Annotated in this window: 43 protein-coding genes and 2 pseudogenes; 18 read left to right on the forward strand and 27 right to left on the reverse strand. The window is 35.3% G+C overall.

What is annotated here, in order from left to right; all coding sequences use genetic code 11:
- The first annotated feature begins 702 nt into the window (after positions 1 to 702).
- Positions 703 to 3747, forward strand: a complete 3045-nt coding sequence (locus ACVWY7_RS26465; protein WP_212114908.1) for an efflux RND transporter permease subunit — start codon at positions 703 to 705, stop codon at positions 3745 to 3747.
- A gap of 224 nt (positions 3748 to 3971) precedes the next feature.
- On the opposite strand, the gene pstA is transcribed toward ACVWY7_RS26465, so the two are convergent.
- The 3 genes from pstA to ACVWY7_RS26480 form a co-directional block, all read right to left on the reverse strand.
- A complete protein-coding gene (pstA, locus tag ACVWY7_RS26470; RefSeq protein WP_000994131.1) occupies positions 3972 to 4892 on the reverse strand; it encodes a phosphate ABC transporter permease PstA in 921 nt (306 codons plus the stop codon).
- 2 nt (positions 4893 to 4894) lie between these two features.
- A complete protein-coding gene (gene pstC / locus ACVWY7_RS26475; protein WP_000676681.1) occupies positions 4895 to 5785 on the reverse strand; it encodes a phosphate ABC transporter permease subunit PstC in 891 nt (296 codons plus the stop codon).
- Positions 5786 to 5855: 70 nt separating this feature from the next.
- On the reverse strand, positions 5856 to 6755 hold the full coding sequence (locus tag ACVWY7_RS26480) for a phosphate ABC transporter substrate-binding protein PstS (protein WP_000245119.1): 900 nt from the start codon (positions 6753 to 6755) through the stop codon (positions 5856 to 5858).
- 512 nt (positions 6756 to 7267) lie between these two features.
- On the opposite strand from ACVWY7_RS26480, the gene ACVWY7_RS26485 reads away from it, so the two are divergent.
- From ACVWY7_RS26485 to ACVWY7_RS26495, 3 genes are read left to right on the forward strand one after another with little or no spacing between them, the layout of a single operon-like run.
- Positions 7268 to 7525: a FeoA family protein gene (locus ACVWY7_RS26485; protein ID WP_000252989.1), complete on the forward strand. Its 258-nt coding sequence runs from the start codon at positions 7268 to 7270 to the stop codon at positions 7523 to 7525.
- Positions 7522 to 8244, forward strand: a complete 723-nt coding sequence (locus tag ACVWY7_RS26490; RefSeq protein ID WP_105989801.1) for a FeoB small GTPase domain-containing protein — start codon at positions 7522 to 7524, stop codon at positions 8242 to 8244. The genes ACVWY7_RS26485 and ACVWY7_RS26490 overlap by 4 nt, the downstream gene beginning before the upstream one ends.
- Positions 8222 to 9622, forward strand: a complete 1401-nt coding sequence (locus ACVWY7_RS26495) for a nucleoside recognition domain-containing protein (RefSeq protein ID WP_000443601.1) — start codon at positions 8222 to 8224, stop codon at positions 9620 to 9622. Before ACVWY7_RS26490 ends, ACVWY7_RS26495 begins: the two co-directional genes overlap by 23 nt.
- A 61-nt stretch (positions 9623 to 9683) precedes the next feature.
- Here ACVWY7_RS26495 and ACVWY7_RS26500 read toward each other — a convergent pair whose 3' ends face one another.
- From ACVWY7_RS26500 to ACVWY7_RS26535, 8 genes are all read right to left on the reverse strand, one after another.
- Complete coding sequence (locus tag ACVWY7_RS26500; RefSeq protein WP_000493983.1) at positions 9684 to 9821, reverse strand: hypothetical protein; 138 nt, start codon at positions 9819 to 9821, stop codon at positions 9684 to 9686.
- Between the two features lie 11 nt (positions 9822 to 9832).
- Positions 9833 to 10999 carry a spore germination protein GerLC gene (gene gerLC / locus ACVWY7_RS26505; protein ID WP_000681659.1) on the reverse strand — a complete coding sequence of 389 codons (1167 nt, stop codon included), beginning with the start codon at positions 10997 to 10999 and terminating at the stop codon, positions 9833 to 9835.
- Positions 10983 to 12107, reverse strand: a complete 1125-nt coding sequence (gerLB, locus tag ACVWY7_RS26510; protein WP_000802018.1) for a spore germination protein GerLB — start codon at positions 12105 to 12107, stop codon at positions 10983 to 10985. The genes gerLC and gerLB overlap by 17 nt, the downstream gene beginning before the upstream one ends.
- Positions 12108 to 13586 (reverse strand): spore germination protein GerLA, encoded by a 1479-nt coding sequence (gerLA, locus tag ACVWY7_RS26515; protein WP_139242351.1) that lies wholly within the window; start codon positions 13584 to 13586, stop codon positions 12108 to 12110. It lies immediately after the preceding gene.
- A 102-nt stretch (positions 13587 to 13688) separates the two neighbouring features.
- A complete protein-coding gene (locus ACVWY7_RS26520; RefSeq protein WP_212114898.1) occupies positions 13689 to 15161 on the reverse strand; it encodes a sodium:solute symporter family protein in 1473 nt (490 codons plus the stop codon).
- Positions 15158 to 15355 carry a DUF3311 domain-containing protein gene (locus ACVWY7_RS26525; RefSeq protein WP_000719858.1) on the reverse strand — a complete coding sequence of 66 codons (198 nt, stop codon included), beginning with the start codon at positions 15353 to 15355 and terminating at the stop codon, positions 15158 to 15160. The genes ACVWY7_RS26520 and ACVWY7_RS26525 overlap by 4 nt, the downstream gene beginning before the upstream one ends.
- Position 15356: 1 nt before the next feature.
- Positions 15357 to 16532 carry an amidohydrolase gene (locus ACVWY7_RS26530; RefSeq protein WP_073525614.1) on the reverse strand — a complete coding sequence of 392 codons (1176 nt, stop codon included), beginning with the start codon at positions 16530 to 16532 and terminating at the stop codon, positions 15357 to 15359.
- 132 nt (positions 16533 to 16664) lie between these two features.
- The gene (locus ACVWY7_RS26535; protein WP_033681933.1) at positions 16665 to 17375 is read right to left on the reverse strand and encodes a C39 family peptidase; all 711 of its coding nucleotides are present in this window, start codon (positions 17373 to 17375) and stop codon (positions 16665 to 16667) included.
- Between the two features lie 101 nt (positions 17376 to 17476).
- Between ACVWY7_RS26535 and ACVWY7_RS26540 the strand changes: the two are divergent.
- The 8 genes and pseudogenes from ACVWY7_RS26540 to ACVWY7_RS26575 form a co-directional block, all read left to right on the forward strand.
- Positions 17477 to 17629: pseudogene (locus ACVWY7_RS26540) on the forward strand (amino acid permease); the annotation flags it as partial.
- Positions 17630 to 17909: 280 nt separating this feature from the next.
- Positions 17910 to 18785: a cytochrome aa3 quinol oxidase subunit II gene (locus ACVWY7_RS26545; RefSeq protein WP_001176158.1), complete on the forward strand. Its 876-nt coding sequence runs from the start codon at positions 17910 to 17912 to the stop codon at positions 18783 to 18785.
- A gap of 33 nt (positions 18786 to 18818) precedes the next feature.
- Positions 18819 to 20753, forward strand: coding sequence for a cytochrome aa3 quinol oxidase subunit I (gene qoxB, locus ACVWY7_RS26550; protein ID WP_000762369.1), 1935 nt, complete (start codon positions 18819 to 18821; stop codon positions 20751 to 20753).
- Between the two features lie 13 nt (positions 20754 to 20766).
- A complete protein-coding gene (gene qoxC / locus ACVWY7_RS26555) occupies positions 20767 to 21369 on the forward strand; it encodes a cytochrome aa3 quinol oxidase subunit III (protein ID WP_000729321.1) in 603 nt (200 codons plus the stop codon).
- 2 nt (positions 21370 to 21371) lie between these two features.
- Positions 21372 to 21683: a cytochrome aa3 quinol oxidase subunit IV gene (qoxD, locus tag ACVWY7_RS26560; protein ID WP_000531389.1), complete on the forward strand. Its 312-nt coding sequence runs from the start codon at positions 21372 to 21374 to the stop codon at positions 21681 to 21683.
- A 251-nt stretch (positions 21684 to 21934) separates the two neighbouring features.
- Entirely contained in the window at positions 21935 to 23764 is a 1830-nt protein-coding gene (locus ACVWY7_RS26565; protein ID WP_000399983.1) for a monovalent cation:proton antiporter family protein, read from the forward strand.
- A 54-nt stretch (positions 23765 to 23818) separates the two neighbouring features.
- Positions 23819 to 24076, forward strand: a complete 258-nt coding sequence (locus ACVWY7_RS26570) for a DUF4022 family protein (RefSeq protein ID WP_212114896.1) — start codon at positions 23819 to 23821, stop codon at positions 24074 to 24076.
- Positions 24077 to 24090: 14 nt separating this feature from the next.
- Positions 24091 to 24528: a GNAT family N-acetyltransferase gene (locus ACVWY7_RS26575; RefSeq protein WP_212114894.1), complete on the forward strand. Its 438-nt coding sequence runs from the start codon at positions 24091 to 24093 to the stop codon at positions 24526 to 24528.
- Between the two features lie 39 nt (positions 24529 to 24567).
- Here ACVWY7_RS26575 and ACVWY7_RS26580 read toward each other — a convergent pair.
- From ACVWY7_RS26580 to ACVWY7_RS26600, 5 genes and pseudogenes are all read right to left on the reverse strand, one after another.
- A pseudogene (locus ACVWY7_RS26580) lies at positions 24568 to 24995 on the reverse strand (hypothetical protein).
- Between the two features lie 4 nt (positions 24996 to 24999).
- Positions 25000 to 25200: a helix-turn-helix transcriptional regulator gene (locus ACVWY7_RS26585; RefSeq protein ID WP_000301181.1), complete on the reverse strand. Its 201-nt coding sequence runs from the start codon at positions 25198 to 25200 to the stop codon at positions 25000 to 25002.
- 157 nt (positions 25201 to 25357) lie between these two features.
- On the reverse strand, positions 25358 to 26515 hold the full coding sequence (locus ACVWY7_RS26590) for an RNA-guided endonuclease InsQ/TnpB family protein (RefSeq protein WP_063535666.1): 1158 nt from the start codon (positions 26513 to 26515) through the stop codon (positions 25358 to 25360).
- Positions 26512 to 26775 carry a MerR family transcriptional regulator gene (locus tag ACVWY7_RS26595; protein ID WP_000816201.1) on the reverse strand — a complete coding sequence of 88 codons (264 nt, stop codon included), beginning with the start codon at positions 26773 to 26775 and terminating at the stop codon, positions 26512 to 26514. Before ACVWY7_RS26595 ends, ACVWY7_RS26590 begins: the two co-directional genes overlap by 4 nt.
- A 178-nt stretch (positions 26776 to 26953) precedes the next feature.
- The gene (locus ACVWY7_RS26600; RefSeq protein ID WP_000487177.1) at positions 26954 to 28246 is read right to left on the reverse strand and encodes an NCS2 family permease; all 1293 of its coding nucleotides are present in this window, start codon (positions 28244 to 28246) and stop codon (positions 26954 to 26956) included.
- A 280-nt stretch (positions 28247 to 28526) separates the two neighbouring features.
- On the opposite strand from ACVWY7_RS26600, the gene ACVWY7_RS26605 reads away from it, so the two are divergent.
- Together ACVWY7_RS26605 and ACVWY7_RS26610 are read left to right on the forward strand one after the other, a co-directional pair.
- Positions 28527 to 29918, forward strand: coding sequence for an amino acid permease (locus tag ACVWY7_RS26605; protein WP_001164819.1), 1392 nt, complete (start codon positions 28527 to 28529; stop codon positions 29916 to 29918).
- A 181-nt stretch (positions 29919 to 30099) separates the two neighbouring features.
- Complete coding sequence (locus ACVWY7_RS26610; protein ID WP_456524070.1) at positions 30100 to 31647, forward strand: DNA-binding protein; 1548 nt, start codon at positions 30100 to 30102, stop codon at positions 31645 to 31647.
- Between the two features lie 35 nt (positions 31648 to 31682).
- Here the strand turns inward: ACVWY7_RS26610 and ACVWY7_RS26615 are convergent, their stop codons facing one another.
- Positions 31683 to 33404, reverse strand: a complete 1722-nt coding sequence (locus ACVWY7_RS26615; protein ID WP_212114879.1) for a DUF2339 domain-containing protein — start codon at positions 33402 to 33404, stop codon at positions 31683 to 31685.
- Positions 33405 to 33537: 133 nt separating this feature from the next.
- A complete protein-coding gene (brnQ1, locus tag ACVWY7_RS26620; RefSeq protein ID WP_000771662.1) occupies positions 33538 to 34839 on the reverse strand; it encodes a branched-chain amino acid transport system II carrier protein BrnQ1 in 1302 nt (433 codons plus the stop codon).
- Between the two features lie 355 nt (positions 34840 to 35194).
- Here brnQ1 and ACVWY7_RS26625 point away from each other — a divergent pair, with 355 nt between their 5' ends.
- Positions 35195 to 36580: a peptide MFS transporter gene (locus ACVWY7_RS26625; RefSeq protein ID WP_062922921.1), complete on the forward strand. Its 1386-nt coding sequence runs from the start codon at positions 35195 to 35197 to the stop codon at positions 36578 to 36580.
- Between the two features lie 30 nt (positions 36581 to 36610).
- On the opposite strand, the gene ACVWY7_RS26630 is transcribed toward ACVWY7_RS26625, so the two are convergent.
- From ACVWY7_RS26630 to ACVWY7_RS26645, 4 genes are all read right to left on the reverse strand, one after another.
- Entirely contained in the window at positions 36611 to 37243 is a 633-nt protein-coding gene (locus ACVWY7_RS26630; RefSeq protein ID WP_001041717.1) for a class A sortase, read from the reverse strand.
- Between the two features lie 116 nt (positions 37244 to 37359).
- Positions 37360 to 37833: a hypothetical protein gene (locus ACVWY7_RS26635; protein WP_001079693.1), complete on the reverse strand. Its 474-nt coding sequence runs from the start codon at positions 37831 to 37833 to the stop codon at positions 37360 to 37362.
- Complete coding sequence (locus ACVWY7_RS26640) at positions 37826 to 38044, reverse strand: helix-turn-helix transcriptional regulator (RefSeq protein WP_000154007.1); 219 nt, start codon at positions 38042 to 38044, stop codon at positions 37826 to 37828. The genes ACVWY7_RS26635 and ACVWY7_RS26640 overlap by 8 nt, the downstream gene beginning before the upstream one ends.
- Positions 38045 to 38155: 111 nt before the next feature.
- Entirely contained in the window at positions 38156 to 39418 is a 1263-nt protein-coding gene (locus tag ACVWY7_RS26645) for a 3D domain-containing protein (RefSeq protein WP_001105820.1), read from the reverse strand.
- A 484-nt stretch (positions 39419 to 39902) separates the two neighbouring features.
- Here ACVWY7_RS26645 and ACVWY7_RS26650 point away from each other — a divergent pair, with 484 nt between their 5' ends.
- Both ACVWY7_RS26650 and ACVWY7_RS26655 read left to right on the forward strand, forming a co-directional pair.
- Entirely contained in the window at positions 39903 to 40583 is a 681-nt protein-coding gene (locus tag ACVWY7_RS26650; RefSeq protein WP_374956572.1) for a methyl-accepting chemotaxis protein, read from the forward strand.
- Between the two features lie 132 nt (positions 40584 to 40715).
- Positions 40716 to 41528, forward strand: coding sequence for an undecaprenyl-diphosphate phosphatase (locus ACVWY7_RS26655; RefSeq protein ID WP_000434782.1), 813 nt, complete (start codon positions 40716 to 40718; stop codon positions 41526 to 41528).
- A 57-nt stretch (positions 41529 to 41585) separates the two neighbouring features.
- Here ACVWY7_RS26655 and ACVWY7_RS26660 read toward each other — a convergent pair whose 3' ends face one another.
- On the reverse strand, positions 41586 to 41789 hold the full coding sequence (locus ACVWY7_RS26660) for a hypothetical protein (RefSeq protein ID WP_001268339.1): 204 nt from the start codon (positions 41787 to 41789) through the stop codon (positions 41586 to 41588).
- 172 nt (positions 41790 to 41961) lie between these two features.
- On the opposite strand from ACVWY7_RS26660, the gene ACVWY7_RS26665 reads away from it, so the two are divergent.
- A complete protein-coding gene (locus ACVWY7_RS26665; protein ID WP_000128038.1) occupies positions 41962 to 43113 on the forward strand; it encodes a VanZ family protein in 1152 nt (383 codons plus the stop codon).
- 7 nt (positions 43114 to 43120) lie between these two features.
- On the opposite strand, the gene ACVWY7_RS26670 is transcribed toward ACVWY7_RS26665, so the two are convergent.
- From ACVWY7_RS26670 to cerA, 4 genes are all read right to left on the reverse strand, one after another.
- Positions 43121 to 44434, reverse strand: a complete 1314-nt coding sequence (locus tag ACVWY7_RS26670) for a D-arabinono-1,4-lactone oxidase (RefSeq protein WP_144508107.1) — start codon at positions 44432 to 44434, stop codon at positions 43121 to 43123.
- The gene (locus tag ACVWY7_RS26675; protein WP_144508105.1) at positions 44422 to 45594 is read right to left on the reverse strand and encodes an amino acid deaminase/aldolase; all 1173 of its coding nucleotides are present in this window, start codon (positions 45592 to 45594) and stop codon (positions 44422 to 44424) included. Before ACVWY7_RS26675 ends, ACVWY7_RS26670 begins: the two co-directional genes overlap by 13 nt.
- Before the next feature lie 107 nt (positions 45595 to 45701).
- A complete protein-coding gene (sph, locus tag ACVWY7_RS26680) occupies positions 45702 to 46718 on the reverse strand; it encodes a sphingomyelinase C (RefSeq protein ID WP_003287028.1) in 1017 nt (338 codons plus the stop codon).
- 58 nt (positions 46719 to 46776) lie between these two features.
- The gene (gene cerA, locus ACVWY7_RS26685; RefSeq protein WP_000731009.1) at positions 46777 to 47628 is read right to left on the reverse strand and encodes a phospholipase CerA; all 852 of its coding nucleotides are present in this window, start codon (positions 47626 to 47628) and stop codon (positions 46777 to 46779) included.
- Between the last annotated feature and the right edge of the window lie 347 nt (positions 47629 to 47975).

Raw genomic sequence — 47975 nt, forward strand, 5'->3', positions numbered from 1 at the left:
CCAGGATCAAACTCTCCAATAAAGTTAGTTTGTCTAGCATCTAAAATAAAAATTGACGTTTCACGTTGTTTGTTTCGTTCAGTTTTCAAAGAACTTGTCCGCCGCTCAGAAGCGACTTCATCATATTAACATCTTCATTTTTCGATGTCAACTAAGTTTTAAAATTTCTTTTTTGTCGTTTTCTGCGTTTCCTCATCAGCGACGTTTATTAATATACCATCATGGTTTTTAAATAACAAGTGTTTTTTTAAAAAAACACAAAAAAATATTCACCCTAGTTTCTTCTATATAGATACACATCACCCCGTTCTAGGGAAAACAACTATTTAACTTGTATATCAGTACACTCTAATTGACCAAACTACATTCCATAATCCCTTCCTATCTTCTCTCATTCTCTTCTATATTAAAGCCCATAACCATTCACTTCTCTATCAACTAATATATGCATCCACACTAAAAAAGGAAATAGATTCGCTCCCCCATCGAATTTTTACGGAAAGCACGAATCCAACCGCAATTTCAGATGAGAGTCTTATCACCCTACGAATGTCGGAATAAATAACGAAATCCCAACAAAAACATTAACTTAAGATTATTGTTAGAATTTTTTTACATTTAATTAATGAAAAATATCCATTTTTTGTTATATAGTAAAAAGGACGCACTAAACTATAAATAAACCAATGGAGGAATTACTTTATGGATAGGTTAACGAAGTTTTCATTAAAAAACCGCGCCGCTGTTATCATCATGGTTTTTCTTATTTCCATACTCGGTGTTTATTCCGGCTCTAAATTACCTATGGAATTTTTACCTAGCATCGATAATCCCGCAGTCACCGTCACAACTTTATCTCCAGGACTCGACGCTGAAGCAATGACAAAAGAAGTAACCGATCCCCTTGAAAAACAATTTCGCAATTTAGAACACATCGACAACATCACCTCATCTACGCACGAGGGATTATCACGTATCGATATCGCATATACATCCAAAGCAAATATGAAAGATGCCACACGTGAAGTTGAAAAGGCCATTAATACAATTAAATTACCTAAAGATGCAACTAAACCGATAGTTAGCCAATTAAATACTTCTATGATTCCACTCGCTCAAATTGCAATCCAAAAGCAAAACGGATTTTCAAAAGCAGATGAAAAACAAATCGAAAAGGAAATCGTACCACAACTCGAAAGCATTGATGGCGTTGCCAACGTTATGTTTTTTGGAAAATCAACTTCTGAATTATCTATTATACTAGATCCAAACCAATTAAAAGATAAAAACGTAACAACGGAACAAATATTAAAGGTTTTACAAGGAAAAGAAACTTCCACTCCAGCTGGAGCTGTTACCGTTAATAAAGAAGAATATAACCTTCGTGTCATCGGGGATATAAAAAATGTAGATGACATTAAAAACATCACTGTTGCGCCTCAAGTTAAATTGCAAGATGTTGCTCAAATTGAACTTAAACAACACTACGATACAATCTCACATATAAACGGTGAAGAAGGCACTGGATTAATCATCATGAAAGAACCAAGTAAAAATGCAGTTGCAATTGGAAAAGAAATCGATAAGAAAATTAAAGATATAAGTAAACAATATAAAGATCAGTTTTCTATTAAACTTTTAGCATCAACTCATGAGCAAGTTGAAAATGCAGTTACTAGTATGGGAAAAGAAGTAATCCTTGGAGCAATTGCTGCAACTCTAATTATCTTAATCTTTTTACGTAACTTCCGAACGACACTCATTGCTGTTGTCAGTATTCCATTATCTATTTTATTAACACTCTTTTTACTACACCAATCTAACATCACACTTAACACTCTAACACTTGGTGGTTTAGCCGTTGCAGTTGGACGTCTCGTCGATGATAGCATCGTTGTCATTGAGAATATTTTCCGCCGTTTACAAAAAGAATCTTTCTCTAAAGATATTATTCTCGATGCAACGAAAGAGGTCGCCGTCGCAATTACTTCTTCTACTTTAACAACGGTCGCTGTTTTTTTACCTATCGGCCTCGTATCAGGAGTAATCGGAAAATTAATGTTACCTATGGTATTAGCGGTTGTATATTCTATACTATCATCCTTACTCGTCGCACTAACAGTTGTTCCACTTATGGCTTTTTTACTACTCAAAAAAATAAAACACAAAAAGCCAAGTTCTTCACCACGATATGTCGCTACATTAAAGTGGGCTCTTTCGCATAAATTCATTATTCTACTTACTTCTTTTTTATTATTCGCAGGATCGATTGCCGCCTATGTACTACTACCGAAAGCGAATATAAAATCTGAAGACGACACAATGTTATCTATTAACATGACTTTCCCAGCTGATTACGCTCTTGAAACACAAAAACAAAAAGCCTTTGATTTCGAAAAGAAGCTACTTTCTAATTCAGATGTAATGGATGTTATTTTACGAATGGGATCTAGCGCAGAAGATGCACAATGGGGACAAACGACGAAAAATAATCTTGCCAGTATATTTGTAGTCTTCAAGAAAGGCTCTGATATTGATCAATATATTAAAGAGTTAAAAAAAGAACATAAAACTTTTGAACCCGCTGAACTTGATTATATAAAAACGAGTTATTCAAGCTCTGGTGGCGGCAATAATTTGCAATTCAACGTAACAGCCACTAACGAAACGAATTTAAAAAAGGCTGCTACTATCGTCGAAACAAAACTAAAAAACATGGATGATCTTTCTAAAGTAAAAACGAATTTAGAGGACTCTAAGAAAGAATGGCAAATCCATGTTGATCAAACAAAGGCCGAACAACTAGGATTAACACCAGAATTAGCAGCTCAACAAGTGGCATTCCTTATGAAGAAATCACCTATTGGTGAAGTGTCAATCAATAATGAAAAAACTACTATTATGATAGAACATAAAAAAGAAAGCATTACTAAACAAGAAGACATTTTAAACACAAACATACTATCACCTATTAATGGACCAATCCCTTTAAAAGACATTGCAACTATTTCAGAAAAACAACTCCAAACAGAAGTCTTCCATAAAGATGGAAAAGAAACGATTCAAATTACAGCAGAAGCTTCAAATGAAGATTTAAGTAAGGTAAGCGCAGAAGTGAACAAAGCGATAACCGACTTAGATTTACCTAGCGGAGCCAAAGTAAATATCGCAGGCGCCACTGAATCTATGCAAGAGAACTTCACAGATTTATTCAAGATTATGGGGATTGCAATCGGGATTGTATATTTAATTATGGTTATTACCTTCGGACAGGCGCGTGCTCCTTTTGCAATCTTGTTCTCCTTGCCATTAGCTGCTGTCGGCGGTATTTTAGGATTAATTATTTCAGGAACACCAGTTGATGTAAATTCCTTGATCGGCGCATTAATGTTAATCGGGATTGTCGTTACAAACGCTATCGTATTAATAGAAAGAGTGCAACAAAATCGGGAACACGGCATGGAAACGAGAGAAGCCTTACTAGAAGCAGGATCCACTAGATTACGCCCAATTATTATGACAGCTATAACAACAATCGTCGCTATGCTACCACTCCTATTCGGTCAATCACAAGCAGGAAGTATGGTATCAAAAAGTTTGGCAGTCGTTGTCATCGGCGGTTTAGCAGTCTCAACTGTCCTTACATTAGTAGTCGTTCCAGTTATGTATGAACTATTAGATAAAATCGGGAGAAAAAGACGCTCTCGTAGAAAAATAAACACTTCTACAGAAACACCTGATATTTAAACGAAAAAGCGTTATCTTCACGAATGAAGATAACGCTTTTTCTCTACCTACTCATATAATCCATCTTTTCATCCCACTATTTGTGAGCAGTAAAACCCCACTGTTTAAAATTTCACTTTATCTATATAACGAATTACAAATTCAACAATCGCTATACCTTTTCCTTTTATATTAAAATACAAAAAGAACCCCCTACTTATAAGTAGGGAGTTCCTCTTTACAGCTTATGCTGCTTTTACCTTCTTCGTCGTTTTACTTTTTCTTTTCGCTCCTGTAAAACGTTTGTGCAATATAGATGCTACTAAGCGTGAAATAACATTGAATAGTAATACCATAATAATTAATACAGCTGCAGATTTTGTCGCGATCAACTTCGCATCTGGGATAATCCCTTCAGAATTTAACTTCCAAATGTGAACCGCTAACGTTTCAGCTGGTCTAAATGGATTTAAGGGATGAGCAGGACTTGAGAAGTCCGCTGCTGAATTTAAAATCGGGGATGTTAAACCCGCTGTGTAAATTAACGCCGCCGCTTCACCAAATATACGACCTGCCGCTAAAATAACGCCTGTAATAATTTGTGGTAGTGACGACGGAATAATAATACGAGTGATCGTTTGCCACTTTGTTGCACCTAATCCAAGACTCGCCTCTTTCACATTAGAAGGAACCTCTGAAATCGCATTTTCACAAACACGAGTTAAACCTGGCAAGTTTAAAATTGTTAAAGCAAGGGCACCACCCATTACTGTGTATCCCCATCCTGTCATTGTAACGAACACTAACAAACCGAATAAACCAACAACAATAGAAGGTAAAGATGCCATTGTCTCAATACATAAACGAACAAAGTTTAAAAAACGCCCTTGTTTTGCATACTCTGCTAAATATATTCCAGCACCTAATCCGAGAGGAATAGATATAATAAGCGTTATAACAAGCATATAGAAAGAATTGAATAACTGCGGACCAATCCCACCACCAGCTCTTGTATTGCTTGGTTCTCCAAACAAGAAATTAGGATCCCAAAAACCCCATCCCTTTTGTAAAATCTCAAACACTAAGAACACTAGCAAAGCTACAACTAAAGCTGCAATCGCATAAAAGATACCTGTCCAAACTTTATTTACCGTTCTTGCATTCATTATTATCGCTCACCTCTTTGTCCAATTGCTCGAATTACTAAAATAAACAGGAATGAAATAACAAGTAAAATCATTGCTAAAGTCCATAACGCATTGTTCCAAGCAGTTCCGTTTAATGTATTTGTCATGTCCATTGTCAAAATACCTGTTAACGTTGCTGTCGGACTATATATTCCTTCTGGTAATTTAATCGTGTTCCCAATTACCATTTGAACTGCTAATGCTTCACCAAAAGCACGCGCTAAACCTAAAACAACACCTGTTAAAATCCCTTTTTTCGCAGCAGGAACAATCACTCGGCTAATCGCTTGCCACTTCGTTGATCCTAAACCATAAGAAGCTTCTAAATAATCAAATGGAACAGAACGTATTGCATCAGAAGCGATACTAGCAATAGTAGGCAAAATCATTATACTTAATACAACAATACCTGCAATTAAACTAAAGCCCACTCCTCCAAACGAATCACGTAATAGCGGTACTAAAATCGTAACCCCTAATAATCCATATACAACCGAAGGAATACCAACTAATAATTCTAAAACAGGCTTCAATACTTTATTTCCAAACTTCGGCGAAATTAAATTCATGAATATAGCAAGAGCTATAGCAATTGGCGCACTAATAATAACCGCACCCAATGAAACTACCGTTGAACCTACAATGAAAATTACAGCCCCGAAAGTTCCCTCATCAGCATTTGGACTCCATTTTGTCGATGTTAACATTTCAGTGAACGAGATACCACTTTGCGTAAATGATTGAATTCCTTTACCGCAAATAAATGCAATAATAGCTAATGTAACTAAAACAATAAAAATACCACAAAACGTAACAAGTGATCTTCCTATATATTCACTTTTCACGTAATTAATTTGTTTTTTCCCCTTCATCACAGGACAGACCCCACTTCATAAATTGAAATGAACAGGACTGGCCTTGCAGCCAGCCCCATAAATTTTATTACTTATTTAATTTAGACATTGGAATATAACCCATATCTTCTACTTGCTTTTCAAAATCTTTACCTTTTACATAGTCAATGTAAGCTTTTGTTGCTTCTTTTGCCTCACCTTTCGTTACCATGTACTCGTAAGACCAGAATGGATATTTACCAGACGCAATGTTTTCAACTTTTGGTTCAGCACCATCAATTTTCACTGTTTGTAGCGCACCTTTTTTCTCGCCAACCATGTAAGACATTGCTAAATAACTTACTGAACCTGGAGTAGAGTTAATCGCTTGTTCTACTGCACCGTTAGAATCTTGTGTAGTACCAGTTCCATCATTGATTTTCGCATCTTTCATAATTGTTTTTTCAAATGTAGCACGTGTACCAGAAGAAGCTGGACGATTGATTACGTTAATTTTTTCATCTTTCCCGCCTACTTCTTTCCAGTTTGTTACTTTTCCAGTGAAGATATCTTGTACTTGTTGGACTGTTAAATTATCAACTTTTACATCTTTATTCACGACAAGTGCGAATGCAATACCCGCTACCTTGTTATCTACTAATTCTTTTGCCTTATCAGCATCTTTTATTTTATCTGCAGATGGAACATCTGAGTTACCAATTTGGACTGCACCAGAAGCTACTTGGTTAATTCCAGTTCCACTACCGCCACCTTGCACTTGAATAGAAACGTTTGAATTTTTCTCCATAAATTTCTTTCCAGCTTCCTCTGCAAGAGGTTGAAGTGCTGTAGAGCCTGCAGCTGCTATCGTACCTGACAATTCTTGTTTTGCATTATCGCTTCCTTTAGCATCTTTACCTGACGTCTCTTCTGCTTTTCCACATCCCACTAATGAACCCGCTACCACTAAAGCTGCTAAAGAAAATTTAATACCCTTTTTCATAACCATGTCTTGTACCCCCATTTGGATTATCACTTTTCACATTTGTCTACTTCTTTCGAACACAAATTCATTGTAGGACAATAATATTATGTGAGTGTTAAGCAATTTTTAATTTTAAGTAAATGACGATAATAATCCTTAAAAACTAGGAATCCCAACATTTATAGTTAAAGAATCCAACAAAATCCACACTAATTAAACTGTAATGTAAATTTACTCTTAACAATGTAAATTCAATGTAAATGTTTTTCACTCTTTTTCTCTTTTAGTTAAAGCTACATTTACAATTACGCTGTATTTCGTTACTTTTACGCGCCTTATTTATGCACATTACACAGAATTTCAGTAATATTTTTTAGTACAACTAAATAAATTGGAACAATTCTAAAAATAAATGAATATTTTTAAAGTACCAATTGACAGCATCATCCAATGTAGTCTACTATATTACTAACAAAAAGTTTACCTAAGGAAACTTTTTAAACTCAAACTAACAATATAGAGATGAGGTAACTTTTATGGTATCGGCTAATACAAAACCACTTTCCGAATTTAAGACTGGAGAGTTTGTACAAATTGAGAAGATACAATTAGAAGGAACTATGAAACGACGTTTATTAGATTTAGGATTTATCCCCGGCGCAACAATTAAAGTATTACAACGCAGTCCACTTGGAGATCCGGTCGCTTATCAAGTAAGCAACACAACTATCGCACTACGCAAGGAAGAAAGTTCCCTTATTTTCGGGGTATTAATAGGAGATGATTTCAGATGAGCAAACATCGCATTGCTTTAGCTGGCAACCCGAATACCGGGAAAAGTACATTATTTAATACTTTAACAGGCTTAAAACAACATACTGGAAACTGGACGGGAAAAACTGTTTTAAAAGCTGAAGGAGAATATGAACATAACGGTAGTAAATATACATTAATAGATTTACCTGGAACTTACTCACTATATTCGAATTCTGCGGATGAAGAAGTAGCAAGGGATTATATTATATTCGAAAAACCAGAAGTAACTGTAGTTGTTATCGATGCAACTGCTATGGAAAGAAATTTAAATTTAGCACTCCAAGTGATGGAGATGACGAACAACGTAGTCATTTGTATTAACTTAATTGATGAAGCTGAGAAAAAAGGCATCGTTATCGATGAAAAAAAATTAGCAAAATCACTTGGTGTACCTGTAGTTAAGATTTCCGCTCGTAACCGAGTAGGCATCGGTCATTTACTAAATGTCATTGCTAAAGTAGCAAATAAAAAGCTAATTCCAGCACCAATTAAGGTTACTTATAGTGAAAAAATCGAAAATATGATTCGAGAATTAGAACCACAAATTTATAAAGTATTCGGTGATACGTATCCAGCACGTTGGATTGCATTACGTATATTAGATGGAGATAAAAATTTCTTAACTGCACTTGAAAAACATCATAACGAACCACTTGTAAGGGAGGTCGTAATCAATGGAATCTCACTCAGCCAGTAAAGCTCTTCCATTAGACTATATTATTCAACACGCTCAAACACTTTCAAAAGAAGATATACGAGATGATATTGTCGGAGATATTTATCGAACATCTGCAAGCATCTGTAAAGAATCTGTTCAATATACAAATACGGATAAATTATATCGTTCTGAAAAACTAGATAAAATTTTCACATCTCCAATATGGGGATTCCCAATTATGCTCGGTATTTTATCTATCATTTTTTATCTTACAATCGCTGGTGCTAACGTACCATCTGATATGATTGCTGAGTTTTTCGGATGGGCCGAAGGATATTTAACTTCTTGGTTCCAAGCAGCACACGCACCTGAATGGTTACATGGCATTTTAATACTTGGTTTATTCCGTGGTATCGGCGCTGTTATTAGCGTTATGTTACCACCTATGGCCATCTTTTTCCCTATGTTCGCACTATTAGAAAACTATGGATACTTACCACGCGTTGCGTTTAATATGGACCGCTTATTCAAACGCTCTGGTGCACACGGTAAACAATCTTTAACAATGGCAATGGGCTTTGGTTGTAACGCTGCAGCTATTATGTCAACACGTATTATTGAATCACCACGTGAACGTATGCTTGCAATCTTAACAAATAACTTCGTACCTTGTAACGGTCGCTGGCCTATGTTAATTTTAATGGCCTCATTATTTATGGCTGCTGGTTATACAGGTAGTATGCAAACACTTGTTACTGCCGGCGTTGTAGTTGGAATGGTTGTAATTGGTATCGTTATGACATTAACTGTTTCTTGGGTACTATCCAAAACAGCTTTAAAAGGCGTTCCAACCCACTACACACTTGAGTTACCGCCGTACCGTAAGCCAAAGGTTTGGAATACAATTGTGCGTGCAACACTCGATAAATCAGTTTATGTTTTAAAACGAGCTGTAGTTGTAGCTGCCCCTGCGGCTGCATTAACTTGGTTACTTGCTAATATTTTCATCGGTGACACAAGTCTACTTATGTATTTTGTAAACTTCCTAGATCCATTTGCTAAAATGTTAGGACTTGACGGCTTTATTCTAGCTGCTTTCATTCTTGGACTACCAGCGAATGAAATTGTTATCCCGATTTTATTAATGTCTTACTTATCAACCGGAGCTTTAACTGAAATAGATGATTTTAATCAAATTAAAAATTTATTCTTAGAAAATGGTTGGACTTGGTTAACAGCGTTAAACACAATGTTGTTCTCACTTCTTCATTTCCCATGCGGAACAACACTGGTTAACATATATAAAGAAACAAAAAGTGCAAAATGGACATTCTTATCGTTTGCAATCCCTACCGTTATCGCCATTGTTGTGACATTCCTCTCTACACAATTGGTACATTGGTTAGGGCTTGTATAAAGCAAAGCATACATAGAAGGTATCCCCCTTCACATATGCTTTGCACGAAAGAAACCTGAAATCATTCAGGTTTCTTTTTTTGCACATCAGTATTCCAAGGCTGCGCTCCATACGTTGTGAGTTTCTTATGAATAAAGTATATAGCACCTGGAAGAATCGCCATTAATATTGTGCAACTAATTCCTAATCCAGTAAACAACTTCCATCACCTTACTTCACTTTCTTTGGTAATGCGGAACCTGAATGTTCAATTGTTGGATCAACGTGAACATTAATTTCAGCATTACTAAAATAATTCTGGCCTTGATCCCAATTCTTACTAACTTTCTTCCACTCTTTATAATTATGCCTCTTATATACCTCTCCTAATTCCAATACATCTACCTTATATTTTTTTTGAACAAGCTGTATAGACTTTTCAATACGCTTCTTCATCTCCTTTGAAATCTCTTTCTTTAAAAACTTTTCATTCATCACTTGTTTTGGTTCATTAAAATGTAACTCAGCTAATATGCCTTCTGTGGACAAATGAATATCAAACTTCGGTTTTGTAGCATTTTCAGTAGACACTTGGATCTTTCGGCGCAACTTATGAATTTCATATGTAATGAGCTGATTCTTTTTACGAACAGTAAAGAAACCTCCAATTTTTTTACCTATTACATAGTTCATTCCTAATGTTTGTTCTCCATTCAAAGTTCCAACGCACTTATTATCCTTTCCACGGATCAATGCCGCTCCTTCCATTTGTACGCCTTGTTTAGTTAACCCTAAGAGAGGTAATGCAAAACTTCGATCTGCAATCATTTTCCCTTGTACTTCACCAATTCTCGCCGCCTCAATCATTTGAGCGTTTTTCGGAGGATGTTCAGCTAACATATCAATGTACTGCGCCGGTAAGTTTTCAGGTTTTGCACTCTGTTTTAAAATAGATTCTGCATTTTTCTTGGAAACGAACAAACGAATATTTCTTCTCATTTCATGGTCACGAAAATATACATCTAACGTATTTTGCAAAACATACGGATTTGCTAGTAATTCATCCGAAAAAATAATGACTTGTATATGCGGAAAAAATAATGTTCGACTAATTTTTTTAGCAATTATTCTTATTTGCTCAAAGACGCTATCTGCTTTCGCACTTACGTTAATATAATTTTCACTATCTCCATCGCCCTGTCCACCTTGTTGTGCTAACTTACTGGGAAGTACCATCTGATACGTCCCTTTCATAATCGGATTTGATTTCTTTTTCTTCACAATATCGTAAGCTGCGCCTACTACAAAGCCTCTTTCTTCTATTTCTTCTAGTTCAGAGCACCCACTTATAGATCCAACTAAAACCATAACCATTATAATTTTAAGAAGGTGTTTCATTTCTACCATTCCTTCTTTTTATTTTATATACAATAAAAACTAGCAAAGGAGCTAATACGACAAATCCCATATCTATCCACGCTAAATACGTTCCGTAACTTGATAACGTATCTAAATTACCAGGGAGCATATTCAGCATAAAAATCAGAGGCGCGCTTCCGAAAATAAAAATATGTTTCTTCACTTTCGGAAACATGGCACAAAATAATAAAGAGGCGACGTCATAATACATTGCTGTAGTGTTATAAATAGTAATAATCCAAGTCGTAAAAAAAATTGCATCGAACCTTTCTAAAAAGCCTCCACCAATTTCAATTTCTTTCCCTAATTCAATTGTTGGATATGTCAATCCACGAGTTGTCATATACGTAAAAACACTAATACAAGTTACATAAATTAAAATGTATGAGAGCACATTTACTATCACTGCTTTCGCAACTGTCATTGGTGCCTTTTTCGCTGTCTTATCATTCAACAACACAGCATAAAACAGAGCTACCTCAAATCCAATAAATGTGAATATAGAATTTTTAACCCCAACAGCGTATTGACTTACTTCCGTTTGGAAAGCTGGAAACAAATTGTTTATTTCCATTAAATTTATATTTAATAAAGAAAGAAGCACTATTGCAATTAAAACAATAGGTAAGAACATAACATTTAATCGTAATAAAGCTGCTCTCGACCCTGCTATTCCATAGATAACAACTAATAAGAAGAAGAAAGATAGGAGCTGTACCGGCGTATCACTAAATAAATACGTTTGCGAAATAATTGCAATCATTCGCGATTCATATGCTGTCAAAGCCGCAAACGTCAATACTAAAATGCTACTAATTGTATATGCAACAGGCTTCGTCAAATGTATGCTTGTATATTGAACAAAGTTTTGTTTTGGAAATAAAATAGCCACCCTCGTTACAAACCAACCTAAAACTGCACATATCAATCCACCCAAAAGCAAAATAATCCAACCATCTGAAAATAAAGTTTGGTTTGCAATATCCCTTGGCATAGATAATGCGCCTATACCAATAATGGTCGATGATACCGCAAACCCAATTTCCCGAGATCCAATTTCTTCATCGCCATACTCAAATGGTTTCAATTATTCTCGCTCCTTTGGACGTACTGTAGAATCTTTCGTTTGTAAATATTCCGGTCTCTCTTTCAACATTGATTTTGGCATGCGAATAAACTCTTCTTTCCAATCTTTATAAAATGCGGGTGCAATTGGAGTTGTATACGGTACACCAACACTTGTTAAATTTGTAATATGAACAGCAAGCGCAATAAGAGCTAGAATGATTCCATACAAACCAAAAGCAGTCGCTGCTAAAACAAAAACGAACAATAAAATTCGAAACGTAATCGTAATGCTATATACAGGGAGAGAAAAGGTAGCGATAGCTGTAACCGCAATAATGATAACTAAAAACGGATTTACAATTCCTGCGTTCACCGCTGCTTCTCCGATTACAAGACCACCTACAATCCCAATTGTTTGCCCCATCGGTTTCGGCAACCTAATTCCTGCTTCTCGTATTAACTCCATCGTTAATGCCATCATTAACGTTTCTATATAGGCGGGAAACGGAACACCTTCCCTTGCTCCAGCAATCGAATAAGCCAATTTAGAAGGAATAAGTCCTTGGTGATATGAGACGAGCGCTACATACATTGCCGGCATTAAAACTGAAACTATACCAGAACCCATCCGCAAAATTCTTAATAAAGTCCCTATTACCCAACGCTCATAGTGATCTTCCACAGATTGAAAAATATCAACAAATACTAGCGGAGCTATAAGGGCAAACGGTGATCCATCCACTAAAATAGCTGCCTTTCCTTTCGCTAATGAGGCCACAATATTATCAGGCCTTTCTGTATTCAAAAACTGCGGAAACGGTGACAAATTATTATCTTGAATTAATTGCTCAATTGTACCCGTCTCAAAAACGACATCTGTCACTATGGATTGAAGACGCCGATCTAGCTCTTTTACAATGTAAGGATTGATAATGTCTTCTATATATACTAAAGTTACTTCTTTTTGGGATCTCTTTCCCATAATATAAGATTGAAATCTCAGCTTTGGGTCACGTAAACTACGGCGAATTAACATTTTATTTACGTTAATATCTTCATTTAATCCGACCCTCGGTCCACGTATTAAATCTTCTGTTACTGGCGGTTCTAAACTTCTTTTTTCCCAAGCTCTACTATTAATTACGATAGCAGTTTGAATATTATCAATTAATATAACTGTATCTCCCGCTAAAATCGCATTTATAATATCCGGAAACGTTGTCTTCTTACCAACTTCTGCAATAGAAATAAAGCGATCCAATAATGTTTGGACAACAGCTTCATCTTTTTGTATTTCTTCATATTGAAGCGTACGAACGACATATCTATAAACATTATCCTTATCTGTTAACCCACATAAAAAGACAACAGCACAGCGTGTAAAACTACCAGCAAGGGCAACTTCCCTAATTGTTAAATCATTAGGCGAACCTAACTCATCCCTAATTTCTTTCATAACTTCAAATAAGTTACCTTTTAGCTCTAACAAATCCCCCACCTAACTTCCTTTTCAACAAGTTTTTAGTTAGATTCCGCTAATAGAAGAAAATATATACAAAAAAAGAGCTATCTCTTTTCAAAGATAGCTCTAGCATACGAATTACTTTTCTACTATTATATTGTCTTTCTTTATAGATACATTTTTGGTGAATCCGCTAACGATAAACATCACAATCATATTCATTAACAACGCGACTATACCTACATTTAAATCTTTTATATATTGGGGGAAACCCGGAAACATCGTAGCTATAGTTGAACCAGATAAAGTAATATACGCAACCACTAACAACCCAATCCCCATCCCTGCAATTGCTCCTTGCTTCGTAATAATCTGACGTGGAAACAAACTACATACAAGTGCCGGGAAAAGTTGTGTCACTATACTATACCCCATTAACAGAAGCGCTCCTATCGTTTCTCCACCTTTAAAAGTAAACAAAACAGCTACAAGCGTTACTACAGGAACAAATAATTTCGCCACTTTTGCAACTTGTCGATCCGAAGCAGATGGGACCATTGTTCGGTAAATATTTTTCGCTAATAATGTGGAAGCGGCCATGACAAGCATAGAACCTGGAACTAATGCCGTTAAAACTCCAGCACTACCAATAATCCCAATAAACCAAGGATCGAACGTTTGAAGAGCCAGACGGAATAACGAAAGGTCTACATCTCCTCCCTTTAATCTAGGAACTTGCAAAATAGCTGCAACCCCTGCAAAGAACACGAAAAGTAAAACTAAAGAATACAGTGGCATAATGGCCGCATTTTTACGAAATACTCTTTCATTTTTTGCAGAGAAAGCAGAGGCGAATGTATGGGGCCACATATAGAAACCGAGAGCGGTTAATACAATAGTAGAAACAAACCAAGAAATGCTCATTCCTTCATCAGGTAAAGATAAAAATCCGGGTTTTGCTGCTTCTACAGCTTCAAACATTGGCTGAAACCCTCCGTAATAATGGTACGGTAAATATATACCTAAAAACATAACGATAAACAGGATCATAATATCCTTCAAAGCGGCCGTCCAAGCAGAGCCGTGTATACCTGAAACCATTACATATATCGTTATAACAATTGCGCCAATCCACACCGCGATAACTGGTGATACCCTTCCGTACGACGCTTCCGAAACGATAATTCCTAATCCTTTCAACTGTAAAACAAGGTATGGGATAATCGAAATAACTCCAATGATAGAAACGATAAGACCAAGCGCCTGACTCTTATATTTCTTCACAAAAAAATCTGGCTGTGAAACTAGATTATGCTCTTTTGCATACTTCCAAACTGGTGGTAATAAAAAATAAGATAAAATATAAGCTAACGCACCATAACCTAAAATATAAAAAGTAGGTGCTCCTTTACTATACGCCCATCCACTTCCACCTAAAAATGTGAATGTCGTATAAATTTCACCTGCCATAAGAAGAAAAACAAAAATAGTACCAAAACCTCTTCCTCCAACTGACCATTGCTCTAAATTCATATCTTTTCCATGTTGTGCCCGAATTCCTAAAAATAGTGCGAGAAACAAAAATAAAATAATGATAAGTAATGCGGTCATTTTACATCCCCCTTATTAGCAGGATCAAATACGTACACAATCCCCATACAAAGAGATGTAATAAGGACTGATAATAATATCCAAAATAATAAAAACGGCATCCCTAATATGTAAGGAGTAACTGAATTAGCAAATACGGGGCCAACAACTAAACAAAAAACTGGAATAAGTGCTAATACGTGTATTTTCTTCATCTCATTCTCCTTTACTTATGAAATTCATAATCGATGATACAAAGACTTCCACGCCAATCAGTAATGCATCTTCATCAATCGTAAAACGAGGGTGATGATGAGGATATATAATTCCTTTCTCTTTATTTCCTGCTCCGATAAAAAAGAATGTACCTGGTGCTTTTTGTAAAAATGCTGAAAAATCTTCTCCAGCCATCGTCGGCTGTAAACGAGTAACTCGTTCCCTTCCATAAAGCTGTAATGCTGTTTGCTCAATAATCTCTGTCACTTCATAATCATTTACTACTGGACGATATCCATATTCATAAGAAAACGTATATTTCGCTCCATAAGCTTCCGCCACATGCTTCACAATCCGCTCAATCCTTCTCTCTGTTTCTTCTCGCAATTCATGCTTTAAACTCCGCACTGTACCTTCAATCTCCGCTTGTGCTGGAATTACATTATGGGTTGTCCCAGCATGAAATTGCGTAACAGATACTACGAGAGAATCTAACGGATTCGTGAGGCGAGATACAATTTGCTGAAGTTGTGAAACGACTTGTGTGCCGATGGCAATACTATCAACCGTTTCATGAGGGATTCCAGCATGTCCACCTTTTCCTTCTATCGTAATTTTAAAAACATCTGGGGCAGCCATTGCAGGACCATAAATTACACCTACTTTCCCAACCTCTAATGACGCCCAAAGGTGAGCACCAACAATATAATCGACCCCTTCCATTACACCTGCCGCGACCATTTCCTCTGCTCCGCCAGGAAAGTTTTCTTCAGCATGCTGGAATAGAAAACGAACCTCTCCTTTAATCTTCTCTCTTGCTTCTACTAACTTATGTACGACTCCAAGTAATATCGCTATATGTCCATCATGGCCACATGCATGCATTACACCTGGGTATGCAGAAATAAAATCAAACTCATTTTCTTCATGAATAGGGAGAGCATCCATATCAGCACGAACCGCAATGGTTTTACCAGGCTGCTTACCAATTAATCTTGCCATTACACTATATTTAGTAGGTCTTGACACTTCTAAATGTGGAATTTTCCGAAGTATGTCGAATACAAACTGTGATGTTTTTTCTTCTTGAAAAGATAACTCTGGATACTTATGAAAATGCCTTCTCCACTCAATCAATTGATTTTTCGATACAACTAGTTCCTTCGCTACATCCATTTCTCTTCTCCCCTTCTTCACCAAGTTAAATGTTATTATAACGTGAATTGTTAACTTTTGAAAGAATCTTCTGAATTTTCTATTATGAAAACTTAAAAATAAAAAGCCATCGAAATGATGACTTTTTCATTATTATAAAATAGTAATCGCTTGTTTCCCCATTTGCTCCCACGCTTTCTCAAACTCTGCTCGTGGAACAGCGAAACGCGGATTATTTTTTAGAGGATCATTTACATATACAAAGTTTTGATCGTATCCAACTACTACTACACTATGCTCAAAATATGTAATTTTCACTTCACCAGAATTTGTATTCCATGTTTCAAAACTACTTTCAGCTAGCGGCTTAAACGTCGTATTAATAATAACCCATACTGGAGAACCAGAACTAATTACCTTATATAAATCATTCACGTCTCTATCTGTTAGATTAATTACTTTTTCAGAAACATATTTTTCCGCTAAATTAAAGATTGGTTTATTGTACACACCATATCCTGGTTCAGCTTTCGTATAAATATTTCCAACAAATCCCTCATAAGGATTTCCACGCAAACCATCTTGTTCAAATGGAACTCGATGAATTTCACTAGCAAGTTGCATCTTATCTACTTGCACACCTTTATATTGTAGCAACATAGCTAAGCTTGTCACTTCACATCCACGAGGTAATTCTGGTAACTGCTTTATAAACGGAACATTTTCAATCATAGCCGCTTCTTTCATTTCAGATAGAAAATCTAAGCGTAGCACTTGTGCCTTTTGTATAATCTTATCTTTCCCTATAAAGAACGCGACAGCAAATATAATTCCAAAAACAAAAAGATATTTTAACTTTTTCATTTTAAACAAAACTCCATTAATTATTATTTTACAGACATACCTCCTATCATTGTACCTTGCTTCTTACTAGTTTGCTAGAAAGATTCTGTGAATTATTGTTCACATTTGTTAGTTTAGCTTTCATTCCTGATCAAAGAATTGCTCTTTATTGCGTCATTCCATTTATGGTTATTTGTTGCATTTTATATCAAATGAAATATAAAAAATTTGTCACATTTGAACAACAACGGACTATCTCAAAAGGAATAAACTAAATATACAAAATATTCAGCTATTTTTTATAATAAGATAGCTTTTTTCTATTTCTTGGATATCCTGGTATAACTTTATTTATCTTAAAATTTTCACAATCGCATTTTTCTCTGGAAAATAGTTTACAATGTAATCAAGTTACAAATGATATTCACCTTAAAAAGTGTGCATTTGTGTCTATTTTTTAACAATATCTCAAAAACTATTGCCTTCTATAAATTAATAGGTTTATATTGTTTTATTGGCATAGTTTCAATCCAAGGAGAAAGGAGATTTTCAATCGTGCAACTAAAGAAAGCGTTTTGGAAGTTGGCTTCGCTTCTTCCGTTATCATTACTTCTGTTCCTCGGTGGCTGTGATAAAAAACTCGCAGTATTAAATCCGCAAGGACCTGTTGCAAAAGCACAGTATGATTTAATTGTTTGGTCATTCTTGCTTATGTCATTAATTATCGCAATTGTATTCATCTTGTTTACAGTCATCTTGATTCGTTATCGTGAAAAACCAGAGAATATGGACTATGAGCCACCTGATCAACACGGTAACACATTATTAGAAATCATTTGGACGCTTGTTCCTGTTATTATCGTTATCGCATTATCGATTCCAACAGTAAAAGCAACTTATGCTTCGGAAGAGGTTCCGAAAGAGTCCAAACATATTAAACCAGTGGAGATTTATGTTACATCTGCAAACTGGAAATGGTTATTCAGTTACCCAGAGGAAAAAATTGAAACCGTTAACTATTTAAACATCCCAGCTGGTGTACCAATTCAATTCAAACTGACTTCTGTCGGCCCAATGAATGCTTTCTGGGTACCAGAACTTGGTGGTATGAAGTACACAATGGATGGCATGATTATGGACCTTTATTTACAAGCTGATAAGCCAGGTTCTTACCTAGGCCGTAGCGCGAACTTCTCTGGTGAAGGATTTACTCACATGGAGTTCGAAGTTGAAGCAAAAACTAAAGAGAAATATGACAAGTGGGTTAAAGAAGTACAACAAACTGCTCCTAAACTAACAGAAGATAAGTACAACGAAATTGTTAAACCTGGTGTAGTTGGTCGTATGACATTCTCTAGCCATCACTTAAGTTATGTAGATCCAAAATCACTTGAATATTGTGATTACAACTACTACAAAAACAAAAAATAATAGCTATAATTCCAACAGATTGGAGTGAACACAGTGAAGCTTGATGAATTCTTTGTCACAGGTGACCCGATTATTTACGGTGCAGACGCTTCTATCGTTCTTGTGACATTAGCAATCATTTTCGTACTAACAAAGTATAAAAAATGGAAATGGCTTTGGGACGAATGGTTAACAACTGTTGACCATAAAAAGATTGGGGCCATGTATATTATCTCTGCGGTTATTATGTTATTCCGTGGTGGTATGGACGGTTTAATGATCCGTGCACAGTTAACATTCCCAGAAACAACTTATTTAAACGCTGAACACTATAACGGAATCTTCACAACACACGGTACAGTTATGATTCTTTTCATGGCGATGCCATTCGTTATGGGATTAATGAACCTTGTAGTACCATTACAAATTGGTGCTCGTGACGTTGCATATCCGTTCTTAAATGCTTTAAGTTTCTGGTTATTCTTTGTCGGAGCAATGTTATTCAACATCGCTTTCGTAATCGGTGGTTCTCCAGACGCTGGGTGGACTTCTTACTTCCCAATGGCAGGTACAGAGTTTACTTCTGGTGTAGGAAATAACTACTACGCAATTGCATTACAGATTTCAGGTCTCGGTACGTTAATGACAGGTATTAACTTCCTTGTTACTATCTTAAAAATGCGTACACCTGGTATGACTTTAATGAGAATGCCAATGTTTACTTGGTCAATCTTAATTACAACAATTATCATTATTTTCGCTTTCCCAGTATTAACAGTTGCTCTTGCATTAATGACATTTGACCGTCTATTCGATGCTCACTTCTTTACGATGGCGAGCGGCGGTATGCCAATGTTATGGGCCAACCTATTCTGGGTATGGGGTCACCCTGAAGTATATATCGTTATTTTACCGGCATTCGGTATTTTCTCTGAAATCATTAGTACATTCTCACGTAAGCGTCTATTCGGTTACAGTGCGATGGTATACTCAATGGTTGCAATTTCTTTACTAAGTTTCGTCGTATGGCTTCACCACTTCTTCACGATGGGTGCAGGTCCAGCGGTTAACTCATTCTTCTCGATTTCGACAATGGCGATTTCGATTCCAACCGGGGTTAAGATCTTTAACTGGTTGTTCACACTGTATAAAGGACGTATTCGTTTTACAGTTCCAATGCTTTGGTCATTGGCATTTATTCCAAACTTCGTAGTCGGTGGGGTTACAGGGGTTATGCTTGGTATGGCAGCAGCTGATTATCAGTACCATAACAGCTACTTCCTAATTGCTCACTTCCACTACGTATTAATCGCAGGTACAGTATTCGCTATGCTTGCTGGATTCACATTCTGGTATCCAAAAATGACTGGTCATATGTTAAATGAACGCCTAGGTAAATGGACATTCTGGATCTTTATGAGCGGATTCAACATCTGTTTCTTCCCAATGTACTTCTTAGGTTTAGACGGCATGACTCGTCGTATGTACACTTACTCTGAAAGTCTTGGATGGGGATGGCTAAACCAAATCGCATCTGTTGGTGCGGTAATGATGGGTATCGGCTTCCTACTTCTTTGCTACAACGTAATTTGGAGTGCACGTCACGGTGAACGTGACACAACTGGAGATCCATGGGATGGCCGTACACTTGAATGGGCAACTCAATCTCCTGTACAACATTACAACTTCGCGAAACTTCCTGAAATCAAAGAAGCTGATGCTTTCTGGTTCATGAAAAAACGCGGAGAAACAGTTACACCAGCAGCAGAAGAATTAAAACCAATTCACATGCCAAGTAACTCTGGTGTGCCTATTATTATGTCTGGATTCTTCGGTCTTGCAGGTTTCGCATTAGTATTTAGCTGGTTCTGGATTGCAGCAATCGGCGGCGTTGGTATTTTAGCTTGCTTAATCTATCGTTCATTCGATTATGATGAAGGTTACTATATCAGTGTTGATGAAATAAAAAAAACAGAACATGTAGCATGAGAGGTGAAATGAAATGGCGGCTTTAGATAAAAGCTTACCTTTGGAATATCAATCCGAACAAAGCAGATTGAACATCCTAGGATTCTGGATTTTTCTTGGGGCTGAAATTATGCTGTTCGCAACACTTTTCGCCTCTTATCTAGTACTTGCTGGTCGTACGGCAGATGGTCCAACACCAGCGCAACTTTTTGAAGTTAAAACACTTTTAATTCAAACGCTACTACTTTTAACAAGTAGTTTCACATGTGGTATCGCAATTCACGAAATGCGTAAGCACAACCAAAAAGCAATGCTTGGATGGTTCATCCTTACATTACTTTTAGGTGCAGGTTTCCTATTCTTCGAGATCGAAGAGTTCATTATTTACGCTGGTAAAGGTGCTACACTTCAAACAAGTGCTTTCTTATCAGGATTCTTCGTTCTACTTGGAACGCATGGTGCCCACGTAACAGGCGGTATCATTTGGGCAATTTGTGTTATTATCCAAATTTTAAAACGAGGTTTAACACCAGTTACAGCTCGTAAAGTATTTATCATCAGCTTATACTGGCACTTCCTTGATTTCGTTTGGATCTTCATTTACACACTAGTTTACTTGAACGGGATGGTGGCGTAATAATGGGTCAAAACAATACTCAAGCAAATGGGCATGCGCATAGCGGATTCCCTTGGTCACACGTTTTCGGATTTATTTTATCGCTTGCACTAACGTTTCTAGCGTTATACGTGGCACTTTACACAAGCTTACCACTATCAACGATTTTAACGTCTATTATCGCAATGGCGGTTGCGCAAGCATTATTACAATTAATCATGTTCATGCATTTAAAAGAAGGAGAAGGACGCATTCAAATTCTTACTATGATCTACAGTTTCTTCGTTGCAACAGCAACAGTTGGTTTAACTGTATGGATCTTCTTCTCAATGTAATGTACATGAAAAGACTGCTGAGGTTTCTCAGCAGTCTTTTTTTATCTCACATTAACGGGCAGTAAGACCTCATTTTATCCCCTCCCTATTACATCCACATTACGGAATTAACAACAGAATCATGAAAAATATACTTATTATGACAAATGTTAAGAAAACTCTTTCTTTATGAAATCGAATCCATATGCGTTGCTTTTCTACCTATTATATGGCTAAATAGTTACTATATTTATTTGAAGGGAGAGAACGCAATGGAACATCATACTTCTGTTCTATCACTTATGGTTGTCGTTGCAATCGCGTTTTTCGTTCCCCTTTTGTTACAACGCTTTAAATTAAAAGCACTTCCTGTCGTCGTTGCAGAAATCATCGCAGGAATCTTTGTAGGTAAAAGTGGGTTTAATATTATTGAGCCAGATATGTGGCTTCAAGTCTTATCGACACTAGGATTTATCTTTCTTATGTTTTTAAGCGGTTTAGAAATTGATTTTTCTATCTTTAAACAAAAAGGGAAAAAGAATACGACAAACGAACCAAACACATTCCAAGCAGCAAGTATTATCTTCTTATTTATTTTCATCTTATCTTATGCCTTATCATTACTATTCGTATGGTTAGGATTTGTAGATAATGCAATGTTTATGACTTTAATCATTTCAACAATCTCTTTAGGTGTTGTCGTACCAACATTAAAAGAGAATAACCTAGGAAAAACAGCAATTGGACAAATCATTTTATTGGTCGCTGTTATTGCGGATTTAGTTACAATGATTTTACTTGCTGTATTCGTCGGATTAAATTCCGAAAGCGGTCAAAGCATGTGGCTCCTGCTTCTTCTATTCGGCGCTGGTATTGTTATTTACTTCGTTGCAAAACGTTTTAAAAACATTCCATACTTAGATAGCTTAAAAGCTGGTAGTGTACAAATTGATACAAGAGCTGTTTTTGCACTCATCTTAATATTAGTTGGGTTATCTGAATCCGTTGGAGCCGAAAATATTTTAGGTGCCTTCTTAGCAGGTGTACTCGTATCATTATTATCACCAAATGAAGATATGGTTGAAAAACTGGATTCTATCGGATACGGTTTCTTCATTCCTATTTTCTTCGTAATGGTTGGTGTAAATTTAGAAGTTTGGTCTATTTTCAAAGAACCTTCTAGCATGCTCATGATTCCAATTTTAATTGTAGGACTCTTTATTTCAAAACTGATACCATCACTCGTCTTACGAAAATGGTATCCACGTAATATCGTACTAGGAAGTGCCATCTTATTAACATCGACACTTTCTTTAGTTATTGCAGCTGCACAAATTGGTGAAAAACTAGGAATCATTAGTCCAAGTTTATCTGCCTCCCTTATTTTAAGCGCAGTTATTACTTGTATTTTCGCACCTATATTATTTAAAAAGATGTTCCCAAAAGTGGAAACACCAAAACCAAAAGTTTCAATTATTGGTGCGAGCAGAATTACCCTTCCGTTATCACTTGATTTAAAACGAGAAGATTATGACGTAACACTATATATGATGCGTCAAAATAAAATAAATGATGAGGAAGCGAAATCACACGACTTCCCTATTGTGAAATTAGATGACATCACAATTGCATCATTAACTGAACAAACAGCATTTCATGCAGACCGCGTTGTTGTTGCAACAAGCGATGATGAACAAAACTTACTATTAGCAGAACATGCAAAAGAACTAGGTGTTGAACATGTTATTGCAAGTGTAGAAGATCCGCTTCTACAAGAAAAAGCAACGCAAGAACATATCGCCGTATTCTCAACCATTAACTCTACACGTATTCTATTACGTGCATTAATTGATAAACCGAGTCTCGTTCGCTTAATTACAACAGCAAACGAAACAGTCCGTGAAGTTGAACTACGAAGCAATAAATATAACGGCGTTGCACTTCGTCGCCTTCCGTTTTTAGGTGATGTACTAGTCATTCAAATTTATCGTGGGAATAAAGCATTAATCCCGCATGGTGATACAAGACTACAACACGGTGATACATTACTTGTAACAGGCTCAAAGGAACATATCGATACACTAAAAAGCATATTGGAATAGAAAAATGCCCCTTACATAATTAAGGGGCATTTTTTTTCCATTCCATATGGTAAAATGTTACTATCACATATTATGAGGGTGGATCACATTATGTCTATTGTAACTTTAGCTCTTTTATTATTAGCGGAAATACTCATTGCCATTATTCTCATCGGTGTTAGCATTGAAATTTGCAGTTACGGATGGAAAAAATCGAATGGAATAAAATATTCTTGCCTCCTACTTTCACTCCTTCTCGGAACTGCTAGCATACTCGGACTTCTCGCCGCACCTGCCTATTTCTTTATACAATTAACAGACAAAGCCTTATAAGAAAGGATGTTAATATGATTACCGTGAAAAATATTGAAGGATCTGAAACTTACGTATTACGTCAAAAAATTTTACGCCCCAATCAAACATTAGCAGATTGTAAATATCCTTCCGATTATGAAACAGATACCTTTCACTTAGGCGCATTTATAAACGATAAACTCATTAGTATTGCTTCCTTCTCAAAAGAAATATACCCTGACTTACCAGTAGGTATTCATTATCGTCTACGAGGAATGGCCACATTACCTGCATTTCGAAACAACCGTGCTGGAAGCTCCTTAATTCAGAAGGCGGAACAAATCTTGCAAGAACGCCAAGCAACTATATTATGGTGTAATGGCCGAATTACTGTAGCTAACTATTACAAGCACTTAGGCTTCCAGGAATATGGTGAAATCTTTGAAATTGAACCGATTGGCCTTCATAAAGTACTATATAAAAGAGTATAAGAAAAGCTTTCCGCAATACGGGAAAGCTTTGCTTATATTTCAATCTTCACTTTTTATCTTTTTCATATATATGTATATAAACAAACTAGGAATTAAAAACAAGCAAACATAATAAGTCCTGTCATACTAATTTCCTTTATCGAGATATCTGGTGTTACAACGATACAAATAGCTAAAATACCAATAACAATACTTACCGGAATGAATAATAGCTTCCTAAAATAACTACGCGATATTCCGCCCGTATGCTCATACACTTCCACCGAATGTTTTAAATTTAAGAAGTTTATGACTACAATCCCGCCCATAAATACCATTAATAAATCTGAAACACTTTCATACCCTGCATCTTGCAAAACGTAGCGATAAAAAACAATACCTAGTATGACGATATTTTGTAAGATGAAAACGAGTCTAATATGTTTTAGCCTCTCAATCATTAAACGTTCATCTTTCACAATCCTCATCTCCTCACTCCTCTTCCTCCCAAAATAAATCATTCAATGTTTTATCTACCGCATAACAAATTTTTAAACATAAATCTAATGACGGGTTGTATTTCCCCTTCTCAATTAAACTAATCGTTTGCCTTGTAACGCCTACTTTTTCTGCTAATTGTTGCTGTGTTAAATCTAACTGAACACGCGCGACTTTTATTTTACTTACAGCCATTCATGTTCCTGCTACTAAAAATATAGACAAATGTATATTCTTAGAGTATTCCTGCTTCTACGTGCCCTGCCTCGCTAATCACTTGCTACTACAGTTTGCTGTGACACTTCACAGGCGTAAATTCCGATGTAGCCCACCGTACATATATACAATCTATTTACGTTAGTATTGTATATTTTTTTGCTTGTAAAAGGTTGATTGACGCATTTAAATCTCTATCTATTACATTGCCACATTCACATGTATATACTCGGTCAGACAGCTTTAAATCCGACTTTTTTTGACCGCAACATGAACACATTTTAGAAGATGGATAGAATCTGTCCACTTGCCGTAGTTCAATTCCATATTCCCTACATTTCGTTAATAACCATGTTTTAAAAGCATAAAAACATTGTTGCGCTACAGCTTTAGATAGATGTTTGTTCTTCATCATACCTTTCACATTCAAATCTTCTACTACAATAAACGTTGGCTTGGTTTTCACCACATCATTTACAATAGACTTTACATACGCTAATCGAATATTTGCTAGCCTAGCATGTAGTTGTTGCACCCTAAGAATATTTTTGTTTATATTCGCTCTTTTATTAGTAACAGGTTGTTCACCTCTCTTTCTTATATTTTCAAATTTGCGTGATAAAGAGCGTTGTTCACGTTTTAACCGTTTTTCTATCTTTTTTACTTGTACTGTTTTATTTATATTTTTGTGAGTTTTTCCATCGCTACGTACAGCGAAGTCTTTAATTCCCAAATCAATTCCTAGACCTACTGTATTGAGAGTTGCATTTGGTTTTACCTCTTTCACTTCACAGAGTATAGACACATAGTATCTTCCTGCTCTTTGATATACTGTACCACTTTTTACAGTTGTATTTTTTGAAATATATCCATACTCTTTTAACCTTATCCAACCAATTGTAGGGACTTTTACTCTATGTCTTTCTACTGTCCAATCTGTTTTGTTGTTTTTCGGAAAGTAGCACTTCACATCTTGCTTCTTCTTTTTTTTATATCGTGGAAACTTAGATAAACCTTTAAAAAACCGCTTAAAAGCTTTATCTCCATTCATAATCGCTTGTTTTACCGCTTTGCTCGACACTTCTTTAATCCACTGGTCACACTCTTTTGTATGAATGTTGTTTAACCATTTGGAAAAGTCATAACCACTAAGAAATTTCCCCTCCGACTCATATACCTCTTTATTTTTAGAGATATACAGGTTATATACATATCGACACACCCCAATAGTTTGACGGATTTTACTAATTTGTTCAGTTGTCGGTTTGATTTCTATTAAATATGCTCTTTTCATAAGTCTTCATCCTCCGACATTTTCTTTTTGTATTTTCTCAACCCATATATTCTACAGCTAAATACATGAATGATAGATATTAAATCCTGAACAAGTTCTTCTTGAATACCCATATATTTCTTATACTGTTCTTCTGTATAATATCTTCTTCCTTTTGGATTTCGGTAAGCAGGTAAAACACCTTGATTGTCCCACCTTTGCAATGTCTTAACAGAGACATTAAGCATTTCTGAAAATTCTTTCGGTTTATATTGTTTCATAATTACTTTTCACTATATATGCCTACTTTTGTCTATGTTTTTGTTTACTGTTTCTTTCTCCTCCACCCTTATTATAATATATATTCCAATAAGCAATTTATATTTTACGTTGCTAATTTAAGTTTCACTTTATTATACACAAAAAAGGAGCCCCTCATAAGAAGCCCCCTCTCCTATATTATAAGAATAAATGACATCCAAATAAAATTGTAAATAAGTATAGTAATGGATGTACTTCCATCCCTTTCCCTTTCACAATTTTCAAGACTGGATACACTAAAAATCCAATTGCAATTCCATTCGCAATACTAGACGTTAACGGAATACCAACGAAAATTAAAAATGCTGGTAATGCATCTTCAAATTCATTCCAATTAATATCACGAATACTTTGTGCCATTAAACTACCTACAATAATTAATGAAGGAGCTGTAATAGCAGCTACACTTGATAAAGAAGCAATAACAGGGCTGAAGAATGCTGTTATAATCGTTAGGCCGACTACTACAATACCTGTTAATCCTGTTTTACCACCTGCAGCAATACCAGCTGAAGATTCAATCGTCGCTGCTGTTGGGCTTGTTCCAAAGATAGAGCCTGTAGTCCCGCCAATTGCATCTGCAATAAATGCCTTACCAAAACGTTTCTCAGTATTATCCGTAATTAAACCCGCTTGTTTAATTAATCCAAGTAATGCACCTGTCGTATCAAATAACAGTACAAGTAAAAATGAAAACACAACACCATATAAGCCGTACTCAATTACATCTGAAAAGGCATTGATTGGGTTTGAAACGATAATACCCTCTGGTAAATGAGGCATCGCAACAATTTTATCCGTGAACTTCAGTTGCCCTGTAAAGAAGGCGATAACTCCTGTCACAATCATACTAATAAATAATGCACCGCTCACACGCAATGCCATTAATACCGCCGCTAATATTAAACCAATTAGAGTTAAAATAACGGCTGGAGAATGAAAATCACCAATCGTAACTAAATTTGATGGATGATCAACGATAATTCCAGAAAGGCGTAATCCAATAAAAGCAATAAATAGTCCAATACCACCTGCAATTGCATGCTTTAAACTATCAGGAATTGCTAAAATTAACTTTTGCCTAAACGAAGTAAAAGATAATAAAAGAAAAATAATCCCTGTCACAAATACCGCTGAAAAGGCAATTACATATGTAATCCCTTCTGCTTTCTGTACAACAGAATACGCAAAGTATGCGTTCATCCCCATAGCTGGAGCAATAACAATTGGATAATTAGCAAAAATCGCCATACCTATTGTTCCAACAACAGTTGCAATAATTGTTGCTGTAAACGCTTGGTCAAATGGTACACCTGCATCAGATAATATTTTCGGATTGATGACAAGAATATACGCAAATGTAAAAAAAGTTGTGATGCCAGCTAAAAACTCTTGCTTCACAGAAGTGTTATATTTTTGTAATTGAAACATGCTTATGTACCCTTCCTACACCTGAATTATTATCACACATTCTCTTCTTACTAGTATGCGAGAAAATATAATACTTAATCTTAACAATCAATAAAAAGAAGAGTCAATATATTCTCTAATAGTTCGAATTTTAAGTTTAAGTCTGACAAGTCTAGATGTAGTACAGTTCATTATGATTATTTTTGTAGCATAACAGATGGAAATGTTTTATAATTTGAAATAGTTAAATATTTGGTAAACGCATTCAAACATCGTTCACTCTACAAGGGGGATTCTTCTTATGCAACACTCAAACAAATCTGGAACTTTAAACCGCGGTTTAAAAGAACGACATATTACGTTAATGTCACTCGGTTCAGCTATTGGCGTTGGACTATTTTTAGGATCTGCTTCTGCTATTAAACTAGCTGGGCCCTCTATTTTACTAGGATATATGATTGCTGGACTCGTTATTTTTTTCATTATGCGAGCGCTCGGAGAAATGGCAATTGAACAACCTGTTGCCGGCTCTTTTAGTAAATATGCATATGATTATCTCGGACCGCTAGCTGGTTATATTACAGGTTGGAACTACTGGTTCTTATGGGTTGTTACTTGCATGGCTGAAATTACAGCAGCTGGCATTTACATGCAGTACTGGTTCCCAGATATTCCGCGTTGGACTTGGGCGCTACTCGCTTTATTATTAATGAGCGCTTTCAACTTCTTATCCGTAAAAGTATTTGGAGAACTTGAATTTTGGTTTGCTCTCATTAAAATTATCACAATTATCTGTATGATAGTAGTTGGAGCTGGTATTATTTTATTCGGATTCGGAAATGGCGGAATAGCCACTGGTATTTCAAACCTTTGGTCACATGGTGGCTGGTTTCCAAATGGATTTTCTGGGTTACTACTCTCCATGCAAATGGTATTATTCGCTTATTTAGGCGTTGAATTAATCGGAGTTACAGCTGGTGAAGCTCAAAACCCGAAGAAAACACTCGCAAAAGCAATCGATAACGTATTTTGGAGAATATTACTGTTCTACGTTGGAGCTCTATTCGTTATGATGGCAATTTATCCATGGAACGAACTGGGTGAGAAAGGAAGTCCATTCGTATTAACATTTCAACAAATCGGTATTGCAAAAGCAGCAGGGATTATTAACTTTGTCGTATTAACAGCAGCTCTTTCATCTTGTAATGGTGGTTTATTTAGTACAGGCCGTATGCTATATACATTAGCTCAGCAGAAGAAAGCACCTGAAAGATTCGGTCGTTTAAATAAAAATGGCATTCCAAGTCAAGGAATTGTAGCAACTGCGATCGTTTTACTCATTGGCGTTATATTAAACTATCTCGTACCAGCAAAGGTATTTACATGGCTCACTAGCATTTCAACTTTCGGAGCAATTTGGACTTGGGGCATTATATTAGTCGCTCAAATCAAGTTCCGTAAAAGTTTGCCTACGCAAAACAGACAAAAGTTATCGTATAAAATGCCTTTATACCCATTAAGTTCATATTTCTCACTCGCCTTCCTTGTACTAGTATTAGGTATAATGGCGTATTCAGAAGATACACGAATTGCATTAATCGTCGGCCCTATTTGGCTTATCGGCTTAGCTATCGTGTACTACATGAAAGGGTTTCATAAAATTGATGAAACGCCTAATTCAAAAATTAGTTAAACAAAACATCCCTTCCTTATTAATTGGAAGGGATGTTTTTATGTCTATATAAATATTTCTCAACAAAATTCACGTTATTTTTACAATTTTTTAATATTTTTTATGTTTTCCGTCTTTATTTTTACAGAAAAATAAATTACATTATTAAAGCACATATATTTATTATTAGGGGGATTCTTCTATGAAGAATAAAAAATGGATTACATTTTCTTTAGCAACAGCAATTACACTAAGTATAGGAGCTTCATTCATACCGTCTACTTATGCCGAAAGCTCTGTAGACCCAGCTCCTGAAATTGCTGCAAAAGTTGTAAACCAAAACAATGGGAAGAAAGTATTATTCGATAATACACACGGTCAAACTGCCGGTACAGCTGACTGGGTTATCGACGGCGGCTTTTCTGATTTCGGAAACGGCATTGCAAAAAACGGATATCATGTAAAAGAACTACGTAAATCAACACCTATTACATACGAGGATTTAAAAGATTACAATGTATTTATCGTTCCAGAAGCAAATATTCCTTACAAAAAATCAGAACAAGATGCTATGTTACAATACGTGAAAAATGGCGGTAGTATCTTCTTCATTGCCGATCACTATAATGCAGATCGTAATAAAAATCGTTGGGATTCTTCTGAAGTATTTAACGGATATAGACGCGGCGCTTGGGATAATCCAGCGAAAGGAATGTCTAACGACGAAGCAAATTCACAAGCTATGCAAGGAGTAAAAAGCTCTGATTGGCTATCTGATAACTTCGGTATTCGCTTCCGCTATAATGCAATCGGTGATGTTTCCGCTAAAAATATTGTATCACCTGAACAATCATTCGGAATTACAGAAGGGGTTTCATCTGTAGCGATGCATGCTGGTTCTACTTTAGCCATTACAAATCCAAAACTAGCAAAAGGACTTGTTTATCTTCCAGAAAACCCGTCAAAATGGAATAACGCTGTTGATAGCGGTGTATATAACGGCGGTGGTGTTGCAGAGGGTCCTTATGCTGCTATCGCAAAAGTCGGACTTGGAAAAGCTGCCTTTATTGGAGACTCTTCTCCTGTTGAAGATGCTACGCCAAAATACGTTCGTGAAGATTCTGGTCAAACAAAGAAAACTTACGATGGATATAAAGAAGAAAACGATGCTATTTTACTAGAAAATATCGTAAATTGGCTATCGAATAAAGAAACATTTACAAGTTTAGATCAAGTAAATGGTTTACAACTTGATTTACCTACCACTTTACAAACATTTGAGCAACCAAGCTTATCAACTGAACCACAACCTGAACCTTGGAGTGCACCAAATGCAGGTTATCAATGGTTTAATACCAATACTTTTAAACCTGGTTCATATGGCTATAACGGTGCAGTAACAGCAAATGACTACGTAGTTACACACCCTAGCATTCTACCAAACAATGAAGTGTTCCAAATGAAAATTCAAGTAAATAACTTATTACCTAACACGACATACGATAATTATTCTTTAGGTATCTTCACGACTGGCGGTACACAAGTAGCAAAAGTTCAAAATACAAATGGTACTTGGCCATCTACTTTCGGATATAGTAATGCATTTTCTTTCACAACAAACAGCTTAGGTTCTGCTGAGAAGATTGTAAATGTGCAAATTAATCCAAATACGACTGGACAAGCAACGCTTCGTCTACGCCAAAATACGACAGCGAAATATAGTGAGACTGTAACGATTAATAAGAAATAATGAAAAAGGCAATCCGGATATGGATTGCCTTCTTTCTACTTCTCTTCTTTTGAGAAAAACATTCTTGAAATAACGATACCTATACTACCTACTATTAAGAATAAAACTGCCCTAATCATCATCGATACTTCTGGTAAGTCCAAAAGGAATAGCTTCCCTATCGTTACAACTAAAACGATTAATCCAGCATACAATATTTCATTCATATGTTTATTCCGTCCAAGCCAAACTGCAAATAAAGCATATACCATCCATAATAACGATACAAATACGCTAATTATGCTTCCATCTGTAGAAAGAACTTCACCAACTCTAGTAATTGCAATAAATATGATAACCATAAACCAATAGAGCGCTATAGAATATACATATTTTCCAAAGCTCATTAACACATCTTTCGCTTGCTTCATGCAGTAATAAAATGTACCTATTAAAATAATATGAGCAACGAACCCAGCTGAAAGGAAATAATCAAATGGGCTAAAAATAGTCTGTATCATTCCAATCGCATAAATCGTCGCACTAATATATAATTTTATCTGTTGTTTTCCTTTAATAGAAGTCACCATGCCGAGGAAACCTTGTAATAATAGTACAATCGCTGCATTCACTAAACTATACTCATATAAAATCGCTAAACTAAATGCCCCCATTGCGAAACCAAATAAAAGATTTGTAAACGTAGAATGTCGATTCTTCCTATATTCAAACACGAACATAGTAGCGTGTACGAGTGCACTTATCATTAATCCCCATGTTGTAAATTCAGGTATTTTTGAAATAGCTAATATAAAGAAAACTGCATTCGCACTAAATATTGCCAAGCGTGGTTCTACTATAAAACTTCTCTCCGTAAACATATGCCAAAATAATAGTAAGTGAATTAAGCCATAAACTACTGTTAACTGTACTTGTAAATCCTCTACTAACATTGACATAACAGCAAAGAAGACAAAAAGAACAATAGCAGCAACAGCATAAGAAATCATATATAAATACTGATAACGATTTTTCAACGCATACCATAATAAGCTAAGTGTTAGTATCGTCTCATATCCAAAGAAAATGTACGGATTAGGAGTTGTACTATTTAATAAAAATGGTACAAAGAAAGCTCCTACCGCTACGAAGATAGTAAGATATTCTGATTGATACCTCTTCGCTATATAAATACCTAAAATGACCCATGCAATATTACATAGAAACGCGACACTCGCTGGAATAAATCCATATAAATAATGCGCTGCAAATGTCGTTAAAACTATACCTGTAATACTTCCTCCTGCTAATACTAATCCTAACGCTTGCCGCTCTCGTTTAATTTGAATATCCCCTATATAATAAAAACCAATTGATAGGACAATACCAAACACAATTCGTATTGCTGGTGTTAATAATCCAGCGTCTACTCCTGCTTTAAATAACCAGATTACTCCAAGTAACATAATGCCTACAAATATGCGTGGTAACCACGTTTGGCAAAACTTAATAATATTAAATGGTTCTCGTTTAAAAGCAGATATATCCACTTGTTTTACCTCACGTTCTTGCACAGGCTCTTTTATTGTAGCTACTTCTTCTTTTTGTTTTTCCTCCATCACCGTTTCAATATATTCTTTCTTTTCCTTACTAACATGTTGCTGAGCATTTTCTACTTCTATTTCCCTTTGTTTTGCTTTCAATTCAAAAAGTGCTTCTTGCATCGTTTCAATTGTCGTTTCGAGTGCTTCTATTTTCTTGTTCAAATCCTCCTTCATACGCTCCCCCCTCATCATTCATTCAAAACCTATATATTACCAATTACCTTTATCATACTCTTAGTCTATTCATTTTCAATACTATTTTTCCAAAAAAGAAAGGTGTTTTCCGAAATAGGAAAACACCCTTTACTTATTTCTTCTTACTTAAAACACTACTCACGATAACACCAATAAAAACACCTATAATAGCTGGAACAATCCATCCTACACCTTCTATATAAAACGGAATGTATTTCAATACTGATGTCCACTGATTCATCATCACATTTTTATTGAAAATATCGATTGCACTAAATACGGCTACAATCCCAACTGTCACTGCATATACGTATGCATACTTTCCAATATACTTATGGAATAAGCCTAAAATAATAAGCGTTAGTGCAACTGGATAAATAAATCCAAGAATCGGTACTGATACTTTTAAAATTTGTGTTAATCCTAAATTAGCTAAAATCATACTAACAAAACTTAACATAAATGCCCACACTTTGTATGCTACTTTCGGAAATGCACTTGCGAAAAATTGACTACACGATGTAACAAGTCCGATTGAAACACATAAACATGCGATCGTAAAAATAAGTCCTAATAAAACGACTCCGCCTTGTCCAAATAGTGTAGTCATCACTTGTGCTAACACTTGCGCGCCATTATCAAATGTCCCCAATGAACCACTCATTGAACCAACATATCCAAGTATGACATAAATAATAGATAATAATAGTCCTGCACCAATTCCAGCAATACTCATATATTTCGCTAAACCTTTATCATCTTCAATACCTTTTGCACGAAGAGCATTTGCAATCACAATCCCAAAAATTAAAGCTGCTAATGCGTCCATCGTTAAATAGCCATCTAAAAACCCTTGGAACATAGGCGCTTGTCCATAGTTTCCAGCAGCCTCTTTCACACTACCTACTGATGTAAACATGCTTTTTATAAAGATAAGGGCAATCATACCTAATAATAATGGTGTTAAAACCTTTCCGAACAACCCCATTAATTTAGACGGTGATAAGCTTAACCAGTACACGATACTAAAGAAAATAACCGTATAACATAATAAAACTATGCTTCCCGCTTCTGGGAAGAACTGACCTGGCCCCATTTCAAAAGCTAAACTTCCTGCACGTGGTATACCAAGTCCTGGCCCAATAAACAAGTACACGATACACGGAAAAATAATTGCAAATGAGGAATGAACCCTACCCGCTAGCGCTTGAAAACTACCTGCTTTCGCAATCGCAATAACTCCCAATATAGGAAGACCTGTTGCTGATATAATAAACCCTACTAATGAAATCCACACATGTTCTCCTGCTTCATAACCAAGAAAAGGTGGGAATATAAGATTCCCCGCTCCAAAGAACATCGAGAATAACATAAGACTAATAAGTAAAATTTCTTTTTTCTGTAACAATTTCATTTCTTTCTCCTTCTTTAATTTCATCTTTTATGAAATCAATTTCACATATAAAAAAGTGCAATAAAACGATTCCTCACAAAGAAAACATAGTCCATAGTCTAACATAAAAGAAACACCCATTCTATAGCTAATTCTCTTCTCCAATTTCTGCTAAAAAACTAACCTTCTCCCACCTATTAGTAGGTAGTTAAATTTGCTATAAAAGCTCAATTCGTAAAAGTTTTTAATCCTTTCATGACGGATCCTTCCCAATTATTACATTTTCACTTTATTGACTTATAATAGTTAATAAAGTAAAATATTAAATATACAAAATTATTAACTTTGTTTTTGTTTGTGTCAGGAGGAAAATAACATGGAATCAGCGATACAACTAGAAAGAGAACAACAAAGAAAAAAGAAACATCCTCCAGGTTTATACTTACTCTTCTTTACAGAAATGTGGGAAAGATTTAGTTACTATGGATTACGAGGATTATTAACATTATATTTAACGACAGCTTTAGTAAGCGGTGGTCTTGGGTTTAGTCCCGCATGGGCACTCTCTATTTACGGATTTTATACTGGAGCCTGTTATTTCACACCAATGATTGGTGGATACTTAACAGACCGGTTCCTAGGTAGACGAAAAGCGATTACAATTGGTGGTATAACAATGGCAATCGGTAACCTTACACTATTTGCCTTGCAAAACCAATTAGGCCTATACCTCGGATTAGCGCTTATTATTATTGGTAATGGATTCTTCAAACCGAACATCTCTACACTGGTTGGGGAATTATACGAAGAGAACGATCCAAAACGTGATAGTGCATTTACCATTTTTTATATGGGGATTAACGTCGGTTCATTTTTAGCTCCACTCGTTTGTGGATTTTTGTCAGAAAATTTATTCAAAACAACAGTTGATGGCGTTGTACATTACGGATTCCGTTACGGTTTCTTGGCAGCTTCAATCGGAATGATCATTGGACAAATTTTATTTACAACACTATCAAATCGCTTCCTTGGTGATATCGGTAAAAAACCAACTCGCGATTTACAAACAACAGATGGACAACCATCAGTAGGAGATACACCGTTAACAAAAAAAGAAAAACAACGTACCGCAGTTATCGTCATTTTAACATGCTTCGTTGTCTTCTTCTGGGCTGGCTTTGAACAAGCTGGTAGCTCATTAACATTATATACAAACAAATTTGTAGACCGCTCTGTGTTCGGATGGGAAGTTCCAACATCTTGGTTCCAGTCGGTCAATCCATTATTTATTATTTTACTTGCTCCAGCCATTTCAGCATTATGGGCAAAACTTGCAACTCGCAAGCGCGGGGATTTAAAAATCCCAACAAAAATGGGACTTGGTATGATCTTGCTCGGTATCGGTTATATCATTCTCGTTATTGCTACATTAAAAACAGGTAGTGATGAACATAACATTACAGAAAAAGCAAACTTACTATTTATCGTCTTTACGTATCTTTTCCATACGTTAGGTGAGCTATTCTTATCACCTGTTGGACTATCAATGGTTAGTGCACTTGCCCCAGTAAAACTAGCATCTTTACTAATGGGCGTATGGTTAGCGAGTTCAGGTATCGCCAACATTTTAGGTGGACAACTTGCAAGCTTCACAACTTCACTTGGATATGCTGAAGTATTTACAGTTATTGGCGCTGTAGCAATTGTATTAGGTTGTGTTTTATTATTAATTTCTAAGAAATTAGTGAAATGGATGGATTAAAAAAAAGATGAGGGAAATCCCTCATCTTTTTTATTTCTTCGCCTTTGTTCCTACTAAATCACCAGCAACAACGTAACGTTTAGAATTATCTTTCACTGATACACATGTAATTAGCGTTATCTCATCTTTCCCATGATCCTCAACAACTTCCCACTTATCAGGAGTCACTTCAGACACACCAGTAACCGCATACTCATATTCGTTTTCATTATCATACAAATAAATTTTGTCACCTTTTTTTAGAGACGCTATATCACTAAATAAAACACCTTTTTTAGACATGTTATGTCCTGCTAATGCATAGTTCCCTTTTCCCATTACTTGATTTTCTTTTACTGTTGCTGCACCAGATAATAGGTTTTTCTCAGTAGAAGATTTTAAAACAGGAAGTTCTAATGAAACACTCGGGATCGAAATACGACCAATTACTTGCTTCTTATCTAATGATGCATTCGCTACTTCTGCCAAGTCTGGTTGATCAATTTTCGAAGCATCTACAAATTCCGTCTCATGTTTTTCATAATCCATTTTTTGAACAGCCTGTACATTTTCAGTCTGTTTCTTTTCAGCTTGATATCCATCATAAAATGGCTTTCCGATTAACACACCACCTACAACAAATAGGAGGATTGCTACTATACTATAAATTCTTTGCTTATTCATATACAATTCCTTTCCCTTACAAAATCTTACTCTATATAAAATGATAAGATAATATTGCTGTATGTACAAGTATAAGCTGAAAAGAAACCTTCTTGCTGATGCAAGAAGGTTTCTTTTTAAGCTAATTTATTTCTGTATAATGATACGTGGAATACTGTCATTTGAATAAAGAAAATAGAAAATAGAATATACAATGGGTATCCAGGAAGATATTCATTAATAATAGGCGAAAAAGTTAAAAATCCAACTGCGCAAGGTAACACAAACCATAACGATACAAATGTTGTTCGACAAGCTTTATCCGTAATTGCTTTTTCACGTTCATCTTCTAGTGGAAATAATAATGGATACATCCAAAAAGATAAATTCTTGTACTTTTTCTTTTGAATTCTATAAAAAATTGTAACTATAATAGCTCCAATAAATAATAAAATGAATGGCACTCCATTAAACCATACTTCAAATGGGAATCTCTCGTTTTTAATTATATCTGCCAACTCTGTAATAACACCATAAAATTCAACAAATGTCCAGCATGCTAAAGCGGTATAAAGCACGTTTATAATATAAGAAAAACCAATCCTATTCATCCTCTTCCCCCTCCTTATTTAAAACAAACACATCTTCCATCTTTAACTGAAATACATCGCAAATCATAAGCGCTAATAATAATGAAGGAACATAATCCCCCTTTTCAATTGCCGCGATTGTTTGTCTCGTCACTCCAACTTTTTCTGCTAATACACTTTGTGAAAAATTAAACCGAGCTCTTAATTCCTTCACCCTATTTAAAATGGTCAAATTTACCACCTCTCAATTTTATTGTATGCTATCCTTAACAAAATGTAAACTCAACTTAACATTATTTTCAAAAAAAATCCAACTTTACAATATGTAAAGTTGGATTTTGTGTTAGCTTAAAATTGTAAGCTTAACATTTTTTCTGCCCCACTTACTAGACGAAGCTTTATCTGGCATTAAAACATCGATTTTGTGACCTTTAATCGCGCCACCAGTATCTGCTGCAATTGCTTCTCCGTATCCTTCAACATATACACGAGAACCTAATGGAATAACAGATGGATCTACCGCAATTAATTTCATTCCTGGGTTTGCAGTTAAATTATAGCCTCCCCATGCAGAGTATACTTGTTGACCTGGTCCATAACCATTTTCAGCTGGGTCTGCTGTATAAGCTGTTGCATGTACATAGATTTCTCTTCCACCAGCAGTTGGCTTAGAAGGTTGTACAGGTTCTACCTTCGAATTATTATTAGCAACAGGTTCAGCTGGTTTACTAGCTTGTTCTTGCTTTTTCTTTTCAGCAACTTCCGCCTGTGCCTTAGCTAAAGCTTCTTGCTCAGCCTTTGCAGCTGCTTCTGCTTTTGCACGCTCTTCTGCTGCAATTCTCGCTGCTTCTTGTTCACGAGCAATTGTTTCTTGTACTGCCTTCATATTTGATTCAATTTTAGCTTTTTCTTCTGTTGCTAAATTAAGTTGGCTTGCAACCTGATTATATTTGGCTTGAACTGTTTGTAAGTTAGCTTGACGTTTTTTCAAGTTATCTTGCAACTCAGCTTGTGCTTTTGCTAATTTTTGTTTGTCCACTACTAAAGATGCTTCTTTTTCATCAATTGTTTTCTTATCTTCTTCAATTTGACGAAGATCTTGTTCTTGTAGACGTAAAATTTCTTTATCAGCTTCTAAAATAGTAGAAACTGCGTTCATACGTTGTAAGAAATCTGCAAAGTTCTTTGACTCTACTACAACTTCTACTACTAAACTTGTATTTGAACTGTTTTGAACAGAAACCATACGTTTTCTCATAATATCCTTACGAGCAAGGACTTTATCCTCTAAAACGACAATTTCGTTCTTTTTTTGCTCAATCTGCTTATGTGTTTCATCGATTTTACGTTGAATAGCAGCTTGATCCTCTTTATTTTTTGCAATTGTATTATTTAAATTATGTAGTTCGTTTTCGATACCTTGAATTTCTTTACTAACAGCTTGCTTCTCTTGCTCTTTCTTTTGCATTTCTGCATCGTTTTGCTGCAATTGCTGTTGCATGTTGTTAAGTTTCTCGTCGTTTGACTCTGCTTTAACAGCGACTGTACTAGAAAGACCGATAATGCCTGCTAATACTAGACTACTGATTCGCTTAAAATAGTTCATAATCCGACTCCCTTCTTATACAGTTATACATGATTTATTTTACAGTTTGTTTACAATACCATTAAATACAGTTTATTTTTCATGACGAAAAAAAGGGAATTATGCATAAAATGTAATAGATTCTTAAATATTTAACAATTCCTATATTTAAAAATTATAAAAGATGCTAAAATCCAAATATAGAGAAAATATAACTTCTAAAGGCGGTTGAAATAAATATATGTTTACTCAAAAGAAATCACTCCAACATAAAATTGATCAATTAGAAAATCGTATCCAGGAACTTGAAGCAGAATTAAAACAAAAAGATATCAAACAACAAGAGACCATTTCTTCTATCCACGATCGTGTACAAAGCGTTGTGCAAGAGCATCAACTTGTAAATAATCAACACCATACACTTCAAAATTTAGTTCAACAATTAAACTCATGTTTCGAAAATGTTTCAACGCGTACGACACATTCCAATGAATTAAATAATGAAATGTTACAAAAAGAACAAAACTTAATTCAATCTATTGAAGAGATTATCGACTGCTCTAATGAAGGAAAAGAATCTGTTCACCGTTTACTTATTGTAATTAACAAATTAGGTGAACAATCTCAGCGTACGTCTAACAGTATGAATCATTTAAGTGAACGCTCAAAAGAAATCGAGCAAATTGTAGAAGTCATTCAAAACATTGCAGCACAAACGAATTTACTTGCTTTAAATGCGAGTATTGAAGCTGCTCGTGCTGGAGAGCACGGTAAAGGATTCGCTGTCGTTGCCAATGAAGTAAGAAAACTAGCGGAAAGTACCGCTGAAAGTACAAAAAACATCGGCAACTTAACGAAAAAAATTCAAGAAGAAATTGAAAAAGCATACGATAATACAAAAGATAATTTGCATTTAGTCGATGAAGGTGTAGAAATGAGTGCTGATACAAATGCTAGAATTGAAAATATTTTAATTATGATTCAAACGTTACAAAACGGTGCTACTAATGTTATTAAAGCTATTGAAAACCAAAAGTCTTGTAATGATGATATATTACGAGAATTCGCTAATACACAACAAATGTTCCAAAAGTTAAATACTACTATTATGAATCACATTCATGATGCTGAGAAAGTCGATGTTCAATTAACAAAAAGTCTTGAAGAAACAGTAGTTTCTCATTAATAATAAAAATCCCTTATACTGTTATAAGGGATTTTTATTATATTTCGAATATTTATTTCTTCTCAATATTGATCCATATCTTTGTTATAATGGACAAGTTGTTTCTTTCGAATAATAAACAAGGAGGTTATTATGGAACAGTTTTACTACATTTTAAAATATTTAATTCTTGGTCTGTTCCAAGGACTTACAGAACCAATTCCGATTTCTTCAAGCGGGCACCTCGTTTTAGCACAGCATTTGCTAGGACTAAAAATAGAAGGATTTAGCTTCGAACTACTTGTTAATTCAGCTTCATTATTAGCTGTATTACTTATTTATAGAAATGATTTAATTCGTCTAACGAAGAATGGTCTATCTTATATATTTACAAGAGCAGAAGATGCAAAATCAGATTTCTTCTTTATTATTTATCTTGTTATTGCGACCATTCCAGCAGGTGTTATTGGTGTCTTATTTAAAGATTACATCGATCAGTACTTAAAAGGTGTGAAGATGGTTGGGATTTCGCTTCTTATTACTGCCGTCGGCCTTTGGATTATTAGAAACTTACGTGGACGTAAAAATGATGGCGATCTTTCTATGAAAGATGCAATCATCGTCGGATTAGCACAAGCTTGCGCACTAATCCCTGGAATTAGCCGATCTGGTGCAACAATCGTAGCCGCGATGTTACTTGGTATGAAGCAGGAAACGGCTCTTCGTTTCTCATTCTTACTATATATCCCTGTTAGCTTAGGTGGTTTATTACTAAGTATTACAGACATTGCAAAAGATCCAAATCTAGACACATTATTCGTACCATATATCGTTGCGTTCATCGCAACATTTATCATGACGTATATTTCGTTAAAATGGTTTATGAACATCATGGCAAAAGGAAATTTAAAATATTTCTCTTTCTATTGCATTATCGTAGGTGTACTTACTCTTATTTTCTTATAAAGTGAAACTTACAAATCAAAAGCGAGTCATTCTATTACACTAGGATGACTCGCTTTTTTATGCGTATACTTTCTTTTCTTGACAATACAAACGAATAACATGTTTATTTTGTTGAAATACATCATGCGTTAGCCGGATAATAATAAAATTTCGTTTTGTTTGATCATCATGAACAAAAATCTGTTCTCCCTCTTGAAAACGCCACGCACTTTCAAAAGTTGTAATATGATTCCCACTTACAGAAAAAAGCTCATATCGCATATCTTGTACCCTCTCTCAACTTATAACAATCATAATATCCTTATATTAAATTTAGTATAACTTAATTCTATTAAAATTTATAATTTTTTCTATTTCAAAATATTTTAATTTTGTTTTAAGGTTCTTTTAACGTTATAATGGTAAACGAATTTTCATTGAAAGGAGCTTCATTTTGACTGCATATTTATTCCCTGTAAAAACAGCATTTATTTTATTTCCTTTTTTAGCAATGTTTCTATTAATCCCTTTTTTAATATTTAATTATCGAAAGTATGGTTATTTAAATAAATGGCGTTCATTTATTTTATACTCATTATTGCTTTACTTATTAAATGCCTATTTTCTTGTGATTTTGCCGTTGCCACAAACATATGATACTTGTAGCCTACAACCGGCTAATACGCAGCACATGCAACTATCACCATTTTATTTCATACAAGAAATTAGTAATCGTACTTCGGCAATTTTAACGAAACCAGCTACTTATTTCTACCTATTAAAAGAATCTGCGTTTTTACAAGTCGCTTTTAACGTTCTATTAACCGTTCCATTCGGTATTTACTTACGTTATTATTTCCGACGTAGTTTCTTACAAACAATTTGTATTTCTTTTTGTCTTTCACTCTTTTTCGAGCTAACACAAGTAACCGGACTATACGGTATATACAATTGTGCATACCGCTTATTTGATATAGATGATCTGTTTTTAAATACATTAGGCGGCGTAATTGGCTTTATCATTGCACCAATATTTATGTACTTCCTTCCGAAAGCAAACGAATTAGATAGTCATGTTGATTTGGAAACGAAACCAGTCGGATTCGTTCGTCGCTTTATCGCGATGCAAATTGATTGGATTTTCTTATCCATCGTTGTACCTGTCATTAAAAACAAAGGAAATTCTTTCTTTGTTTCTAATATTCAAGCTTATACGAACATATACGAACTTATTTTCATAACGTGTTCAATCTTGATTTACTTTATTATCATTCCATACTTTACGAATGGAAAAACAATTGGTAAAGCATTGCTTCGTATTTATGTGAAAGGAAAATCAGATCGTATTACGATGAAGGAACTATTCATCCGTTACGGTATATTCTATTTCATTTTAGGCGGAATCAACTATATTCTGTCGAGTAGCTCTATCTTAAACCTTAAAGAGCCTTTAGTATTAATAGTTATAGTATTATTCCAACTCGTAATTAACGGTCTATTTATTATTCATGTTTTATTACATGTATTTAGTCGTGATAAGTTACTATTTTACGAGCGCATTAGTCAAACAAGAAATGCGATCATATTAAAAAAAGCTGACAAATAATACTTTGTCAGCTTTTTTTCATAATCGTAAATAATTTTTCTGTGTAAGGGTTTGAAAACATTTCTGCTTCATCTAATAATTTCCTCACCTTTAGAAACGAATGCAATTCTGGATATATATTTTGTAATTTTTCGTACGTTAACGTATGCATTTTCCCCCAATGCGGGCGTCCCTCATACTTTAGAAAAATTTTCTCCACCTCACCAAAATAAGCAGCATACTTCATACCTTTATACATATGAACAGCTATATACGCAGAATCTCTTCCATACGCTGGACTGAGCCATATTTCATCCCTTTTCACATAACGGCATTCAATTGGGAAGTGCACTTTATACTTTTTCTTTTCAATAAGGTTTGAAATTTCTTCTACAACGGCCTGCATATACTTTGAAGGAACACTATACTCCATTTCATAAAATGGAACCGTACGCGATGTAGCAAATACTTCGTAACTCGGACCAATTATTTTTGTATTCGGTACAGCTTTAGCAGATAATCGACTTACTCCTTTACTTATAGAAGGAAACCATTTACATCCTTTAGATAACAAAGAAAACATCTTATTTTCTAGTAACTCTACTTTTAGCTTATGCCATTTCAAATCACTTTTTTTGCCCGTTGTTTCGTTTGTGACTTTCACCTGCACTTCATCTGAATAAGGAAAAACAAAAAATTCAAAGTGACGATTCTTCTTATATTCTTCTAATTTATTCATTACAGTAGCTAATGACTGTTTTTCACTTTCATACACAAGTGAATACGCCCTAATAATGTTCAATTTTATCCTTACAATGATGCCTAGCATCCCAAGTGATAACTGAAAGGCCCTCCAATATTCCACATTCTCCGTTTCCGAACAAACTATAGTCTCACCTGTAGATAAAACTGCCGTAATCTCTATAACTTGTGTTGATAAACTTCCAAAGGTAATACCCGTTCCATGCGTCCCCGTACTAATTGCTCCTGCAATAGATTGCGAATCAATATCCCCTAAATTTTCTTGCGCATAACCTTTTTCCTCAAGTAACTTACCTAACTCATGTAACTTTGTTCCTGCCCATACTTCGGCAATCATCTTCTCCGTATCAATATTCACAATTCCCTTCAATTCATCTAAAGAAACTAAAATTTCTTCCGTTTGCACAAGAGGTGTAAACGAGTGTCCTGAACCGACAACACGAATTTTCTTCCCTTTCTTTCGCGCAAGCTCTATAACTTCTACTACATCTTGTATACTTTCTGGATACATCGTATAATGCGGCGTTCCTTCTACATTCCCTGTCCAATTTCTCCATTTTTGTCCCTTTATAGAAAGCATTGGTCATCCCCCCGATATGTTGAATACTCCCCAACAATCTCTCCTTCTTTCACACAATATAAAAAAGGAAACCGCTCACATAATTCTCCAGCTTTACTATGGCGAAACAAGATAGAATCTCCTATCTCTACTCGTTCCTCACCGTTATAAAAAATCGGTGTTTGCACTTCACCAGCGCCTTCTAAATCTAATAGTTTTGCACCACCCGGCCTCCAAATCTCAGGTTCTTTATCTTTCCCAATTGCGCCTGAGGCAATATATCCGCCACCTAGACAAGTGTAAATTGTTGGGGCTGGTTTACGCACAACTGGTAAAGCAAATCCGACAGCTGGATGAAATTGCACCTCTTTATAATAATCAAACAGCTTTGGGGCATAAAAAGCCGAACCTATTGTAATCTCTGAAACTGAATGATCTTGCTCAGTTGTTTTTATACTTCCTGTGCCTCCTCCATTTACAAACCTTAGTTCAATACCTAGATTTTGTATTTCTTTTACGATATGTCCTCTTCTTTCTTTAACTTCTAACACTGATTTCTTCTTTAAATATGAAATCACTTTACTTTTCACTCGTTGATTCGGTATGTGATCTCCTACCCCAGCAATTTGGGCTTCATATCCCATTACACCATCTAGTATTAAAAATGATGATTCTTTCAACCTTTTTACTATTTTCAAAGCACCTTGCACATCTTTTACCGGTGATCTTTTGACCCCAAAATGGAACTTAAAAAAACGACTACTCATATCAATATCTAAGCAAACACGAAAACATCCTTTAGACTTCTCGGCAATTTTTTCTAAATAAACAATATGATCTTCACAATCCACCATACAAGTTATAATGAGCCCTTGCTTTGTTAACAAACTTATTTCATGTAACGCTCTTTCATCATAAGCAGGATATCCGAGCAATAAATCATTGAATCCTTGTTCAATTAAAAACAAAGCTTCCCTAGGTGAAAAACACATAATACCTTGAAATCGATCACTTGCAGCCAAAATCCTTTGCATAACGGGAACAGAACGTAACGATTTACTCGCTATACGAATCTTCTTATTTCCACTTAATTCTATAATCGATTGAATATTTCTATCTAAAGCCACTTCATCCAAAAATGCACACGGCAATGGAACTTCTTTAAAAATTCCTCGATTCACATTTTTCTCTCCTCTTTTCAATATGTCTTATACATATTGGAAAGAAAGTTGAAATTTCCTCTACAAAATAAAAAAGTTTCTTCCTATTAAGAAGAAACTTTTTAAGACTACTTCATAGAAATAGTCGCCTCGACTGGATAATGATCAGAGTAATCATTATATGTATATTTTTTGAGCCATGATGTAACAGTCCACTGTGGAGATTTCGGTTGTAATACTTTATTCTCTATAAATGATGGGTTCGCATGATCCTTACTTGCAATAATATAATCTAAATACTCGGCAGGGCTATCAGGGAAATTATATTTTGCAATACTGTTTGTCGTCGCATCCCAAGTTGCTGTATGTCCTGTATAAGATGGAATAGAAGCATGTAATGTTTTGAACATGGATGCGTACTCTGAGTCACTATTGTTCTCAGCATTTATTTTATTCACATTCATATCACCACCAAATAGGACGTACTCGTCATTTGGTATATTTTTATTTTTAATAAAATCTTGAATTTCTTTTAACTGGTTTGTACGTACAGATGCAGGTGAAGTTTTTCCGCACATGCTATCTTCAGCCTGCAAATGCGTCCCAATTACATGAACGAAACGATCATTTTTCTTAATTTTCGTGTATACAAATCCTTTATTCGATAAATTATCTGGTCCGCATCCATTTGCAAATACATATTGAACCTTTTCAACGATCGGCCATTTGCTCACGATTGCAACGCCCCCATCTTCAGGAGTTGCAGATGAATAGCTACCTAACGTTTTATCCCATTCATTTCCGTTACTACGACCTAATACAGCTGTTTGATTTGGGTATTCTTTCTTCAAATTTCCTAAAAGGCGATCTGAAGCACTATTATCAAACACTTCATTTAATATAACAACGTCTTGATTCTTAATATAATCTGCCGCCCCAATTAAATCAGCACGCTCACTTTGTCCCCAATTCGGATATAAGTTAGTTGATAGCATGTACACGTTATGCGTCATCACTTTCAAAGTGTTGTTTTGATCTGTAGACGTATCTGCTTGAGCTGAAGATCCTCCGTATAAAACTCCTAAACCAATCCCAAAGCTAAGTACACCTTTTAGCAATTTACCTTTCACGTTCCATACCTCCATGTGTAGAGTAATAAAAAGGTCAAATACTCTATTGTGAGATTTGACCTTTTTTAAATCCTTAACGATCTCCGTACGTATCAAACCAAAGCTGAATGTATCCAGCAGTAACACGTTGTGCATCCATTAATCGCTTACCTGTCATCGGTGTAACTTCAGCGCGCCATTTATCTGCATATTCTTGTGATACAGCTGCTTTTACGAACCAATCTTTCGTATTATCATTTACAATTCCAGAGTAATCTTGTTTCGCTGCTACTGCCGCCCCATGAATCCACTCTTCTGGATTTGTACCTTTCCAATTCCAATATCCATTTCCATCCGTTACTTTATAATTATCTTTTATCGTATCTACAAAGTTTTCATATTTAGAATGGAATCCTTGTGGATACGAGAGATTTGTAAAGTTTGCCGCATGCATCGGTTGATTTACATCTCCTAAATAATGAAGAGATAATCCTAAATAGAAGAATGCTTGTTTCATATCTTTATTTTTGTATGATTCACCCGCTAATTTAAAATATTTAGCTCCGGTTTCTTTTGCCTGCTTTGCAAATGGAATATATGTTTTTCCATTGTCTGGATCATAGAAATGTGAAGCAAATGTGCTATTATCATAATAAGGATTTTCATAGTCAGCAGCATAAATACCGTTCTCTAACTCCGTACGCCATTCATTTAATTGTGCAACTCGATCTTGTTTTACAAGTGTTGTATTGCGAGACATAATATCAATCGCACGGTTTACAATCCATAAATGAGAATTTACGCCTTCTTTATGTTTATCTTCAGCAGACCAGCGGTGAACTATTTTTATTTTACTTCCCCCATCGTTTTCATGAGCAAATGCAACGCTTTGTAAAGGAGCTACTAATGTAATAGCTGCTGCTAAAGCAAGTACTTTCTTTTTCATCTGAAATCCTCCATTTTATAATCGAATTATTGTAAACTTTTTGTTAGGATCCTATGATGTCGTCCGGTTAACCTATGACTAGAATATCCCACCTTTCACGAAATTTCTATCACTAAATTAAAATATGCAGATTTTCATATCATTATAACTTTATACACAGTGAATATAATGAATGAATACACTTTCATTTTAATAAACTATTATTAAGGCTTATCTAAACTAATGTAAAAAAAGAGTAAAGCATCCACATGCTTGGTATTATCCCCTTTAGGTAGACAGTAAAAAAAGAGTCCATCTGGTATGATGGACTCAGTACTGTTTTATCTGGAGGGGATTTTTTATGGCAA

Source organism: Bacillus sp. TE9106W, from assembly GCF_054062215.1.

Excerpts from the sequence above, each read along its gene's own strand:
- ACVWY7_RS26605 (WP_001164819.1), top strand. The coding sequence starts at position 28,527 with ATGCAACACTCAAACAAATCTGGAACTTTAAACCGCGGTTTAAAAGAA.
- ACVWY7_RS26610 (WP_456524070.1), top strand. The coding sequence starts at position 30,100 with ATGAAGAATAAAAAATGGATTACATTTTCTTTAGCAACAGCAATTACA.
- ACVWY7_RS26600 (WP_000487177.1), bottom strand. The coding sequence starts at position 28,246 with ATGTTTCAATTACAAAAATATAACACTTCTGTGAAGCAAGAGTTTTTA.
- cerA (WP_000731009.1), bottom strand. The coding sequence starts at position 47,628 with ATGAAAAAGAAAGTACTTGCTTTAGCAGCAGCTATTACATTAGTAGCT.
- ACVWY7_RS26480 (WP_000245119.1), bottom strand. The coding sequence starts at position 6,755 with ATGGTTATGAAAAAGGGTATTAAATTTTCTTTAGCAGCTTTAGTGGTA.
- ACVWY7_RS26630 (WP_001041717.1), bottom strand. The coding sequence starts at position 37,243 with ATGAATAAGCAAAGAATTTATAGTATAGTAGCAATCCTCCTATTTGTT.
- ACVWY7_RS26590 (WP_063535666.1), bottom strand. The coding sequence starts at position 26,515 with ATGAAAAGAGCATATTTAATAGAAATCAAACCGACAACTGAACAAATT.
- qoxC (WP_000729321.1), top strand. The coding sequence starts at position 20,767 with ATGGCGGCTTTAGATAAAAGCTTACCTTTGGAATATCAATCCGAACAA.
- ACVWY7_RS26535 (WP_033681933.1), bottom strand. The coding sequence starts at position 17,375 with ATGAAAAAGTTAAAATATCTTTTTGTTTTTGGAATTATATTTGCTGTC.
- ACVWY7_RS26635 (WP_001079693.1), bottom strand. The coding sequence starts at position 37,833 with ATGAATAGGATTGGTTTTTCTTATATTATAAACGTGCTTTATACCGCT.
- brnQ1 (WP_000771662.1), bottom strand. The coding sequence starts at position 34,839 with ATGAAATTGTTACAGAAAAAAGAAATTTTACTTATTAGTCTTATGTTA.
- sph (WP_003287028.1), bottom strand. The coding sequence starts at position 46,718 with ATGGAGGTATGGAACGTGAAAGGTAAATTGCTAAAAGGTGTACTTAGC.
- ACVWY7_RS26595 (WP_000816201.1), bottom strand. The coding sequence starts at position 26,775 with ATGAAACAATATAAACCGAAAGAATTTTCAGAAATGCTTAATGTCTCT.
- ACVWY7_RS26660 (WP_001268339.1), bottom strand. The coding sequence starts at position 41,789 with ATGCGATATGAGCTTTTTTCTGTAAGTGGGAATCATATTACAACTTTT.
- ACVWY7_RS26485 (WP_000252989.1), top strand. The coding sequence starts at position 7,268 with ATGGTATCGGCTAATACAAAACCACTTTCCGAATTTAAGACTGGAGAG.
- ACVWY7_RS26645 (WP_001105820.1), bottom strand. The coding sequence starts at position 39,418 with ATGAACTATTTTAAGCGAATCAGTAGTCTAGTATTAGCAGGCATTATC.
- ACVWY7_RS26625 (WP_062922921.1), top strand. The coding sequence starts at position 35,195 with ATGGAATCAGCGATACAACTAGAAAGAGAACAACAAAGAAAAAAGAAA.
- ACVWY7_RS26575 (WP_212114894.1), top strand. The coding sequence starts at position 24,091 with ATGATTACCGTGAAAAATATTGAAGGATCTGAAACTTACGTATTACGT.
- ACVWY7_RS26525 (WP_000719858.1), bottom strand. The coding sequence starts at position 15,355 with ATGAAGAAAATACACGTATTAGCACTTATTCCAGTTTTTTGTTTAGTT.
- ACVWY7_RS26565 (WP_000399983.1), top strand. The coding sequence starts at position 21,935 with ATGGAACATCATACTTCTGTTCTATCACTTATGGTTGTCGTTGCAATC.
- ACVWY7_RS26585 (WP_000301181.1), bottom strand. The coding sequence starts at position 25,200 with ATGGCTGTAAGTAAAATAAAAGTCGCGCGTGTTCAGTTAGATTTAACA.
- ACVWY7_RS26520 (WP_212114898.1), bottom strand. The coding sequence starts at position 15,161 with ATGACCGCATTACTTATCATTATTTTATTTTTGTTTCTCGCACTATTT.
- ACVWY7_RS26530 (WP_073525614.1), bottom strand. The coding sequence starts at position 16,532 with ATGGATGTAGCGAAGGAACTAGTTGTATCGAAAAATCAATTGATTGAG.
- ACVWY7_RS26655 (WP_000434782.1), top strand. The coding sequence starts at position 40,716 with ATGGAACAGTTTTACTACATTTTAAAATATTTAATTCTTGGTCTGTTC.
- qoxD (WP_000531389.1), top strand. The coding sequence starts at position 21,372 with ATGGGTCAAAACAATACTCAAGCAAATGGGCATGCGCATAGCGGATTC.
- pstA (WP_000994131.1), bottom strand. The coding sequence starts at position 4,892 with ATGAATGCAAGAACGGTAAATAAAGTTTGGACAGGTATCTTTTATGCG.
- ACVWY7_RS26650 (WP_374956572.1), top strand. The coding sequence starts at position 39,903 with ATGTTACAAAAAGAACAAAACTTAATTCAATCTATTGAAGAGATTATC.
- ACVWY7_RS26570 (WP_212114896.1), top strand. The coding sequence starts at position 23,819 with ATGTTACTATCACATATTATGAGGGTGGATCACATTATGTCTATTGTA.
- ACVWY7_RS26670 (WP_144508107.1), bottom strand. The coding sequence starts at position 44,434 with ATGCTTTCTATAAAGGGACAAAAATGGAGAAATTGGACAGGGAATGTA.
- gerLC (WP_000681659.1), bottom strand. The coding sequence starts at position 10,999 with ATGAAACACCTTCTTAAAATTATAATGGTTATGGTTTTAGTTGGATCT.
- ACVWY7_RS26495 (WP_000443601.1), top strand. The coding sequence starts at position 8,222 with ATGGAATCTCACTCAGCCAGTAAAGCTCTTCCATTAGACTATATTATT.
- ACVWY7_RS26615 (WP_212114879.1), bottom strand. The coding sequence starts at position 33,404 with ATGAAGGAGGATTTGAACAAGAAAATAGAAGCACTCGAAACGACAATT.
- ACVWY7_RS26490 (WP_105989801.1), top strand. The coding sequence starts at position 7,522 with ATGAGCAAACATCGCATTGCTTTAGCTGGCAACCCGAATACCGGGAAA.
- pstC (WP_000676681.1), bottom strand. The coding sequence starts at position 5,785 with ATGAAGGGGAAAAAACAAATTAATTACGTGAAAAGTGAATATATAGGA.
- ACVWY7_RS26465 (WP_212114908.1), top strand. The coding sequence starts at position 703 with ATGGATAGGTTAACGAAGTTTTCATTAAAAAACCGCGCCGCTGTTATC.